We start from the raw sequence: 53,232 nt of genomic DNA, 5'->3' as shown, positions 1-53,232 counted from the left end.
TGATCTGCTGTTCCGTGAACCGTGCACGCTTCATTCCGTCCGTCTCCTCAATGTGACGGACTCTACCAAAATTTGGAGGAAGTTCAGGGTCTCAGGTCAGGTTATACTGACTAATCATCAATTCGCGAAAATATTACCGAATGTTAATTCAGAAGCTGCTGCCCATCGTACCAGATGGCCTGTTTCGTCGCAGCGCGAGTGAGGTAGCCGTTTGTGGACCACCCTTGACCGGCCCTTGACAGATCAGGCGGCCAAGACCGAGATCATAGGGACCCGCAATGACGTATTTGGATAAGGGTGACATGTCGCCCATCGCGACAGCCGTACGGATTGCCGAGAGCTCCTCGACCATATCGGAATAGGCATCGACGACCATGTTCCGGTCCCAGCGCATCCAAAGCGCATTCTGGTTCAGGGGAGCGGTCCGTTCGACGAAAGGCGTTCCGCGAAACGCAACCCGCACGCCTTGAGCAGTCGTCAAACCGGTCGTGAATTTGATGTCGTCCATTGAATTGCCCTCTCCTCCCTCGCGCCCTATTGAGGGTGATCCCTCGCGGCGGCTTTTTAATTGAACTGGTGGAAAGCTTTTCATGGAGAGGCCGAATCCGGAATGCCTCGTTGCGAACGTCATACCCGCAATTCAAGCAGGCCGGTCGAGATAGAAGGCTGCCTTACATCATCGCAGAGGGCGCAGCGGGAGATAAATGGAACTGCATGATCATCCCGGATAGCATCGACGGTTAGCACTCCTTACCTTGGCTGCCCGCCCTGACCAATGACCGCGCGATATCAATGATAATGTCTGGGTGGTTTTTAGAGATGTTTTGTACCTTGCGAAGCTCGAAATTGCGGTTAGGCAGATACAGTGTCCATTCGGGTGCAAAGCCGATGCCAAGACCGCCGATGGCCTTAGCTAGAATATATCGCCTTGAGCGGGTCGAACCTACGACCCGGCTGTTGTTCCGCGTCGATCTCATCCGAACTCTTTGAGACGTCAGAGACTTAGAAATCCCAGTCCTCGGTCGCCGGTACCTTGCCAATGACATAGGAGGGCCATCTCGGGTTGCTGATAGCTGTCGTCCTCGTACATCGTCTCTCGTCTCGCTGCAAAAGTCTGAATCCGCTCGAGTGAGGAATGGCCAGTCATCTAGCTCATGACTGACAGATCTGACGAACTCCCTCGTGAAAATTGGATGGAAATGGATGGATAAATAGTGCATACAGCGTCTCAGGAATTGGATGGGAATGGATGCCCAAATGGAATTTCTAAATACGGCGACCGTCCGGATCACGCCCGAAATCCTGTCGCTGATCGCCGAAATCGACGAATTTAAAGGTGCTTGGCGTGCGATCGGCCGGATCGCGCCTGAGCGGCTGTCCAGCCTCCGGCGTGTCGCCACGATCGAAAGCGTCGGTTCCTCCACCCGTATTGAAGGGGCACGCCTCACCGACCGAGAGGTCGGAAAGCTGCTGGCAAACATTCGCCTAGGGTCGTTTACGACACGCGACGAGCAGGAGGTTGCCGGCTATGCGGAGGTGATGGAGACCATCTTCAGTGCTTACGAAGCTATTTCGTTCACCGAGAAACATATCCGTCAGCTCCACCACGACCTTCTTGCGCATTCGACAAAGGACGAGCGGCATCGCGGCGCCTACAAAACCCTCTCCAACAACGTGGAAGCGTTTAACGAACAGGGCGAGAGCCTCGGCATCGTTTTCGAAACGGCATCGCCGTTCGATACGCCGCGTCAAATGGAAGAACTGATCTCCTGGTTGGATGAGCAAGGGCGAGAAAAGCGGCTCCATCCACTTTTGGTCGTCGCGATCTTCGTTGTCGTTTTCCTCGAAATCCATCCATTCCAGGATGGCAATGGCCGCCTATCGCGTATTCTGACCACCTTGTTGCTCCTGCGGGCCGGCTACGCTTACATCCCCTACAGCTCGCTCGAAAGCATCATAGAGCAAAGCAAGGAGAGCTATTACATCTCGCTTCGGCGCACGCAGGGAACGATCCGCAGCGCGGAGCCCGACTGGAATCCCTGGATCGAGTTCTTTTTGAGAGCCCTGCATCGGCAGAAGACCCGGCTTGAGAAGAAAATGGAGCGCGAGCGTATTATCCTCGCCGACCTGCCGGAATTATCCGTTATATTGCTCGAGTTGGCGCGCGAGCACGGGCGGATCACAGTCGCGGAGGCTGCACGGATCACCGATGCAAGCCGTCACACTATCAAGGATCATCTCAAGGCACTCGTGGATCAAGGGCACCTCGTCCTGCACGGTGCCGGCCGCGGCGCCTGGTACGGTCTTTCCTAATGAAGGGGAGTCAGGCCCACCTGAATGGGTCGCCTTGAACCGATTAGGACCAACGACCAGCTCTCAGACTGAATTTCAGTGAAAATTCCTGCTCTTCACCTTCAAGGTATTGATATGAAGGTCAGGCACGAACATGTCGCGCGCGGCTACAACCGGCTTCGGCTTATCCCGCGGATCGGGCGCGCCGCCTCTGGCGAATTCATCGCCGCGGCCGGCCGGAAGTTTGAACTCTTCATCGCGATCTGCAAGGCCCACAAGGTCGCCTGACAAGTCGAACAGCTGCTGGGCGACAAGATGGACGACCTCCCCTTCCCGCTGGATCCGACCGTTGATCGCCATCATCGAAGACCCGAGAACGACCCGCCGGCGTTTTTCAAAGAGTGTCGGCCAGACAACAAGATTGGCCGGCCCGGTCTCGTCCTCGATGGTGATGAACATGACGCCCTTGGCCGATCCGGGCTTTTGCCGCACCAGAACAAGACCGGCGGTATAGACCCATCGCCCGTCCCTCGAATTCATCGCCTCGGCACAGGTGATAATGTTGCGCACTGACAAATCCCTGCGCAAGAAGGCGATCGGATGCTGCCGCAATGTCAGCCCTGTATGGCTGTAGTCCTCGATGACGTTCTGGCCGTCCGTCATCTGCCGAAGCGCGACCTCCGGCTCCTTTTGCTCGGCGATTACAGCCATCTCGCGTTCGGCAGCCGCCGCAAACAGCGGAAGGGGTTGATCGCGCAGCGCCTTGATCGCCCAGAGCGCGTCGCGGCGCTCAAGCTTCAGCGCGGGCAGAAATGCATCGGCCTTGGCAAGCTGGACGAGCGCCTCCGCTGGCACGCCGGATCGGCGCCACATGTCGTCAACCGAGACAAAGGCATTGTCCATGCGTGCCGCGACGATGCGCGCGGCGTCAACGACCGCCAGCCCTTTCACCTGCCGGAAACCCAGCCGAACGGCGTGGCGGCCAGAATTGCCGATCCGCTCCAACGTACAGTCCCACCGGGATCGATTGATGCAGACCGGCCGCACCTCGACGCCATGGGCTCTGGCGTCGCCGACGATCTGCGCCGGCGCGTAAAAACCCATCGGCTGCGAATTGATCAGGGCGGCACAGAACGCTTCCGGATAATGGCGTTTGATAAAGCTCGACGCATAGGCGATCAGCGCGAACGAAGCAGCATGGCTCTCCGGGAAACCATAGGAACCAAAGCCTTCGAGCTGGGAGAACGTCTTTTCGGCGAATTCGGGCGTGTAGCCGTTCCTCACCATGCCGGACACGAGCTTGTCCTTGAACCGCGAAACGCCGCCGGTGAACTTGAAGGTCGCCATCGACTTGCGCAGCTGATCGGCCTCGCCGCCGGTAAAGCCGGCGCAGACCATCGCCACCCTCATCGCCGACTCTTGAAACAGCGGCACGCCGAGCGTCTTGCCGAGCACCGCCTCAAGCTCGGGCGTCGGATATTCGACTGCCTCCTTGCCTTCGCGCCGGCGCAGATAGGGATGCACCATGTCGCCCTGGATCGGACCGGGCCGGACAATGGCAACTTGCACCACGAGGTCGTAGAAGGTTCGGGGTTTCAGCCGCGGCAGCATCGCCATCTGGGCGCGGCTTTCGATCTGGAATGTGCCGAGCGTATCGGCCTTGCGGATCATCGCATAGGTCGCAGGATCCTCCTGCTCGATCTTCGACAGGTCGAGATCCCGATCCTTGTGCTCGCGGATCAGATCGAAGGCCTTGGCCATGCAGGTCAGCATTCCAAGGGCCAGGATGTCCACCTTCATGAATTTGAGGGCTTCGACGTCGTCCTTGTCCCATTCGATGATCTGACGGTCCTTCATCGTGGCCGGTTCGATCGGCACGAGATCGTCGAGCCGATCATGGGTTAGGACGAACCCGCCCGGATGCTGGCCGAGATGCCGTGGCGCGCCCATCAATTGCTGGGCGAGCTTCAAAGTCAGCACAAGACGCCGGTCGTCTGGATTGAGATTGAGCTCGCGGACATTGCGATCGCAGACCTCCTCCGACCAGGACCACATGCCCGACGACAGCGCCTTGATCACGTCTTCCGGCAGGCCGAGCGCCTTGCCGACATCGCGGATCGCGCCGCGCGCCCTGTAGCGGGTCACGGTGGCGCAGAGCGCTGCCTTTTCTCTAGAATAGGTGCGATAGATCCACTGGATCACCTCTTCGCGCCGCTCGTGCTCGAAATCCACATCGATATCCGGCGGCTCGTCGCGCTCCTGGCTGACGAAGCGTTCGAACAAAAGATCGTTGGTCGAGGGGTCGATGCTGGTAATGCCGAGAATGTAGCAGACGGCACTGTTGGCGGCGGAACCCCTGCCCTGGCAAAGAATGCCCTGGGACCGGGCATAGCGCACGATCGAGAAGACGGTCAGAAAATACGGCGCGTATTTCATAGTGCGGATGAGATCGAGCTCGTGCCGCACGACCTTCAACACATCGGGCGGCAGACCTTCGGGATAGCGATCAGGCACGCATTGCCAGACATAGTGCTCCAGCGAGGCCTGGGCATCCTTGCCCGGCACGATCGCTTCCTCCGGATATTGGTAGGTGAGCTCCTCGAGCGAGAAAGTGCACCGACGGACGATCTCCATGGTTCGCGCGAGGGCTTGCCGGTACCGTGGAAACAACCGCTCTATTTCTTCCGGCGGCTTCAGATAACGATCAGCGTGGCGCTCGCGCTCGAAGCCCACCTCGTCAATCGTCGTGCGGGTGCGAATGCAGGTGACAATATCCTGCAACTGCCGACGGCCTGGCTCATGGAAGAGGACATCATTGGTGACGACCGTTCGCACCTTGAATCGCGCCGCAAGATTGGAAATCTCATGCAGCCGCAGCTGGTCGTTCTGCCGGCGCCGCAGACAAAGCGATACATAGGCCCGATCACCAAACAGTTCGGCCATCTTGCGCAGCTGGATCGCGCAGGCGTCATCCGGCAGATCCGGCACAAGAACGCAGATCATGCCGTCGTTGTAGGCGATGACATCGTCCCAGTGGAGGATGCAGTTGTTCTTGCCGCCGCGCGACTTACCGAGCGTGATGAGGCGGGTCAGCCGGGAATAGGCAGTCCGGTCGGTCGGATAGACCAGCAACGACATGCCGTCTTGCAGATCGAGCCGGCAACCGACAACGAGGCGTAAACCGGTGGCGCGCGATGCTTCAAGCGCCCGTACAATTCCGGCAAGCGAATTGCGATCGACAACGCCGAGGGCTTCGATACCGAGAGCCTTGGCGGTTTCGAACAGTTCCTGCGCCGAACTCGCACCGCGCAGGAAGGAAAAATGGGTCGTGACCTGCAGCTCGGCATAACTCATGCGAAGATCCCATGGCAGAACCAGCGGTGGCTTCCGGTTTCAGGATCGATGCCATCACCGGAGCGAAACACCCAGAGACGCTCGCCAGCCTCGTCTTCGATGACGAAATAATCCCGCACCGCCTCCATCTCGGCGTCTCGCTGCCACCACTCGCCGAAGATCCGTTCCGGACCGTCGGCGCGCTTGACCTTCCGGCGCGTGCCACGCCAGGTGATCGAGACCGGTGGACGGTCCGGCAGCAAGGCAATGGCCTCGATCAGCTCGGGACGGGCCAGCAGCCGGACCGGCCGGCGCCAATGGCTGACCCAGGTGACCTCGACCGGATTGGCCGCGGCGCTGATGCGATGGACGGAGCGCTCGGGCACGTCGGAGGCAACGGGTGCCACCCGATAAACACGCTGGCCACGGTTGCCGTAGATATCGATCAGCGGCGTCACGTCCGTGACCTCGTCCTCGACCAGCGATGAGGATTTCTGACGCTCCTCCAGCGGCTCGGCCATGACGGCGACGAGTGTCAGCTTCTCGATCCCGAAACCGGGCTCGATCTTCTCCGTCCGATCGCGAAACAGTTTCGTCAGCCAGGCGACATCGCGCACTGGCTTCACCGTGCCGGCGCGGATTGCCTGCCGCGAACCGTCGACCTTTTCGACGATCAGATCGGCGCGCCGAACACCAAGGCCAAGCCTTTGCAGCTCGTCGATCAGTTGCACGACCAGCCGGCCGACATATTTGTCGATGGTTTCGGCAGCACCGATCGGTTCGGCGAAGGCGCGGCTCACCTCGACGAGCTCGGCGGTGCGGATCGGATCGATCGGTTCGCAGATGCGGCCGAACATCTGGTCCAGCCGCCTGCCAATCTCCGGACCGAAACGGAGCGTCAGCGGCGCGCGCGGCGTGTTGGCCAATTCGCCGATCGCCTGGAAGCCGAGCGTGCGCAGATCGCTGACGACTTTCCCGGGAAGGCGCAGCAACGATATCGGCAGCTTTTCGACGGCACGCGCGGTCTCGCCGGTCGGCGCGATGACCGTCTCGCGGCTGATGGCGCGGGCGCAGGCGTGTGCCGCACCCCAGGTGTCGGCGACCGCGACTCGGGGGGTGAGTTTTTTTGCCAGGAACTGATTGGCGATCTTGGTCACCATGGCGAGCTCGCCGCCCTGGAGGTGATCGGCACCCTCGGTATCCATGACGATCCCATCGATCCCATCGACCGCGACGATCGGCGAATAGAGCGTCAGCGCCCAGAGGGTAATGCGTTCGAGGGCTGCGGCATCCATTGCAGGATCCGCCTCGACCAGGATCAGGCCGCGAAACAGCGCCTGCGCTTTTGCCGCCGGCATGCCGACATGGACGCCGGCTTTCCTGGCGGCGGCGTCTGCCGCCGAGACCCAGCGTTTCGAGCCGCTCCTGGCGATTACGGCGATCGCCTGTTCAGGCGGAATAGACGGATCGGCGCGACGAATGCGATCCGTCGGCAGATCCGGAAGATAGATCGAGACAACCCTTGTCATCGCACGCCCTCACGAGAAACTCAGCACATTCACCCGCTTTTACGCGCATCAACTCCAGCAACCATTGGGCACTTCCGACGCCCGGTACTGGCAATTCCTCCGACGGCATCACGCTGACCCTCCACCGCGTGGTCGATGCTGTCGGCTGCCCGAAATCATTGGCCTCCGTCTGCCGCCGCCAGCGGCGGACGGCGAGCGCCATCGTGCCCGTTCGCTCAGCCGCCAGCTGCAGCCGGCGCGAGCTGACCATTGGCAGGCGAACGAGTTCACCGACGACTGCGCCGAGCCCACCAAAGGAAAGCCCTTCCTCCATATTTGCCAGAACGTCTTCCTCCCTATCGGATTCGACAAAGATCACCCGGTCGGGATGGAGGCCGACCTGGGCGAGCGCAGGAAAAAACAGATCGGGGCGCGTCAGGCACCAGACGATCGGGCCTTTGGTGCGGGCCGCGATGCCCGCCGCACATAGGGCTGCTGCCGCACCATCCACCGTCCCCGACCCGCCGCCTGCAAATTCGTGCAGGGCGCCATAGGCCAGACCACCTCCCGGCAGGGCGGAGTCGATCTCCGGTACACCAAAGGACAGACAGCCGGCTTTCCCTGCTGACACGCCTTCCAGCGATGCAATGCGCTCGCGCAGATCGGAAATCACCCTTTCACGGGCAGCAATCATCATTCACGGCTCCCTTCAAGGTCGTGTAGCAGCCGACATCATGTCGATCAAAATGCGGATGTTCTCTTTCTGTTCCCACCTAATAGAGGAGTCAAGCAACCGGAGGGATGGGAATATTATCCTGATCATTAGAAATGAGCAGAATACCTATGGGAATCAGCCCAATAGCGGCCTACGAATTTTTTCCGGGCGCCTGCGAGCGCTAACCCCTTTGTGTGGATTGCGTGGACAAGTCGGGATCGTCACAGTGTCTTTAAGATTTTTCTGCTGAACTCCCGGCATGACGAAGCCTCCGAGATCAAAACCCCTCCTTCGTGACACCGAGGCCCCGATCCGTTCCCGGCCGCGAGGCAAGCGAAATCCAGCCCAACCACAGCTCCTGTTCGATCCCATGCCTGAGCGCGTCGAGCCTGCGCTGGCGGAATTGAAGACCCGTCCCCCAAAGGGAAGCGAGTGGAGCTGGGAGCTGAAATTGGATGGCTATCGCCTTGCCGTTCATATTGAACCGCGGGGGATCCGGATCCTCACGCGTGGCGGCCATGACTGGACGCACCGGTTTCCGGCGATAGAGCAGGCCGCCCGAGCGCTCGGGCCGGCGACGATGATCATCGATGGCGAGGCCGTTGTGCTCGACGAAGAGGGTCGTCCGGATTTTGGGCTGCTGCAGCAATCGCTGGGCGCATCCGGCAAACAAGCTGGCAACCGTGCCTCCGAAGCCGTCCTCTACGCTTTCGATCTTGTTTATCTGGACGGGCACGATCTGCGCGGAGCCGAATACCGGTCCCGCCGACACCTTCTCGAGGACACGTTAAACGGCCCAAAGAGAGACCAAGCCGGCGCCGTCAGGCTATCGGAAACACTCGATGCCGAACCAGCCGTCCTGCTGGAGCATGTCTGCCGCCTCGGCCTGGAAGGCATCGTCGGCAAGCACCTCGACCGGCCTTATCGCTCGGGCCGGACCGGCGATTGGGTAAAAGTCAAATGCATCCAGGGCGAGGCCTTCTTCATCGTCGGTTATGAGAAGTCGGCAGCGTCCCCAGCCGGCTTCGGCTCGTTGGTGCTTGCTGCGTATCGTGGGGATGATCTCGTCCACGTCGGAAGCGTCGGCACTGGATTCAAAGAAGTCGAGGCGAGCAGGTTACGGAAGATGCTGGACACGCTCCGCTGGAAGCGAAAGCAGTCGCCCCTGCCCTATTCCGGAAGTGCCGATGTCATCTGGGTCGAACCGACCTTGATTGCTGAGATCGAGTTTCGCGCCTGGACGGCGGACTGGAAACTCCGCCACCCATCCTACAAGGGCTTGCGAGAACGCCAAGACAATGCCGAGGTCTTCCGGCTCGACTAGCGAAATCAGCGCCGTCCGCTAGATTGTCCGCCATTCGAGCTCAATCGGAGTAGATGGCCTGCTATGTGCAATCTTTATCGCATGGAAGACAAGGACTGGGTCGCGAAGTGGGCCCAGGACGCGGAAAGCCTGATCAATCTGATGCCAGCCTACCAGATGAACCCGGATCAGATGGGACCGATCGTCCGCAACACCGCCGACGGAAAGAAGCAACTGGTCCATGCGCGCTGGGGACTGCCTTCCCCGCGTTTCGCGCTCGAGAAGGCGGCCAAAGCGAAGGCCGAGAAACTTGCGGCCAAGGGCAAGGCTTTCGATCTCGAAGAGCTCATCCGCATGGAGGCCGACCGCGGCACGACAAATGTGCGCAAGCTCAGTTTTCCGCACTGGAAACGATGGTTTGGTGTCGAAAATCGATGCCTCGTACCGGTCACCAGTTTCGCGGAACCGGATCCGGCCAACCAGGAGGTTGGCGGAAACGTGCCAAATGCCTGGTTCGCCCGCGATGAGCAGAAGTCGCTGATGTTCTTTGCCGGTCTGCATGTGCCGCAATGGCAGAGTGTCCGAAAGGTCAGGGACGGCCTGACCACCGACGATCTTTATGGGTTTTTGACCACGGATCCCAACGCCCTGGTGAAGCCGATCCATGAGAAGGCCATGCCGGTTCTGTTGCTGACGAAGGAAGAGACCGACATCTGGATGCGGGCGCCCTGGGATGAAGCAAAGGACCTTGCCCGGCCGTTACCGGATGACGCGCTGATCATTTCGTCTCGCGAACCGTACGGGTCCACGATCGTGTCGAAATCCGGAGAGCCGGTGGAACAGAGCAGTCTGCTTTGATGCCTGAATTCAGGGCTTGAATATCTCGGAGAAACGAAAAAGCCTGCCGCGGGAGGAGGTGCGGCAGGCTTCTCGAAAGATTGAACAACGGCTGGGAGGAGGAGTGCCGCTGTTCTGTCAGGCTCCCCTTGGGAGGAGGAGTGGGTCGCCTGAACACGAAGCTCTGCGGGAGGAGGTGCATTGCTTCGTTGACCTCAAAATATCAGAGGCTGCCTCGACCGCCAGCGCCTAAATCGCAGTGCAGTTATGCACATGTTGCAATGCAACATAGGCCTTGTGCTCATTCTTCGGCCATTATGGTTGAGACGCAGCCTTCTCTATGCTGGGCTCAAAGCCGAGAACGAATTCGATCACCTTGGCGCAGGACATTTCGCACGGCTTCAGTATAGGTCCATGTCCAGCCAGCCGATAGAGGTTGAAGCTGACGATATCACTTCCGCTAAGCTCCTCGCCATAGAGCCAAGTCCGTTTGCAATCCCGCGACCGCTTGACGGTCACGCCCCATGGTCGATTACCAAAATATCCGTCGACATAGCCGTCCGGCATATTCGCTAGCGCGTCTTCGAATGTCGCCTGGATCGATGGAGGTTTCTTGCCGTCGGCGGTCATGGTGCCAGGCATTCGTCGCAGATCCCGCAGCCATCGTCACCCATGTTCAAGGCCGGACGTAAACCTTCGACAGCAAGCACATGCCGTTGCATCCAATGCACACTTCTCATCGCGGTCCGGCGGAAGAATTTCGTTTCATACTTTCGGCATATCAGCCGCGCTTCGATCCATGGCCATGCTCCAGTGTTGGGGTACACTAGAGATCGTGAGCCTCGAAGGCTGCACAAGCCAAGAGAGATTGCTGTCGGAGATTGGCAACGCGTTGCTGCTGGCGCCCGTCTCAAAATTAACTGCCAAGGGCTGCTCTAACCGGCACATTCCCACGATTAGCTTCCAAACTTGGCCACCGTGCTCAACGTTCGTAACATCATGGCCAATCGGCGCCTAAACGCAGGCGATCAGCTTGACAGGAGATTAGCGGTTCGGACATACCCGCAGGGCCCGTTCTAACAGTGAAAATGACGTTGCTGCAAGTTCTGAGGACATCGTGGGCGCAGGGAGCAAGCGCCAAACACATGTCCTTCTCAAGGCACATAAGGAAGCAAGACTTTGATCTATGAGCTCAGAATTTACGACTGCCTGCCCGGCCGATTGCCCGCGCTGCTCAACCGCTTTGCCGAACACACGCTGGCAATATGGGACAAGCACGGCATCAAGCAGGCGGGTTTCTTCACCACAATCGTGGGCGAAAACAGCCAGCGTCTCACCTACCTCATCGCCTGGGAATCGCTAGCCGATCGCGAGGTGAAATGGAAAGCTTTCACCACTGATCCCGCATGGCTTAAGGCCCGCGACGAGTCAGAGCGCGACGGGCAAATCCTCTCCAATATCTCTAACCAGTTGTTGTCACCGACCGCCTTTTCGGCAGTAAAGTAAGACACCACGGATCGCCGCTTGCCGCCAGTCGACCGTTTTCGCCTCCGTATTTCGCGGCCCTTGCATGTCAGAAAAAGATACAGTATTTTCTGACACATGAAAGTCGACGTCACATCAGTTCCGGATCGGATCATGCGACGCGCCCGCGCAGGCGGGCGTGGCGGCGTCTTCACGCCTCGTGACTTCCTGGACGTGGCGGCGCGCGCAGCGGTCGATCAAGCCCTTTCCCGCCTGGCGAAGACCGGAAAGCTCCGCCGCCTGGCGCGTGGCCTGTATGATTACCCCAAGGTCCATCCCAAGCTCGGCCCGCTTTCTCCAACTCCCGACGACGTTGCGCAGGCGCTTGCACGCGAGACCGGCTCGCAGGTGCAGATCGCTGGCGCGCGCGCGGCGAACGCGCTCGGCCTCTCGACTCAGGTTCCGGCGAAGAGCACGTATCTGACTGATGGCCCCTCCCGCCGCGTCGTGCTGGGCAAGCGCGTGGTCGATCTGCGTCACGCCTCGCCCAAGCATCTGATTGCTCCGGGCAGCGCGGCCGGCACGGTCGTCCAAGCCCTTCGTCATGTGGGGCAGGTGCGCGCCGCCGACGTTGCACAGATCGCAGCGCGGCGTCTGTCGGCCAGCGACAAGAAGACACTTGCCTCCACCGCGGTCCAAGCCCCCGCTTGGATGCGGCCGACGCTCGTCTCGATCGCCAACGCAGCGTCGGGCGACATAGATGGATAAGGTCGCTCTTCTCCCAGCCACCGATCGGGCGGCCCTGTTTGGCGAGACCGGCGCGGGCCGAGGGGTCGCCGACACGATCATCGAAAAGGACTTCTGGGTCTGCTGGACCTTGAAGCGGCTTTTCGGCCTGCAAGGGAAGGACGCTGCCACTTTGGTCTTCAAGGGCGGCACGTCCCTCTCAAAGGCCTTCGGCGCGATCCGCCGCTTTTCCGAAGATATCGATCTTTCCTTTGATCGTGCCGACCTCGGCTACGTCGGCGACCGTGATCCCGAGAAAGAGGGAATTAGCCGAAAAAAAGCGGCTCAACTCATCCAAGATCTCGTGGGCGACGTCGAGGCGCATATCGCCGAGAAGTTGCTTCCGGCGCTTCGCGCCGCCATCACAGAGCAACTCGGCGAACCGACCGATGGCGCCTGGTCGCTGGAGATCGATGCCGGCGACGCGCAGAACGTGAACTTCCACTATCCGACCGCGCTACCCGCCGCCGAATATGAGGGCATGGCCTACATCACGCCGCGGGTGAAGCTCGAACTCGGCGCGCGCGGCGATCCCTGGCCGACGGAGCAGAAGGTCATGCGCCCCTATGCGGCGGAGGACTATCCCGACTTCTTCGAAAATCCCGACGCAGCTGTCACCGTTCTCGCTGCGCAGCGGACCTTTTGGGAGAAGGCCACGGCGTTGCACGCGGAGGTCCATCGCCCTGCTGAATCCGCGACGCCGCAATACTTTTCACGACACTATTACGACCTCGCCATGCTTCTCGATACCGACGAGGGCAAAGCCGCAGCAAGCGATTTCGACCTTCTGGCGACGGTGGCGAAGCACAAGGCGACCTTCTTCCGATCGGGCTGGGCCAGCTATGACACCGCGCGGCCAGGGACGCTGCGCCTGATGCCGAGCGAGGCGCGGGTCAGGGATCTGCGTGCAGACTATCGTGCGATGGCGCCGATGATGTTCGATGACAGTCCGCCCACCTTCGACGTCATACTTGCAAAAATCGAGAAGCTCCAAGAAACGATCAATAGCTAGCGCAAATCGACAGGCCGGGGTACTTGGTATCTCGAAGCTGGCTCCCAGTGATGTAACGCTGCCATCTCCATCGCGCTAGGATTGTCTCCTCTTGCCCTCGTAGCGCGAATAAACGGTTGCCTGCCCCTCGAGCGATGCATAAGCTCCCATAGCGGCGCGCCGTGTTCTACCGATAACGGTCCGATGCCGCTGAAAACCGCCTCGCCGAATTTCCCAAGGGCCAAGAACAACAATCATGACCGTCGCCATTCCCACCATGACGCGTCCCAAGACGCATCTCGCTGTGCTAGTCATTCTGGGTCTCACCCATCTCCTCAACGACCTGATGCAGTCGCTGATCCCGGCCGCCTATCCGATCCTGAAGGACGCCTATGCGCTGGATTTCGTGCAGATCGGCTTGATCACCATGACCTTCCAGATCGCCGGGTCGCTGCTGCAGCCGGTAATCGGCATGGTGACGGACAAACATCCCGCGCCCTATTCACCGGTCGTGGGGATGATGTTTACACTCTCTGGCCTGGTTAGCCTTGCCTTCGCCCATAGCTACGCGGTGATTCTGGTATCAGTTGCGCTGATCGGCATTGGATCGTCCATCTTTCACCCGGAAGCGACGCGCATGGCGCGCTATGCCGCCGGCGGGCGCCAGGGGTTGGCGCAGGGACTGTTTCAGGTCGGCGGTCAGGCGGGGGGCGCGCTCGGCCCGGTCTTCGCTGCGCTGATCATCGTTCCCTGGGGACAGCCGAGCCTCGCCTGGTTTGCCGTTCTCGCGTTGATGGCCATGGCACTTCTTGTATGGATCGGTAGCAAGCAGCGGGAGATCAGCGCCGCATTCATGGCGATGCGGGCAGACGGCAAGAAGGCGGGCGGCGCCGTTCGTCACGCGCCAGCGACGATCGGGGTAGCCCTGGTGGTCCTGATGCTGCTGATGTTTACTAAGAACGCCTATGGTGAGAGCTTCCGCTCATTCTACACCTTCTATCTCATGGAGAAGTTCGGCCTCTCGATCCCCTCCGCACAGATGATGTTGTTCATCTTCCTGCTGGCTTCGGCCGCGGGCGCGCTGATCGGCGGCATCGTCGGTGATCGCATCGGGCGTTATCGTATCATCTGGATTTCGGTTCTGGGGCCGCTTCCGCTGACGTTGATCCTGCCACACGTCGACCTCTTTTGGACCGGCGTGCTGACGGTGATGATCAACCTGATCATGGCGAGCGCCTTCGCATCCATCCTGATCTACGCAATCGAGTTGCTGCCGCACCGGATAGGACTCATTGGTGGGCTGTTCTACGGCCTGAATTTCGGCCTTGGCGGTATAGCCGCAGCGCTTCTCGGGCTGCTGGCCGACAACTATGGTGTCGAAACGGTTTACTACGTCTGCTCCTTCCTCCCGCTTGCAGGGCTTCTCGCGTGGTTCCTTCCGAGGATTGAAGAGGGCCACGCTTGAAGACCTCGGTCCTATGGCCGGAGGACCTGCGGTCATAAGGTCCTGTCGATACATTATGCGAAACTGGACGCACAAATCGGAAACAAACACAGCACAATGCTCGTGAAGCTTTCCCAACAGTGTCGAACTCCCGAGATGCCGCGCGGGTTCCCCGATCAAGCATCGTTTCCGTTGGCATCAGCAGCCACGCCTGCGCCGGCTGGAGGAGAGTATGGGCGTTCGTCTTCTCGCGAGAACAACGCGCAATGTCGTTGCGACGGAGGCCGGAGAGCGGTTGATGGAAACGCTGCGGCCGGCCTTCAACGACATTCGGAGCCGGATCGAAGAGCTGAGCGCCATGCGCCAAAAACCAGGAGAGTCGGTCCGTATCACATCCAGCCGGCAAGCCGCGGAAACGATCCTCATGCCCGCCGTCAAACGCCTGATGGCGGACTATCCGGAGGTCAAGATCGAAATCTCAATCGACCAAAGGTTCGTGGACCTGGTTGCCGAGCGCTATGACGCCGGAGTGCGGCTCGGCGAAAGTGTCGAGAAGGACATGATCGCAGTGAAGATCGGTCCCGAAATGCGGATGGCGGTGGCGGGCTCACCAGAGTATTTCGAGCGGCATCCGAGGCGGTGACCCCGCACGATCTGACGCGGCACAACTGCGTCAACCTGAGGCTCCCGACGCTCGGTGGACTCTACGCTTGGGAATTCGAGCAGGACGGGCGCCCCATCAACGTCCGGGTCCAAGGTCAATTCGTCTGCAACGACGTCGCCATGATCGTCGACGCCGCCCTCGATGGGCAGGGCGTTGCCTGCCTGCCCTGCGATCACTTAGATCCGCTCGTGAAGGAAGGACGGCTGATCCACGTCTTAGCCGACTGGTGCCCTTCGTTTCCCGGATACCATCTCTATTACCCGAGCCGCCGTCTCGCATCGCCTGCCCTCACATTGCTGGTCGACACCTTGCGATATCGATGACTTCCATTGAGGAATGCGGATTCGGAGGCAAGCGACAGGGGAGCTGGCAATACTCAAGGCTCATCCGAACGCCGCCGAGCGGGACGCTGCCACATCCGCGAGGATTGAAAGTGCCAGGGAAGTAGAATCGCGGGCGGGGCCGAACAGACCTATCGGTGCTTTGATGCGTGCCAGTTCGGGTTGACCGTGTCCTAGCCTCAGCAACCGATTGAGGCGCAGTTGATGTGTCCGCCTGCTCCCTAGAGCGCCAAGGTAGAAGCATGAGGTTCGTAGCGCGGCCTCAATAACCGGCATCTCTTGTTCGAGGTCATGGTGTAGAAGCAGGATGGCGGAAAACGGATCGACCACGTCTTCGATCAAACGCAATCCCCTCTCCGGTGCCAGAACGGTAACCTCGAACCCCGAACATTCTGCCAGACGCGCAACGCTTCGCACTTCGATCGTCTGCCCTGAGATGACGACTTTCGTAGAGGGGCGATAGATGATCAAGAAGTCGTCACCGAGCCATCCCGCGCGCTCCACCGGTTCGACCAGGTCCAGCGTTTGTTTGGCGGGCGAGTATCTCAGAGCGGTCGCCTGTCGTAGCCTCAAGAATTCGAGCGCCCTTTCGACTTCTTCCATCCTCCGCATGACGTGGATAGCGACCGTGATCCCTCCTCCGCACGGAAGCACAACGTCGAGGAACGGGGATCCATCGCCGAAGCGCACAGTTCGATCGCGGCCCTGTGCCATGGCAAGCAGTGCTTCAGCGGCGACGGCAGCTTCGACGCACCCTCCAGAAACGTACCCGGCAAAGCGACCATCGCTGAGCACAATCACCTGTGAGCCGAGTGATCGCGCAGCACCGCCCCGGATTTCAACCAGTGTTGCGATCGCTACCTGCGAGTCCTTGAATGCTTCAGCGGCGAACTTGAGGAGTTCAATGGGGTCGTCCGTTAGACGCGCCCTGACAGGCGTCGGCAAAATGAGAAGCGGATTGTCGTTCACATCAGTTCCATGAATTGGACGGCCACCGCCCCTGGGCGCCAGGTTAGAGTGCCAGGCGGAGCAGCCCGCCCGGCTGTATGCCTCGCTCTCAGACTCGTAGGAGGGTCTTAATCGCGCGACGTTCATCCATCGCGCGGTAACCTTCGGCAACGTCAGCGAGAGGAACCTCGAGATCGAAGACCTTTCCCGGATTGATCTCACGGTTCAGTACAAGTTCCATGAGATAGGGGAGATAGCGGCGGACGGGAGCCGGGCCGCCCATCAGGCTCTTCTGGGCGAAGAACAGGGTCTGACCATCGATCTGGACACCATGCGGTACGCCGACAAAGCCGATGTGTCCTCCGGGACGAGCGCAGTTCATCGCCTGCGTCATCGCCTCCTGCGTTCCGACGCATTCAAGAACGGATTCAGCCCCGACGCCGCCTGTCAACTCTTTGACCCGTGCGACACCTTCGTCGCCTCGTTCCGAGACGATATGCGTGGCACCGAATTCGAGCGCGAGATCCTGACGAGTCTTGTGCCGGCTCATGGCGATAATCTTTTCAGCCCCCATTTGCTTGGCCGAGAGCACGCCCATCAGACCGACCGCGCCGTCGCCGACGACGACGGCCGTCGACCCGGGCTGTACCCGCGCCGCATCGGCGGCATACCAGCCGGTACCAAGGACATCCGAAACGGCCAGCAAGCTCGGAATGAGGTCGTCGGACGGCATTTCGGGGGTCGCTACCAACGTGCCGTCAGCGAGCGGAATTCGGGCATAGGGCGCCTGCGCACCAGACATGAACTCCCGCTGTTCGCAGGAGGACGGAAAACCGAAGCGGCAGTGGGGGCACGTATTGTCGGAAATGCAGAATGATCCCACGACGAACTGGCCTGGCTTCAACGTCTTGACGTCTTCGCCGACTTCGACGACGACGCCGCAATATTCATGGCCCATGTGTGTCGGCCCGCCCACCGGCTGGAGCCCACGGTAGGGCCATAGGTCGGAGCCGCAAACACAGGACGCCGCCAACTTGATGATGGCGTCGGTGGGTTTGAGAATTTTTGGTTCGGCGACCTCCTCGCAACGGATATCGCCTTTGCCGTGCAGAACCGTAGCCAGCATGCTTCACTCCCTTTCGATGGCGTCAGGACAGGCGTTCGACGCGAAGCGGAAACTCGCCGCGCGTGAGCAGCGGCTCGATGCCGCCATCAATGCGACCGAGCCGAATGAGATCTCTCGTTGAGATGTAATCGCCGTGGAAGAAGGCAAGATTGCCCCACGGGATGTAGTAGCAGAGGTCGCCTGCAGCCTCGTTGGGGAAAGGTCCTCTTGCTTCCAGATGGAGCTTGCGCGGCAGGTAGGCGATTTTCTCGTTGGAGAAATCCGAGAACGCCAGATCCAGCGGAAGCATCGAGGCGAAGTCACGGGCAGACGGACTGTCATTTAGTGTCACCGTAAAGTCGTGATCAGCGAAGATGAAACGTGCCTTCATGTGTGTCTGCTCCTCAGCCCATGCGAGATGTGGCAAGGCCGTGCCGACGATACCCGCGCCGAGCAGAGTGCGGCGCGTCATCGAGGTGGCTTGCCGTTTCATCTTGAACGCTCCCAATCCATCCACGCCGCAAAAGCTGCCGCCGACGATCCAAGCAGGAGAATGGCTGCCAATGCGAACGAACTCCACCATCCGCTCCAGTCGAACAGGAATCCGCCAGCAGCCGCGCCAACGGTAATGGCAAACTGGATGACGGCGACCTGCAGTCCCCCGCCTGCCTCTGCATCATCGTGGAGTACCCTGCTCAACCAGGTTCCCCAGCCGACGGGCGCGGCGGTGCCAAAGAAGCCCCAGGCAATCAGGAGGGCCGCAACGGCAATCTTCGCCGACCCAAATGCAATCAGCATTGCAGCGATCGCTGCCATGACAAGGGGAATACCAATCACGATCGGGTAAAGGCGCGTCGAAAGCAGCGAACTGATGCTCCAGGTTCCGACCACGCCGGCGAGTCCCATTAACAAGAGCACCAGAGACAAGGCGGAAACGGAGTAGCCGGAGACGGACTCGAGGAAGGGTCTGAGATAGGTGAAGAGCGCAAATTGCCCCATGAACAGCAGCAGGATTGCTGTCATGCCGATCGCGACTTGTCTGCGCTTGAGCAGGCGGAAAACATTGCCGGCGGCGCGCCGTCGACGCGGCGGCAGCGAGGGCATGCTCAGCCACTGCCAGACAAGCGCGATCAGCGCCAAAGGCACCACGAAGAAAAATGCTCCGCGCCATCCAATGTAGTCGCCCAGAAAGCTGCCCAGCGGTGCGGATATCGTCGCCGCAATCGCGTTCCCAGCGTTCAATATCGCAAGCCCCTTCGGCACAGCGGTGGCGGGCAAAAGGCGCATGACAATTGCGGTGGACATCGACCAGAAGCCGCCAATTGCAATCCCAAGCAGTGCACGGCCAATCATCAGGACTGTGTAGTTCGGAGCAAATGTGACGATGAGGCCTGAAGCGACCAGCAAGACCGAGAACGATGACAGGACAACCTTGCGATCGATGCTCCGGGTGATCCCTGCAATGAACAGGCTCGTCACCACGGCGAACAGCCCGGATATCGAAATTGCCTGTCCTGCCTGGCCTTCCGTCATGACAAGATCGCTTGCAATCGGCGTCAGGAGACTGACGGGCATGAACTCTGAAGCGATCAGTACCGCGACACAAAGTGCCATCGAGACGACGGCGCCCCAGGCCGCGGCGGGTCTCGTCAGTGTCTCTTCATACGTCATGTGGGTCATTAGTTTCGCCCTTCAATTCAGCGAGTTTTCTCCCGTGCGAAACTGATTAGCACGGTGGAAGAAATCGAATTAGCCGACATCGTTCACTTGCATTAATCGAAGAGGCGCATAAATCCGCGAACCAACGAAGTGCGGGGTGGCGGCGCCGAGCAATGCCGCCGCCACCCCGCATGCTTGCCTGTGCCTAGCGCGAGCCGAGGAACTCGATGATCGCACGCCGCTCTTCCGCGTTGTTGAAGCGTTGCGTCATCCGCGTGCCCCGGACCATCGCGCCCGGGTTTGTCAGGAACGTATCCAGCGTTTCCGTCGTCCAGGTCACTCCCGATGCCTTGAGGGCGGGAGAATACTTGAAGCCCTCATCACTTCCGGCCGTCCGTCCGACGACCCCCTGCAGATGGGGCCCAACGCCGTTGCGAGTGGTGGCGATCTGATGGCATGTGCCGCAGCGTTGCTGGAACAGCCGCGCTCCAGGCGCGGCATCCGTCTCCTGGGAATAGGCAGGCGCAACACTACCGGCCACGATGAGAGAAGCCAAAGAGGCCAGAACGAGTGTCTTCAACCGTCACCCTCCTTGAGATCAAATTTGGACATTGGCAGGCTTCGAACACGCTTGCCGGCCAGGACTGAGAGGGCATTGGCTACGGCCGGCGGAACGCCGGGCAGACCTGGCTCGCCAATACCACCCATGGGCGCACCGCTCTCGACGATCCGGACATGAACCCGCGGCATGCGGTCTGGCGTTAGGATCTGATAGCCGTCGTAGTTTCGTGCTTGCGGCACGCCGTCTACGTAGACGACTTCCTCAAGCAGAGCCGATGAAAGTCCAAGGGCAACGGCCGAGTTCATCTGCGCTTCGATAATTGCAGGATTGACGATGCTGCCGGGATCGATCGCCACCCAAACGTCATGCACGGCGATTTCACCATCGCGCAACGACACCTCGGCGATCGTCGCCACTTCGCTGCCAAACGGCGAGGCCATAGCGACGCCTCTCGCGCGCCGGGTGCCGTCTTCGGCAGCGAACGGTCCACGCTTCCAGCCGCCGGCGAGATCGGCCACGGCCTGAAGCAGCGTCTTGTGACGTGGACTGCCAGCCAGGAGACGGAGGCGCAGTTCGTAAGGATCCTGCTGACCTGCATCCGCCATCTCATCGAAGAACGTCTCGTAGAAAAAGTCGTTCATCGAATGACCGACAGAACGCCAAAAGCCGATGATCGCGGGGTCGTCAACATGGATCTGGCCGACACGTCGATTAGGGATCGCATAGACCTTGCCGGCTATCCCCTCGACGGCGGAACTGTCGACCTTGTCGGGTTGGCGACCGAACCACCGGCCCGTGGGCCCCTCTCCGACCGCAACGGCTGAGAGTGCCACCGGCGTGCCGCTGGCATCAATTCCGCCGCGGAAACGGACTGCAGCCATCGGCCGGAGCGCATCGCGCAGGAATTCCTCCTCTCGGCTCCAGAGGAGCTTGATCGGGCGTCCAACCGCCTTGGCAAGCAGAATTGCCTGGGGATACGGGTTCGCCGTCTGATAGAGAAAGTGGCGTCCGAAGAAACCGCCCAGCATCGGTGAGTGGATAATGACCTTCTCTGGTGCGATGCCGGCGACCTTCGCGGCATCGGCCTGAAACATCTCCGGTGCCTGGTTGGGGAGCCATAGCTCGAGAGATCCGTCCTCGTTCCAGCGCACGAGCGCCGATGGCGGTTCAAGCTGTCCATGCACGAGATAGGGTGCATCATAGACCGCTTCGATCACACGCGCCGCTCCCGCAAGCGTGCCAGCCGCATCGCCCTCCGTTTCGAAGGCTACGCCATCACCGGATGTGGCTTTCAACTTCGCCATATGCGCTTCGGAAGAGAAGTCCGCCGGCATGGGGTGCGACATCCCGGAAGCAGCCTCTGTCCAACTCACCTGCAAAGCCTCGACAGCGCGGCGCGCACGCCACCAACTGTTGGCGACCACTGCAACAGCGCCGGGTAGCTTATGGATGGAGTGAACGCCGGGCATGCCACGCACGTCCGCTTCGTTCTGCATCGTCTCGGGCTCGCCGCCCAGGCGCGGGCTGTGCTGGACGGCCGCATAGAGCATGCCGTCGATCGTCTGGTCGATCGAGTACTTCGCCTTGCCCGTCGATTTGTCGCGCGCGTCAAGCCGCGCGAAAGGTTTGCCAATCCAGCGGAAGTTTGCCCGATCTCGGAGCGTGACATCAGCCGGCAACGGCAAATTCGCGGCGTCGTCGGCAATATCGCCGTAGGGGATTGCGCGACCGGAAGCGGCGTGGACCACCCTCCCCGGTTCCGTCGAAAGCTCGGGCGCAGGCACGCCAAGCTTTGCCGCGGCGGCCTGCAGCAGCATATACCGAGCGGATGCACCGAGCTTGCGCATCGTGTCGTAGCTCATGCGGACCGACATGCTGCCGCCCGTGAACCGCCCGCCACCGGTCAGGAGATAATCCGGGCCGGGGGGAGCGCCTTCCACGACGAAGTTCGCCGGATCGACGTCCAGTTCCTCGCCGACGATCTGCGCCATGGCGGTAAAGATCCCCTGGCCTCCTTCAATGAAGGCACTGCGGAAAAGTACCGTGCTGTCGGGCCGGATTTCCAGGAATGCCGCAACCCGGGAACCTGGCGTGACGGACGCCGGAGCGGCCGCTAGTGCGCGGGTTCGAGCCGCCGGAAGCGTCACGCCAAGAACAAGCGCGCCGAGCGATGCGCCAAGAAAGCCGCGTCGGGATACCTTGAAGGGTTTGCCGTTCTCGGTGGCCTGAGCTTCGGGAATGATGGGTGTCATGTCGTTCATGGTTCACCTCCGATCAAGCTTGCGCGGCATCGCGGACAGCCGCCGCGATCGCGTTGTAGGTGCCACAGCGACAGAGGTTGACCATCGCACCGGCAATGTCCTCGTCCGTCGGCTTCGGGGTTTGTTTCAAGAGCGCCGTTGCCGCCATGACCTGACCGGACTGGCAGTAGCCGCATTGGGCGACCTGGTTGGCCACCCAGGCCTCAACGACCTTTTGACCAACCGGGTCATCAGCAACCGCCTCGATCGTCATGATGTCGGCGCCGGCGACGCTCTCAACGGGAGTGACGCAAGACCGCGTCGCTTGTCCATCGACAAGCACGGTGCAGGCGCCACATTGGGCGAGTCCGCAACCATACTTCGTGCCCGTCATCGCGAGTTCGTCGCGAAGGACCCAAAGCAGCGGTGTGTCGGGTTCGATGTCGACCTGGTGTTTGGTCCCATTGATGGTGAGTTCCATGGCGGTCTCCTTAGGATGCGCACGACGATCTCGAACGAAACTGTCTCAGCACAGACGCTAACAAAGGAGACGGCTATGGATTAGACGCCATGCTTCGCTTACATTTATCGACACGCACCATAAATCGACCGAGGCGGACCAAGCGAAAATCGATGGCCAAAGAAGACTTCAATGACCTGTTATGGTTCCTCGCCGTTGCCGAGGAGCGCAACTTCACCAAGGCAGCCGCCAAGCTTGGCATAACCCAGTCGACGCTCAGTCACACGATCAAGCGGCTCGAAACCCGGATGGGGCTGAGACTGCTGACTAGGACGACGCGAAGCGTTGCCTTGACTGAAGCCGGGGATCGCTTGTTTCATTCGTTGTCGCCGAGAATATCCGCAATCAGGAGCGATCTGGCGGCACTTACGGCGTTGCGCGACACGCCGTCGGGTACGATCAAAATCACCCTGTCGGATCATGCGCTCGAAACCGTCGTCTGGCCCAAGCTGAAGCCGATCCTGTCGAAATATCCTGATATCAAGATTGAGCTCAGTCGTGACAATGGCCTGCGCAACATCGTCGACGACGGCTTCGACGCGGGAGTTCGGCTCGGCGAAAGCATCGAAAAAGACATGATCGCGGTCAGGATCGGGCCCGACTGGCGGATGCTTGCCGTGGCCTCTCCGGAGTATCTTGCAGATCGGTCGATCCCAGAGCACCCGCAGGATTTGATGCAACACAACTGCATCAACATGCGCCAGGCAACCGGCGGAGGTCTCTATATCTGGGAGTTTGAAAAGAACGGCCAGGAGCTTCGCGTCAGGATCGACGGGCAGCTCACGTTCAACACGTCCTATCCCATGGTAGACGCCGCGCTTGCAGGTCATGGGATAGCCTTCTTGCCGGAGGACTTGGTGACCGATCATATCGAGGCGGGACGTCTGGTCGCGCTGCTTTCCGACTGGTCACCGCCCTTCCCCGGCTACTATATCTACTATCCGAGCCGGCATCAGAACTCGCCGGCATTCAAGGTGGTGGTAGACGCCTTGAGATATCAAAGGTCGTAATTCCGGTCCCAGAAAGGATTCGATCCACTTGCCTAGACTGTGCTGGGACGGAGGGTTGACGGCGGCTCGCTACGCTTCGCCTATCCTGCCTGTGCGCCCGCGGAAGGTACCAGACGACGATCGGTCGCCGACGCCCGCGCACGAAGTGCATCTGATCGGGCTGCAGCTCCTCGATTGTGGGCGCTAGATTCGTCGCGCTTTGCGCCCGTGCCGCGATCAGCAGATCCTCGCTGACCGCAAGGGACGTCCCGATTGTGCGCGTCAACCGTTCGAGCCTGCTCGCAACATTCACCGTGTCGCCCAGCACCGTGTATTCGAGGCGCCGCTCGTCTCCGATGTTTCCGACGATGACCTCGCCGTAATGGACGCCGATGCCGACCTCGATTGGGTATTCGCCAGAAGCGAGCCGCTGCTCGTTCCACTGCCGGACCTGCTCCAGCATGTCCCGCGCGCAAGCGAGCGCTCGCGCGGCATCGTCCTTCCGGGGACGAGGGGTGCCAAAATGCACCATGATTTCGTCTCCGATGTACTTGTCCACGGTCCCGCCGTGGGCAAAGGCAACCGTCGCCAGACGTGCGTGATACTCCTTCAGCAGTTTAACGAGATCCTCTGGTGCAAGCCCCTCCGAAATCCTGGTGAAGCCCACCATATCGGCAAAGAGGATCGCTGCCGTCTGGAGCGAAGGCTCTCCAAATCCGCTCGTCCCGCTGGACAACTCGCGGACGATGTTCGGGGAGAAGTAGCGCGACAAGGCGCTGCGCTGGGCCTCCGCCGCGACCTGCTTGCGAACAAGCCGGCGCGAGCGCCAAACAGCGATCGCGAGAATGATCGTCACGAGCACCAGGAACATCGTCTGATATGAGAGATTGATCAGGCTCACGGAGCGCGGATCGAGCACCAGCGCGATGATGTCAGCATCACTCAACCCGCCATCGAGCAAATCTCTCCCATATGCGATGGAATCGGGCCGCGTGGCGACCCAGCAGTAGGCGATGTTCCAGACGATAATGGTCACCGCGCCGCTCCAGACGACGAGAGCTGGCGAGTAGCTGAGCGCCATGCTCACGAGGAACACACCCAGATACAGGAAATTCGGCAGGCGAAGGTTGAGCTGGGACGTCCAGCCTTCGACGGCGAACGGCGAAGGCGTGACAAAGATGTAAGTCAATATCGCTGCGTCGATGACGACGAACGACCATGTCGCCACTGTCGCAAAGCGACTGCTGCGTGCCAAGCCAAAGGAAAGAGCATTGAGCAACCCGAAAGCCACGATGGCAGCTACATATAGGCCCGAACGGTCGAGTGGCACGGCAAGGACCGCCCCCAGGGCGAGCGTTCCCAGCGCGACCAGCCGGCCCCAGAACATGTAGGCCAGGCCCTCTTTTACTTCACGATCGATAGCATCGCCGAGCGCCTCCGCGGAGACCAAGGGGTCGGTTGCCGTGCCAGCCAGGCGGCGTCGGGCGCGCCCCAGGAGAAGCGCAACGCATCGCGACGTGGTCTTCCAAGGCTTCGACACTGGCTCAAAATGGGTTCTCATCGATCATCTCGTGGGTTGCATGGCTTCGCGGCGATTGCTGGCGGTCAACGATCAACCTGGTAGAGACAGTACCTTCGATCTGGCTGCGCGATTAGCGCCGGAAATGCGCATGCGCTTATGAAGCGCATCGATCAGTCGGCTGATGATCTTCGCCCGACTGAGCGGCACTCATGGACTGGGCGCATGACGGCAAGCGAAGTGGCAGAGGTAATCGGATGCTGCTCGACCGTTTATATTGGTCGGTATCGAACGGCTTGAGCAGGAACGAAGGCCCCTCGAGCCCGATCATGTCACACCGGAAACAGGTAGCCGGTGCCAACAGTCGAGAGAACGAAAGAATGTCGCGGTTCAATCGTCAAATGGTTGCGCTCTTGCTCGCAGCCCATTCGGTCACATTGCCCACCATGTCCTTTGCTCAAACAAAGGATCGCAATCCCACGTCAGTGATCGGTACGGTCGTGCGGTTCACCGATGGTGCAACGACGGTGGACGTAACAGTCGGCGAAGACAGTCCAGCAGTGCGCGACTTCCTTTCGATGCTGCCGCTCACACTCAAGCTTGAGGAATTCGCCGGCCGCGAAAAAATCAGCTATCTGCCCCGTAAGCTCAAGCACATCGGCTCGCCCGGATCCGACCCCGAAGACGGCGACCTCATCTACTTCGTCCCGTGGGGAAACCTCGGCTTTTACTACAATACAGCCGGCATCGATTACTCAGACCAGACGCTTCACATCGGGACCTATAAGGCGTCGCCGGCAACTCTCGAGAAGCTTGCGGACCGGCCGGTTACGGTCGAAGTTCTCCCATAGCAAATTGGTTGGCCGCCGCGCATACGACGAGGAAAAACGGAAGCAGCAGACGCCGTAGTGCACGGTGCGCCAAACCTTTGCTGGCGGGACATCAAACTGGCAACTGCCCCTGACTGGCACCGCTGAATGCCCGCCCCGGGTGCCACACCCACGGCTCGCCTCCTCCAGCTGAACTGCACGAGGCCAAATCGCCTTATTCCCGTTGATACATTATGCGATCTGGTGGGAGCGCGATTCTGTCCGCCTCTAAGGCGACGTCCACGCTTAAGTCTGTGAACGCAGCATTGCGCCCTCAAGTTGGTCGCTCATAGCACGCGATAGAGTTCTGAAAGGCCGACGGTCTGCTTCGCCAATGGCCACATTCGAAAAGGGAGTGTGACAGGGTTACCTTGCGAGCGACCATTAATACTAAATCCAAATGCAACCGTGGAACACATGAGACATCGGCCTAGACGGCGAGGGTTGTTGAGGCGATACTAGAAACGCAATTCTGTTGGGGGCAGCATGGCTACGAAACGTCTCGATCGAGCCCATGACCAACTCTCGTTGCGCGATCTTCTCGATGCACGAGACCAGTACCACATCCACCTCATGCGCCACGCGAACGTGATCGCGACAGCTATCGGCCTCTACCGCATCCGCACCAAAGATAGCTGGCCGACCGAGCGCAGCGAGGGCAAAGTCCACGGCACTTACGCGCGCACGCTCGCGAACTCGCAAATTCGCTACTACTCCTGGCCAGCGATACTCGTTTTCGTCGAACGCTGGGTTACAGAAAAAGAGCTAGAGCCAGGCGACCTAGTGCCGAAGACGCTATACCTGCCGGATGGCCGCAGCATCCCGGTGTGCGTGATTGAAGCGCCCAAGGAAAGCCGGAACGAGACGCGTCCGCTCAGCACGGTCTTTCCGGTCAACAATATCGGCGGCGGGTGGCCCGTCGTCGCGCGCAACCAGGGCCAGGAGTACGCTGCCACGATCGCGTGCCTGGTGAGCGATGGTCACACCGTCTATGCCCTCACGAACCGACATGTCGCCGGCGAAGCGGGTGAAATTATCTATTCGCGGCTAGGCGGTAAGGAACAGCGCATTGGCGTGAGCTCCGAGAAGCATTTGACGCGCGCCTTGTTCACGACGCACTACCCCGGCTGGCCGGGCCGCGACGTCTACGTCAATCTCGATGTCGGCCTCATCGACATCGACAATCTCGACCGTTGGACCGCCGAAATCCGCCATGTCGGCCATATGGGAAAGATGGTCGACCTCTCAGTCCATACCATTTCGTTGGCGCTCATCGGTCGCGACGTTCGTGGTACCGGTGCCGCAAGCGGTGAGATGGAGGGCGAGATAGCCGCACTCTTTTACCGCTACAAGACCAATGGCGGGTTTGAGTACGTCGCTGACCTGCTCATTGGCCCCCGTCCTGCTGAGGCCAACAAGGCGAAAGAACCAACGTTCGCAACCCACCCCGGTGATTCAGGAACACTCTGGCTTCTCGAGCCAGACGACGAGGGCAAATCGCCTAAGTCCAAGGCCAAGCACAAGGACTACCAGCCGCTGGCCATGCAGTGGGGCCGAAACATGCTCTATTCGGCCGGCGAAGCGCGCCCGCAGAGCTATGTATTGGCAACGCTCCTGTCGCGCGTGTGTGCCGAGCTAGGCGTCGACCCGGTCCGCAACTGGAATCTCGATCAGCCCGACACATGGAGTGCCATCGGTCACTTCTCGATCGCCAATCGCGCCCAGGTCGCGCTGTCGAACCGGTCGCCGAAACTCAACACGCTGATGAAAAACAATGCCGACATCATCAGTCACGATGACGCCACCATCCTCGCGGGGGAGTTCTCGGGAATGGGTTCTGCGGATTTTGTGGCACTGGCGGATGTGCCGGACTTCTATTGGAAGCCACGTATCGCGAAGCAGGGATTCGCCCGCACCTTCGAGGGGCCCAATCATTTCGCCGACATGGATCAGCCCGATCCCAATGGAAAGACTCTCCTGGAACTTTGTAGGGACGACCCGAAAACGTTCATCGACCCCCGAAAATGGGCAGCCTTCTACGACTCAGTCACCGATCTTGAGAGCGGCGACGCGATAGCCGAAAAGTATCGCGGGTTGCTGCCTTTCCGGGTCTGGCAAACATTCGACGCGATGGTCGAGTTCGCCGCCGCCGACAAGCCCCGAGAGTTCGTGTGTGCTGCGGGCACGCTCACTCACTACATTGGGGATGCGTGCCAGCCGCTCCATATCTCATATCTGCATGACGGTGATCCGCTGCGTCTGGTCGAGTACATCTTCACGCGCGGCGAGCGGAAGGGCCAGACGGAGATGAGACGTTTCGGCAAAGGCGTCCATGGGGGATATGAAGACACCATGATCAGCGCCTTCCGTGAGAAGGTCCTGGCTGGTCTTCTCAACACCCCAAAAACCGAAGCTGAGGAGATGATTACGACCGGTTTCGAGGCCGCCAAGCTAACCGTTGAGATGATGCGCAAGACCTTCACCTCAATTCCGCCGATGGCGGTCGTCAACGAGTTCGGCAGCTTTTTGGGCAAGCCGAAGGAGCGAGCGGAGCACCTATGGCGAAAGTTCGGTAACAAGACCGTCAAGAACATGCAGAGCGGCGCCCACTTGCTGGCGGTGCTGTGGGAGAGTGCTTGGGCTGTTGGCAACGGTGACACGAACGTTACCTCGACAGCGGGATTGACCAAAGATCAGGCGATGGCCATCTGCGCCGACTTCGATTTTATTCCCTCGGTTAGTATCTCGCGGATTGGCGCGCTTCTGAAGCCTCCGATGATCTAACATTAGTCCCTTTTGGTGATAGGCCGTCAGTCCGCAATGCGCCTCCCCGCCTGTCGTCCGTTGAGGTGAGCTGCCGCCGCCTGAAAGCAGACATCGCCGTCGACCACGCTGGAGGTCGAAGTTGCGCCACTAACAGTAGTCATCACCTTCGCGCAGCAGCTCTCCACGAACCGGATACATTTCTGCTTCGCCCCATGCGACCGTTCCTGGGGGTACCGAACATGAAGTCACAGGTGTCCGGACCAAGSCCACTACCCTCCAGGACCCGCTGACCAAAGGCCAAAACCGAGCGCATCTCCTTGGCAACGCCCAGCACCGGCTCAGTGGCGACYGACACGACGCGTCCTCCCATTTCTCGTCGCATGGGCACCTGGGACGATTGTCGTTCAGGCACCACCGCTGGAGAAGACCAGCAACATATTGTTGGTAGGCATMTCGATCGTCTCGCRGAGATTAAGTCCAGCGGCCTCACCCACTTGTTCAAGATCAGCGATATCACGCACACCCCAGGATGGGTTGCGCTCCTTTAGAGCCGCGTCGAAAGCAGCGTTCGAGGGGGCGTTGTGTGCCCCGTCGCGCATGAATGGGCCGTAGAGAAGAAGAAGCCCACCAGCKTGAAGCAAACGGCCAGCTCCTGCGAACARTCCTAAGCTTGCCGCCCATGGCGCGATATGGATCATATTGATCGACACGATGGCGTCAAAATGCCCCGTTTGTTCGACGCCCCATTGTCCTGAGCACACNCGACACGACGCGTCCTCCCATTTCTCGTCGCATGGGCACCTGGGACGATTGTCGTTCAGGCACCACCGCTGGAGAAGACCAGCAACATATTGTTGGTAGGCATCTCGATCGTCTCGCRGAGATTAAGTCCAGCGGCCTCACCCACTTGTTCAAGATCAGCGATATCACGCACACCCCAGGATGGGTTGCGCTCCTTTAGAGCCGCGTCGAAAGCAGCGTTCGAGGGGGCGTTGTGTGCCCCGTCGCGCATGAATGGGCCGTAGAGAAGAAGAAGCCCACCAGCKTGAAGCAAACGGCCAGCTCCTGCGAACARTCCTAAGCTTGCCGCCCATGGCGCGATATGGATCATATTGATCGACACGATGGCGTCAAAATGCCCCGTTTGTTCGACGCCCCATTGTCCTGAGCACACATCAATATCCCGCGGTGCCAGCACATTCTTCAGCCCTGCGAATTTGATCCAGCTAGACGTGCTGGTGCGGGCGTCGGCATCCGGATCGCTCGGCTGCCAGGTGAGGTTGGGCATTGCTCCCGCAAAACACACGGCGTGCTCGCCGGTCCCGCATCCAATCTCCAGCACGGCGCCAYGTGTTGGAAGGACACGTTTTAGGRCCGCGAGGATCGGCGCCGAATTTCGCGCAACGGAAGGCGAGAACATGCGCTGGTCGGCGCTTACGTCGCGCTGTTCCAGCGCAACAGGCGAACGGTCCTTCTTCTCTGGGGGCATATGCCTTGAATCCCCTTTGGGCGATGTCTCCCACCTTATAGCTGAAATGATGGGACTGANCCAGCGCAACAGGCGAACGGTCCTTCTTCTCTGGGGGCATATGCCTTGAATCCCCTTTGGGCGATGTCTCCCACCTTATAGCTGAAATGATGGGACTGATAACCTTCTTCGGTGAGATGACTGCACTGGATGAGGAAATCAGGCAACTAAGGCGCCGAACATTGGATCCCTATGAAACCGCAGCAGCGAAAGTCTATCGTCGAAGTCAAATCGGCTCGGCGGCGGATGACAACCAATCCATCCTCCATTTGGGGCGATACAGATCTCAAGGCCGTCGTGCGTGAGGCGGACCCAAGCGCCTCATCTGTTCGAACCGGCTCAGCGCCTGAACGAGCCTTCCTCGGTGCATAGTTTATACGTTTGCTCGAAGGAGGAAACCGGAACAGACGCCGTGGCACAATGCTCAGATCGCCCGACCCTGACAGAAGGGGGCACTGGCATTGAGGAAGCATCCGGTTCTGCCCCCATGGCCGTCTCGTCAATCCGACGCCAACCGTTTCGTGGGCAAGTCCTTGTATCGATCGGGCGGAACCACCAGGCTCGCTCTACGTTGTGGTTCAGAACACTATCAAGGATCGAGCTAATGGCTACGAAATCCACGCCTACCAGCGGCGGCGGATCTGCGAAGATGCTGATGGAGAACGCGAAGCGTGAGGAGCGGCGGATAGAAGCTTAGAAGGGTTCCGATCTTGCTAAGGGCACCGAGCGTGTCGAAGAGCGATCAAGGAGTTCCGGCGGCAAGAGTGCAGGCAGCAAGCAGAAATAATTCCCTCCTACGGACGCAAGGAGACGTGCAAATGACAATCGCTCCGCCAACGCGGCAGCCAACCGATTGGGCTATCCGGTGGAATGCGAAGTCGCTCTGGAAGCCGGTTTGAGGGCGCTATGCGACGAAGCGGGTATAAGCAGGGTGGAGTCAGCCGGCGATTTTCCGCGCGATAGCCCAACTTTGTCGAGCGTCAAGCCCGCGATCATGTCGAGGAACCCGATCCTGGCGAAAGTCCAAGCGAAATTGCTCCGATGAACTTGACCGACTTGAAGCTAGAGGTGGAGCGGGCACGCCGGTCAAAGCGGAAATTGTGTCGGCAATCAAAGCGAAGGGATGCGCTAAGATGCAAAACCGGATGCCGGCGGCCGAGGCCTTCCGTTCCGATTCCACAGCGCGCAGGCCGGTTAGCTTCGTGAACGCATATACACGAAGAGATTTCATTTGTCCGTCGCTCAACCGAATTGCGTGCGCCACGATATCGACGGAATGCCGCCCGTTCCGGTATCAGCGGCCGACAGGCTGGCGGCGATCGTGCGCGCCCCGAGAGAAGGCCATGATGACCTACGATTGGGAAAGCGCCCGGAGGCAGCTCGGGAGTTTTCGCGACGCCGCGGCAGAGCGGCTAAATGCCCACGCAAGCGGCCGTCACCAACCTGGGAAGCCATGACGGTTCCTTCTTGGGGCCACCGCCCGCGTCAGCACTAGCTCCTGATTGCGGGCCAACGCGGAGCCGAAATCGTCCGGATCGTCATTGCAGACGATCCTGAAGCTGGCTATGAAGCAGCTTCATCCGGAATCTCATGGGCCCCCGCTTCGTCGGCCGGCGTTATCCCGTTGAACGACGCGCGAGCAAACCGTATCGTCCTGAATACGCTGCCATGTTTGCCCAGAAGCAACAGAGCGCGCTTCGAGAGATTGCCGCATTTTCTCGCCGTCTGCAGTGTGTGAGTTCATTCAGCCTTTGAAACTTGGCCGCGGATCTCCCCATCGGGATGGGCCGCGGTATGCAGGTTAACGTAGAGTTTCCCGTCCGAAAGGGGCGACGCTTGGGTGTCGTCGAGGGTAGCGGAACCCTTGGCGAGCGCGGAGACATCGATTGGAACGACGGGCGGCGCGTTCTCGCCGACAGCGGCGGGGCCATGGAAATGGGCCGCCGACACCTCGCCGCTCAACCCGGAATGCTCAATGGTCCAGGAGAGCATTTTGCTTGTCGAATCATAGGTGATGTTAGCCGTGCCGGTAGCACTGGTCTGCACCGGCGGAACTTCCTCGCTGCCCTTGAGGTCGGCCTTGAACTTCATCTCATCTGCAAATGCGGCCATACCCGCTGTGAGAAAAGCTGCAAGCGTCATAGCCGAGATCCCGACTTTGAAAGCACTCCTATGCATGTTGCGTTCCTCTCGATCTGAGCTGACCCATCTGCTAAATCGTGCTTGGCCAGCAAGAGCCGCAGTATTTAGATAGGGCGCGTAGGGCCGGCGGCCAGTGGCGACGGAATGGCGCGCAATCACACGATCCGCCCCGGGGCGCGAAGACCAGAACCGGATCCAAGTTATTTGCTGCCGCGCCAGCCGGTGTGGCGCGGCTTGACCGGTTAAAAGCCTCGTCTCGGAGGATCAGCATCGCGACGACCAACGGCCGGGATCCCGGAAGCCCAGGCCCGGCAAGCCGCTCCGTTTGATTGAGGGATCGTAGACAACGAGGTTTTCGGGACCTAGCCCCCCACTGCCCCGATCTCACCAGCGACCGGGCGCGGGGACGCACGAACCTCCTCGTCATCGGTGCCTACAGGATGGGCTTCGAGATCAGCGGATCGGGTGCGATCTCACTGTTGCGCGTGTTCGTCACCTACGACCATCCGGTGGTGTTCGCATGGAACCTCTCGGTCCGCTTGGTGATCTGCGTTTGCGAACTTCAAGCTGAAAGGGGGCGGTCGCTGCCCCTTCATCGCGATCTCGGGACGCCGAACCTAGGCCGGCGTTTCCATGTCGGACCTCCTTCGCTGCTCGCGGCTGATCGCCAGGCGGCGGACAATGACATAGAACACTGGTGTCAGCACCAGACCGAACAGGGTGACGCCGAGCATGCCTGCGAAGACGGCTATGCCCATGACGTGACGCATCTCGGCACCAGCGCCCGTCGCGATCACAAGCGGCACGACACCGGCGATGAAGGCGAGTGAGGTCATCAGGATCGGCCGCAGGCGAAGCCGGGCTGCTTCGAGTACGGCGTTCAGGGGATCGACGCCTTCGTCTTCCTTTGCTCTGGCGAACTCGACGATCAGGATGGCATTCTTGGCAGCGAGACCCACGAGCACGACGAAGCCGATTTGCGTGAAAATGTTGTTGTCGCCTCCGGTATACCAGACGCCTGCGATCGCGGAAAGCAACGCCATCGGAGCGATGAGCAACACAGCGAACGGCAAAGACCAACTGTTGTACTGCGCCGCGAGAATCAAAAACGCGAGCAGAACAGACAATGGGAAGACATACAGGGCCGTGTTACCGGCTTGTTTTTCCTGATACGCGAGTTCGGTCCACTCGAAGGCCATGCCGGGCGGCAACGTTTCCGCTGCAACCCGTTCTATGGCTGCGGTCGCTTGCCCGAACGAGTATCCGGACGCCGGGCTACCGCTGATATCGGCCGACGGGAACCCATTGTAATGCATGACGCGATCCGGCCCCGAGCTGTGCTTGATGGTCAGCAGGGCCGACAACGGGATCATATCGCCCGCCGCGTTACGCACCTTCAGCCGGCCAATATCCTCCGGCTGCATGCGGAATGGCGCGTCCGCCTGGACCATTACGCGGTAAGTGCGGCCAAAGCGATTGAAGTCGTTCGCGTAGAGCGAGCCAAGGTTGACCTGTAGCGTCTCGAAGATCGTGTTGAGCGGCACCCCTTGCGACTTCGCCTTCACCCGGTCGATATCCACCTGCACCTGTGGCGCATTCACCTGGAAGCTCGCGAGCATGCCAGCCAGCTCAGGCGTTTGCATCGCTTTGCCCATGACCGCGCCCTGGGTTTGCGCCAGCGCCTCGAAGCCAAGTCCCGCGCGATCCTCGATCTGGAACTTGAAACCGCCGGTCGAGCCAAGGCCTGGAACGGGAGGTGGCGGGAAGATGCCCGCAAAACCATCGGGTATCTGGCTGAACTTGCCCATAAGGCGACCTGCTATGGCAAATGCTGAAAGAGAAGGATCCTTTCGCTGGTCAAAGGGCTTGAGCATCGTGAATATCACCGCGGCGTTCGGAATATTGACCATGCCGTTGACCGAAAGACCCGGAAACGCAACGACGCTTTCAACGCCCGGTTCGGCAAGCGCGATCTCCGACAATTTTTTGACAACCGCCTCGGTCCGATTGAGTGAGGCTCCGGTCGGAAGCTGGGCGATGCCCACAAGGTAATATTTGTCCTGCGCCGGCACGAACCCGTTGGGCACGGTCTGGAAGCCCATCCATGTCATTCCGATCAAGCCGGCATAGACAAGCAAGACGAGCGCGCTGAGCCTCACGGCGCGGCGCACCGACCAGACATAGGCATTCGAGGCCCTGTCGAAGAAGCGGTTGAACAACCGGAAGAACCACCCGAACAGGGTGTCGATTATGATCGTCAGCCGGTCGCGCTTCACGTCGCCGTGGTGCGGCTTCAGGAGCACGCCTGCGAGCGCAGGAGAAAGCGTGAGAGAGTTGACCGCCGACAGGATCGTCGAGATTGCGATCGTGAGCGCGAACTGCCTATAGAATTCCCCTTGCAAACCGGACAGGAATGCCGAGGGAATGAACACGGCCGACAGCACCGAAGTAATGGTAATAATCGGCCCGGTCACTTCGTCCATGGCCTTGCGCGCCGCCTCCTTCGGCGTTTCGCCGAGCGCGATGTGACGCTCGACGTTCTCGACGACGACGATGGCGTCGTCGACCACGATCCCGATCGACAGCACGAGCCCGAACAGCGACAGCGTGTTCAGCGAGAAGCCGAACATGTACATAAAGGCGAATGTGCCAACTAACGACACTGGCACGGCAACCAGCGGGATGATCGAGGCGCGCCAGGTCTGAAGGAAGAGCACGACCACGATCACGACAAGCGCGGTGGCTTCGAGCAGTGTCATCACCACGGCTTCCAGAGATGACTTGACGAAGACGGTAGGGTCGTAGGCGATACGATATTCTATACCCTCGGGAAAACCCTTCTGTAGTTCTTCCATGGTGCCGCGAATGGCGCTCGACACGTCCAGCGCGTTGGCGCCGGGGCTCTGGATGATCTGCAATGCCAGCGCCGGCTTGCCGTCAAGAAGACTGCGCAGCGCGTAGGAGTCCGCGCCAAGTTCGATACGGGCAACATCCCGCAGGCGGGTGACCTGGCCATCGGCACCCGTCTTGACGACGATGTCGCCGAACTGTTCCTCGTTCGAAAGCCGGCCAAGGGTGTTAACCGTGACCTGGAGCGCCGCCGAGGCGTCCGGTTGCTGGCCGACCGAGCCGGCGGCCACCTGGACGTTCTGCTCCTGGATTGCCGCCACCACGTCGGAGGCGGTCAGGCCACGCGCCGCCACCTTGGTCGGGTCGAGCCAGATCCGCATCGAGTATTCGCCGGCACCCCAGACCAGAACGTCACCCACACCTGACAGGCGTGCAAGCTGATCGCGCACCTGCAAAGTGGCGAAGTTCGACAGGTAGAGAGGATCGTAGCGATCATCGGGCGAGACGAGATGCACGACCATCAGGATGTCGGGCGAGGTCTTCTGTGTCACGACGCCGATACGCTGCACTTCCTGCGGCAGACGCGGAAGCGCGCGGGAGACGCGGTTTTGCACCTGGATCTGCGCCATGTCGGGATCGGTGCCTTGCTGAAAGGTCACCGTCAGCGTCATCCGCCCGTCGGTCGCGGCCTGCGAGCTCATATAGAGCATGTTCTCGACGCCGTTGATCACCTGTTCCAGCGGTGCTGCAACCGTTTCGGCGATCACCTCGGGATTGGCGCCCGGATAGCTTGCGGTGACTTGTACCGTTGGCGGGGTCACCTGAGGATATTCGCTCAATGGCAGCTTCAGGAGCGTCAGGCCACCGGCGATCAGCATCAAGACAGAGAGAACGACCGCGAAGATCGGGCGATCGACGAAGAAACGCGGGATGTTCATCGACGCGCCTCCTGCGTTTCAGCCGCTGCCCGATCGCGATTGACTGCGTTGCCGGGGAGCATCGAAATCATCTGCGGATCCACTTGCATGCCGGGACGAACAAGCCCCTTGATAATGATCTTCTCGCCGGGCTTGAGACCAGTCGAGACAACCCGTAACCCATCGATCATCGGCCCGAGTTCAACCGCGCGGTACTCCGCCTTGTTCTCGGGCCCGAGCGCCAGCACGTAGCGGCGGCCCTGATCGATACCGATCGCTTGGTCGTCGATGAGCACGGTGCTTGCGGGCTCCGCGGTAACCAGGTTCACCCGCGCGAAGAGGCCAGGTGCCAACCGACCATCGGGGTTCTGGACGACAGCTCGAGCTCGGATAGTGCCAGTGCCGCGGTCGACCCGGTTTCCGAGGAAGTCGAGGACGCCCTTATGCGGAAAGCCGGCATCGGTCATAAGACCGACCCGCACGGGCAGTTTCTGGGTCGCTTTTTCACTCTCGTCGGGGCGGGCACGCGCAACGAAATCGAGAAAGGTGGCCTCGTCTATATCGAAATAGACGTAGACGGGATCCGTCGAGACAATCGTGGTGAGAAGCGTAGCGGCTCCCACATTGCCGCCGGCAACCAGGTTGCCCTCGGTGACGAGCACCCGATCGACGCGTCCGCCAATCGGCGCCGTGACGCGCGTGAACGACAGATCGAGATCGGCGGCCGCCACGGCTGCCTTGGCGATTTCGACCTGCGCCTGGCGCTGGCGACGTGTGGCCTGCGCATCGTCATAGGTCTTGCGCGACACAGTACCGTTCGGAGCCAACGATTCAGCTCGCCCGAAAGCGATATCGGCGTGATCGAGCAGAACGGCCGCTTGCGCCAACTGAGCCTTGGCGGCATCCAGGGCGACCCGGAATGGCCTGGCGTCGATCTGGAACAGGAGCTGGCCCGGGCGCACGAGACCGCCTTCAGGAACACTCACGGCGTCGATGGCGCCGCCGACGCGCGGTCGCAGGTCAATGGCCTTCGCTGCTTCGAGATGGCCCGTGAACTCCACCGAAGGCGCGACCTCGCGCGTGATAACCTCTGCGACCGGAACCTGGGGTGTGGGCATTCCCCCGGCTCCGGCCGCGACTGCCTCAGGCGCACTGGCCGATGAGGCAAGCCCAAGGAGGCGACTGACATAGGCTCCCGCCTCGTCGCTATAGACAAAGGCAAAAGTGCCCCCGGTGACGACGACACCGGCTAAGAACAGGATGGCGGCTTTTTTACTCATTCTCGTTCACCTTCATTTATGCCCGCACCGGGCCCGAAGGCGGCGGCGGCGGTCACTTCTTTGAGGAAGGTGCGGTTTCCAACGGTGGAAAGGTCAAGGCCCGCAGAAAACTCTTTCGAAGGGATCCCTGAAGCCAACCATCAGGTGCAGAGTAAAGGCCGCTGACCACGTGCGATTGGCGGCTTCTTGGCCATGTCCTTTGTCGTCGCCTTGCTGGACCGGTCACGCGAAAGTGGCAACGTTTCTGCCCCCAAACGGCCCGGCGCAGCCGTCGATCTTGTCGACGCAGCTTGCGCAATCCCATGTCGGCTTTTCAGCAGGGCTGCCGCTTCCCAACCTCGCGTTCTGACGAGCGGTAACGAGCTGAGATCCCGTTTCCGGAAAAATCACTGAAATGCAAAACAGCCCTTGACCTTACAAGCGCTGGAAGCCGCAGCCTGGCGGCAATGTTCCTCAGTCGGCCCGTTCCGGGGCGGCCGGCTCCGAGCGAAATCGTGTCGAATTCAAAGAAAGGCCAGACGATGACCGAAGCCAACGCACCACACATCCTCATCTACACGACCCCAACCTGCCCGGACTGTCATGCGCTCAAGCGTTGGCTCTCCCAGCGGGGAATGGCCTACGAAGAAAGCGATCTCACCGACCCACGGATCGCCGAGGAGGCAAAGGCACGCACAGGTGTACGGGTGGCGCCAATCACGATCATCAACGACGAGGTTTTCTACGGCACCTTCGAAAGCCAGAAGCCGGCGCTGGTAGCAGCGCTTCGTCTGGCAAAAGACGCTTGAGGGGCCCTTTGATATGACCGTAAAACTCGTCGATATCCGGCCGGCCCAGGCCAGCCTTGAAGTCCAGGTCGGGCAGACCATCCTCGACGCGGCACTCGCCGCTGGAATTCCGTACCCCCATGGCTGCAAGTCCGGGCGCTGCGGCGCCTGCAAGTCTCGGCTGATCGAGGGAGAGGTGAAACTGTTCCAGCATTCGCCTTTCGCCCTCACCGATGTAGAGAAAGCCGATGGCCTTATCCTTGCATGCCGGGCGCTTCCCCTAACGGCTACGGCGGTGGCATGGATTGGCAGCAACGACGGGGGTACCGTTCTGCCACCGCGACGACTTGAAGGCATCGTGACCCACATCGATGACCTCACCCATGACATCAAGCTCGTCCAGATCATGACGCAGGACAGGTGCCGGTTGCTGTTTGCCGCAGGGCAATTTGCAAATGTCAGCTTTGATGGGGTACCTCCCCGCAGCTACTCCATGGCCAATCAGCCTGGCGCTGCCGGCCTCGAGTTCCACATTCGCCGGGTGCCGGGTGGGGTCACCTCGCAACACGTGCACAGCAGACTGAAGTCCGGCGACAAGGCAACACTCGAATTCCCGCTGGGGTCTTCCTACCTGCGCCAGCACCATTCCGGCCCGATCCTGTGCGTCGCCGGCGGCTCCGGGCTGGCGCCGATCAAGGCGATCGTGGAAACCGCTCTCTCCCACGGTACGAAGCATCCGATCCATATCTACTTCGGCGCCCGGGGCGAACGCGACCTCTATCTGGTCGAGCACTTCCAGGCGCTCGCTAGACGGCATCCCAATCTCAGCTTCACGCCGGTTCTGTCCGAGGCGCAGACCACTCAGTATCGAACCGGTTTCGTGACGCAGGTCGTAGGAAAGGATCTTTCGGACTTGGGCGGCTGGAAAGCCTATGTCGCCGGCCCGCCGCTGATGGTCGACGCGGCGATAGAGGCAAGTTTTGCCCGCGGACTGCGTCAGGAAGACATGCACGCCGACGTGTTCTTTACTCCGGAAGCAAAGCCCACACCGGGCGCAATCGGATGAAGTAGCGAGGAGCGGTCGCCTCGATGGGTGGGCCGCCCATCCACCGAGTTTTCAAACCGGAATGCGGATTTTCTACCCCGCATGTATGTCTGCGTGCGGGTCGAGGAAGCCGTCAAGGAGAGTGCAATCATGGAGCTCCAGCGTGAGGTTCTTCGAACGCTGGATGCCAAGGCGCAACTCTACTCGTCGGGGCGGTTAACACGGCCAAGCTTGGCAACTTTCCAGCCCGTGCCCGAAAATTGTCGCGCTTGCGCCTCCTCAGTCGACGAAACGCGCAATTCTCCTCGCCGTTACACCAGTCGTTAGCAGCAAATTCGCCCAATGTTTGTTGCGTTCTGAACATCCTTCCAGTCGATACATTATGCGATCATTTTGGCCCAAATGGTGAACATCACAGCAACAAGGCTTGCAAGGCTCGTGGAAGCATAATCCTGTCCGGCCCCGTCGTTTGATGTTAAGAGAATGCCGGTCTCGCCCTCGAACCACTCCCCCCTGCCGTTGTTTACATGATATGGCACAGCTTAAGCGATAGTCAGTAATCCAGCATAATTCATTGCATAATCGGGCGGGGGCCAAATCATATGCATCTTCACTCTCTGACTTATAAGAACTTTCGTAGATTGAGAGATGCACGCGTCGAGTTTGCAAACGATTTGACAATATTTGTTGGAGCCAACAACAGCGGAAAAACGTCTGCAACCCACGCTGTGGACCTGTTTTTGTCTGGTTCTAAGGACAAGTTCACTGTCAATGATTTCAGCGCAGATTGCTGGCCAGGCTTTGAAAATTTCCCGGCGGAAGATGCGGCTGAGCAAGCCTTCGAATTCCCAGCCATAACTCTTGATGTGTGGATCAGCGTTGATCCGGACAGTCTCTACCGGGTAGTAGATCTCTTGCCCCGAGCCGCATGGGAAGGCGCACTCGTCGGCGTCCGGATTGAGTTTGCCGCGAAGGATGCCGCCCAAACGCTGGCCAGCTACCGGAGGATGGCGACCGAGGCCGCGAAGTTCGCGCAGACCAAGGCCGAGCATGGCGCGGATTACAAGCCTTGGCCTCGCAACATGCGCGACTACCTCGCGCGCGAGCTGAAGAATGAATACGGCTTGCGCTATTTCATCCTCGACGAAGCGTCGCTCGACCCTGCGAACGCCGCCGAGACTTATACGCCGAAGGAGATCCTGGGAGACACCGAGCGCACGGGCCACTCGATCATCAATTCGCTGATCAAGGTGGACTTCCTGAGCGCGCAGCGACACTTAAGCGACGGTAACGCACAGGCTCGAACCGAAGATCTGTCCAAGCGCCTCAGCCGTTTTTACACGCGCAACCAGAGCAAGCGCGAAGACGACCACAACGCCCTGCGCGCGTTGGCGCTATCTGAAGACCAACTGACGAAGCATTTTTCAGACGTGTTCAAGGATACGTTCAAATCGCTGCGCAAGCTCGGGTATCCCGGCCTTTCCAACCCTTCACTGGAGATCCGCGCCGCCCTGCGGCTGGAGCGCCTGATGGGCGATCAGCAGGCCAAGGTTCACTACCTGCTCGAAGAGGCGACCGGTGACGCAGAAGCCCTGTCTCTCCCCGACAGCTACAACGGGTTGGGTTTTAAAAACCTCATCTACATGGGCGTCGAACTCCTCGACCTCCATGCTGCGTGGTCGGTCACAGAGGAAGGTGAGGAAGAAAAGCGCCAACCAATCCACCTGATGTTCATCGAGGAGCCGGAGGCGCATATGCACGCGCAACTCCAGCAGGCCTTCGTTCGCAAGCTCACCGAACTCATCCCGCCCGCAGGGGCGGACGGTCACGCCACGCAGTTCGTGATCACGACACATTCCCCGCACATCCTGTACGAGCGGGGCTTCAGACCGCTACGCTATTTCCGCCGTTCGGCCGAAATCGGCTCCAAGCAAAGCTCGTCTGTTTTCAACCTCTCAGCCTTCTACGAGAGCAACAAGGAAGACCGGGACTTCCTCCAGCGATATATGAAGCTGACGCATTGCGACCTCTTCTTCGCTGACGGCGCAATCCTTGTTGAGGGCAACGTCGAGCGCCTCGTACTTCCGTTGATGATCGGGCACGGCGCTGAGAAGCTGAACGCTGCTTATCTCAGCATTCTTGAGGTTGGCGGCGCCTTCGCCTTTCGCTTCCAGAAGCTGATTGAGTTTCTCGGCTTGCCGACCCTGATCGTGACAGACCTCGACAGCGTGTATCCGCCCAAGCCTAAGAAGGCTGCCGAAGCCGCTCCGGACGCCAACGGGGACGCCGCTACCCAAAGCGATAACGACGCGTGTGAAGACGAGGACGATGAGCTCGATGATGAGGGTGCGGCTGAAGGAGATGAGCCGAAGCCAAGCTCAAAATGCCCTGCCGGAACGGCTGGAGCTGTGACGGCAAACCAGACCCTGCGCCAGTGGCTCCCCGGCAAGATACTGATTGAAGACCTTCTGGCCGCGGCGCCTGAAAGCAAGCTGCAAGCGCCGCAGAATGGCTCGGGTGCGCATGTGATGGTGACGTATCAGTGCCCCGTGACCGTAACGTGGGGAGCGGAGACGGCTGAGCTGAAGAGCCGAACCCTCGAAGAGGCGTTCGCTTACGAAAACCTTGAATGGTGCCAGAAGAAGGAGCACCACGATCTGAAGCTGCGATGGAGCAAGGCGGGAACGATGCCGCTGGCCGATCTGGCTTCGAAGATTCACACGCGCGTAAAAGGCCAGCATTTCAAGAAGACCAACTTCGCCTTGGGTCTCTTGGCTAGCAGCGACGCGACGTGGGTCGTCCCGACTTACATCCAGCAGGGCTTGGACTGGCTGACTCAACACGTCGCGATCGTAGAAGAGGAGACGGCAGACACGGCTGAAGTCGCGGGCGCCGACGAAGCTCCTGCCCAACCTCAGAACGTTCAGGTGGGTCAATGACCAGCCGCGCGGGAAAGCCGGATACGCCGGCTGATATTGAACTGAGAACCTTGCTAGACGATGACGCGTCTACCGGGTTCGTAATGGTCTCAGGTGCAGGGTCGGGAAAGACGACCTCGATCGTCAAAGCGCTCGATCATCTTCTGAAAACACGAGGCCGAGCTCTCCGAGCGCAGTCCAAAAAGATCGCCTGCATTACTTACACAGAAGTCGCAGTCGCCGAGATCTGGGGTGATGTCGGCAACAATCCATTGTTCCACGTGTCCACGATCCACAGCTTCCTCTGGGCGGCCGTGAAGCCGTTTCAGATCGACATCGCAAGCTGGGTCGGGCGTCGGCTCGACAAAAAAATCACAGACACTGAAACTGAGATTGCAGGCTTCACGAACAGGACGCGGGCACCGACGCGCGAACGCAAACACGCCGACCTAGAGCGGTACCGAGCCCAAAAGCTCACGGTCGGTGATGTGAAGCGCTTCACCTACGGTGTCGGGAGCGACTACCCGAAGGGCATTTTGGGGCACGACGACGTTATCAAGCTTTCGACCGAGCTGATCCGCGACCTTCCGGTCATCGCCAAGGTGGTTGGGCAGAAGTACCCGTTCATCTTTGTCGATGAGAGTCAGGACACCGATCCGGATGTCGTTGCGGCACTCCAGGCGATCTCAGCCTTGCTCGGCAGTAAGTTCTGCCTCGGGTTCATTGGTGATCCGATGCAAAAAATCTACACATCCGGGGCCGGCGTCATAGCACCTCTTGAGGGCTGGAAGCCTATCGAGAAGCCTGAAAATTTTCGCTGCCCCGTCGCTGTCCTTGATGTGATCAACCAGATCCGCGCGGGCGATGACGGTCTTGTTCAGACCGGCGGCAAAACGAAAGAGGTCGGAGGCGTACGCGTTCCGGTCCAAGGCTCGGCGAAGCTGCTCGTGGTGTCCAAGACCGACCGTACCCAGAGCCTAGCTGACGCGCGACAATGGCTAGCACACCACAACAGCGACGCCCTTTGGCTCAGCGATGAATCTGACGCTGACGTGAAGGTCTTGGTGATTGCCCACCGGATGGCCGCCAATCGCCTTGGCTTCGGCTCCCTGTACGAAGCCTTCCACGACAAGACGTCTGACGGTCTCAAAGACGGTTTCGATGACGGCACACATTGGGCCGTCACCCCTCTGCTGAAGCTGCTGGCCCCCTTGATGCTAGCCAATGCCGATGACGATCAGTTCGAGGTTATGAGCCTTCTGCGTCGCCATGCGCCTTTTTTGCAGCGCGAGTACATGCAGGCGAACGCTGTGCCCGGCATTTTGAAAGATATGGACACTCGGTTGAAGGCGCTCGCGCAGATTTGCGGAGAGGCTTCAGCGACCCCTGCTTTTGCTGCGTTCGAGCATCTGCGGGACGGAGGCATGTTCAAGCTGGATGATCGCATCCTCGCGGCAATGGCTGAATACGATGTTGCGGCTCCATCAGTTGAAAGCGGCGACCATGCCGCTTTGGTGAAGCTCCTTCACACGCCGATCCGCCAGCTATGGGGCTATCGTCGCTACATTGAGGAGCAGTCGCCGTTCGAAACGCATCAGGGGGTAAAGGGTGCGGAATTCAGCCGTGTTCTCACGATCCTCGATGACGAAGAAGGTCGCCATAATCAGTTCAATTACGGGAAGTATTTCGGCATCACGCCTCTCTCCGACACGGACGAGCAGAACATCCGGGACGGCAAGGAAACGACGGTGATGCGCACCCGTCGCCTTCTTTATGTCTGCTGCTCCAGAGCCGGCGAGGATCTGGGTGTCGTGTTTTTCGCGGACGACCCTGCGCAGGCTCACGCCGCTATCGTCGCGTCCGGCCTGTTTCCCCCTCAAGACGTCATCAATCTCGCCGCCCCCTAGGCCATTATAAGCCTACCATCCTGTCAGAAGGGCTATCGACCTGTGGCGTCTGGGAAATCGTTCCGCATCCCGGGCGTTCCGATCAAAGGCGGCAACGCGAACTCTCCTTCCGCCTGAGACGACTGGAAGCCGGCAACATGCCGCTCAGTCCGGATGCCTCCGATCCTTCGCCTTGAGGGGAATCTCACCCGTGGTCAGTCTTTTCGAAATGCTTGCGAACTCTCTCCTCACCAATCTCAAATAGGGCACCAGGCAGCAGGCGCTCCGGGGATAAGCTCCCGGGCGTCCTTGCCACCAGCGCGGGTAGATGCTCCATTGGGTTTCGCAACCAACAGCAGGAGAAACGACGATGATGGAAGAGGAAAGAGATAGGATGGTTGCCGAGATGAGCGGCAAAATCGAAAGCCTCCAATTCCTTCTGAAGGTTGTCATCGCCACGCTACCGGAAGACCATCGAACCTACATCCTTCGGCGTCTTTCCGAATTCTCTCGCTCTACGGAAGACGAGCTCGCAAGGAAAGATACGGACCCTGCGCGAGATTCGGCGGCTGCAGTTTTCGATACTAACGAATACTTCGATATCCGCGTGGAAGAGGAAGTCGAAATTTTCACCGACCGCGACGAGACTTACACTCAATGTGAGCGCACCAGCGCTACGCACTTCCCATCCGATACCGGCGCCGCTCCCTGACGGCTCGAAGCAGGAAAAAGCCAGCGCAGTTGTATATGCCGTATCCAAACTGATCTGAACCCTTCAAACTGGACCGATTTTGGTTAGAGTTTTCCGGTGATTTTTCCTGGCTGGGAAAGGAACGGAAGACGATGAAGGCATCGCAGTTTTCGGACGCGCAGAAGGCGTTCATTCTGAAGCAGGGTGATGAAGGGGTGACGGTCGCGGAGATCTGCCGCAAGGCGGGGATCAGCCAGGCGACCTATTTCAACTGGAAGAAAAAATACGCGGGTCTGTTGCCGCCGGAGATGAAGAAGCTGAAGCAGCTCGAGGACGAGAATGCGCGGCTGAAGAAGATCGTCGCGGACCTGACGCTGGACCGCGAGATGCTGCAGGATGTTAGGCACCTCAAAATGATCTGAGGATTTCGGCCCCGCTTTTCGTCAGGAGATCAAAATCGTGACCGTAGATCGCTGAACCGATCAACGCCGGACTGTCAGGCGTGGTAGCCAGTTCGAATCCGGCAGGATCGATCCAGCGAAGACCATCGGCAACCCGGATCGGGATGACCGAGTATTTCCCCCGGGTGCCAGAGGTGCCAGACAGGCCGGCCTGCAACGACCGGGTAGACGTTCTTTCACTGGGGGCTGTTTTTTTGCTGCGTAACCACTCAAGGAAATTCCTCGGATCGATCAGCTCTTCGTCATGTGCCACCGGCTCATCGCGATGATCCAACCAGTCTAGGAACTCCTGCTTTAGGGGAACGGCGTCATCGCGCGAACGGGCGGCCCCCTGCGACAGGGCAAACGCCACGAACGGATCCAGTGTCCCCCAGCGCAGCAATTCCTTCGCCCAAAATGCAAACCACGGTAAATCCGTCATCTCTTTCCACGTATCGAGGGCTGGTGTCGCGAACGGATCGAGATTTTCTTCGGTCCAGCGCTGAGCAACCGCGGCTCCGATAGCAACGCCTAACCGGAATTCCAGGTTGTCCGCTACAAAGGTCTGCCACGCGCGAAGATCGTTGACGGGAGGCGCTAGAGCATCTGTAGCTGCCATCCACCAGGCCAGCACCTCATGCCATCTGGCATAGAGATCGCGTCCGATGACAGTGTCTCTGACCGTGAAGCCGAAGCCGGGGTCCGTCGCGATGATGTCTCCCATCTGCCGGAACAACGCGAGCCGGTCGTCGTCCTGCTTCCCGCCGTAGCCGTCCGCATAATGCAGAATGTCGATCAACTTTTCTGCCGCGGGCCGGAAGCGCCGGCCGATGCATGGGGTATAACCGAAGCTGTACAGCACCTTCCGCTCCGAAGCGTCCGGATAGACCGTTTCGACAAGACCCCTGCCCCGCTGAACGAAGGCCTGTTCCATCCAAGCCTCATAGGCCGAGGCCACCCGCGCGAACGTATTCTGCCAGACGCTGGAAAGCGCGGCCTCGATCTGCGCCTGGGTCAGTTGAGCCGGCTCAATCGCCTGCAGCTCTTCAATCGCAGACAAGATGATGCCATCCAGCTCGTCAATGCTGTCTGCCAGACGGGCGGTTGCGGATGGTGAAGCCATACCCGCTTGCAAAGACAAGTCCTGCGGGGCAGCAGCCTCCAGCCAATCCATAAACTCGGCAGGTGTCGTCACGCCAAGGTCGTACGCCCTTTGCAATATCGAGCGCATCAGCACTGAGAGCGGACTATGGTGTTCCCCACCACTCGCAGCTTCGTCGATCAGCTTTGTGAGAAGGTTGTCGTATTCGACCCTGCGGGCCTCCATTTGATCGCGTTGCGTCTGCCGCTGACCGGGAGCCGTAGTCGATTCAGACATTGGGAGCGCAACAAGAGTCATGCCCTCCATGCCCTTGGCAGCACCTGGGCGGCCGGCGCGGCCGGCAAGATTGCGAAACTCTGCCGTCGACATCGGATGCTCGGTTCGCTTTCGCGTGGCGACGTCGAAGGAACTTCTCATCACGGAAGGCAGGAAGATAAGGTCAAAGGGAAGATTGACGCCTTCGGTGAGGGTAGCCGTCGCTACGGTAATGCGGCAAACCGACCGCTCGATCAGCGCTACCATCATGCGCCTGAGGCGTTGCGGCATCTGGCCGTGATTGGTCGCAATGCCCCTGTCGAGCAGTTTTAGCTCGTGCGCATTTTGACCGCAATAATCCGCGCAAACCATCCGTGCAGATCGGAATAGTTCCGCGTCCGGGCCGTCGGCCGGCGGCATAAAGGCCGGCAAGTTTTGCCATCCCTTTAGTGAGAAGGCTTCCGCATACCAGCGGATGGTGTCTTCCGGGCTTTGAGAAACTGAGACTAATATACGCCGGTTACCCTCGGTCAGATGGAGCGCCGTCCACAGTATTGCCAGCTGCGTATTGTGGTTCAGGCTGTCTCTGACAGTCGCAGGCGCCTGTGGCATCGGCGCGATGCGCAGTCGCATATAGACGTTCGCATCACGCCCTCTTACGGAAAGGACGCGGTCGTTGAGCATGTCGAAGAGGATTTCCGGTGCAGCGCCATCACGGACTTCGAACGTGCCAATCGCCTGCCTCGTACTGCGATAGTAGGAGCCTACTGCTTCTGCAGCGGGATTCCCCTCGATCCATCTGGCGACCGGGCCAGCTGCCCCGCCCGCGACGGCTGTTAGGGCGATTCGAACGACGTCCGGTTTGCGGGCCAAGAGTCGTGAAACAAATGCTTCGAGCCGCGCCGCACGGCTCGTGTGTTCCGCCAGCTTTTCCTGAGAATAAACCGTGTTGTCGATAACTACTTGGTGCGCCTCATCCAGCAGCAGGAGCTTCACACGGGCAAGCAGCATCGGGCCAAGATAGCGCATCAACGCGTCGGCTTTTTCGACAGTAGCAATGAGGACGGTCGGCGTATCGGCTGTCAGCCATGCATCCGTGATCCCCCAGTCGGCGCCACCGTATAAACCAGTCACGATGAACTCGCGACCAAGCTCTCCAGTGAGTTTCGCCTCGACCTCACCGGCAAGCGCGCGCGAAGGAACAATATAAAGGGCAAGGGGTGCCAGAAGGCTGTCGCCCAGCAGAAGAAGTTCTTTTACGATCGCCAGGTTCGCTACCAACGTTTTGCCCGATCCTGTCGGCGTACACAGAGCAAAGGACGAATTCTGGAGCAATCGCTCTATGCCTTGGTGCTGCGATTGCCACAGAACGCCACGTCCCCTTGCGTACTGGCGCCTTGCAAAACCATCAAGATATGCAAGTCGCGCTGGACGTATTGCGGCCAGTTGCCGAAGAGGCCGATAAATCGTCGCGTTTGCATAACGCTCGCAGGCCGACCGAATGAAGAACGCTAGCGTCGCCACATCTTCTGGCGCAAGGCGCAACAGGAATCTCTCGACTTGCCGGAGATGGGTGATCGCCGCTTCCAGTCTGTCGGTTTGTCCCCGCCGTAGGCTGTCAGCAGCGAGCCCAACCGATCGCACCAGCTCCAGCGTCGTCAACCAGGCCAAGTCCGACCCAACGTCTGACTTGAAAAACGCGTTGGATGCATCAGGTGCGGTCAACTCCGGATGGGCGTGCCAGAAGGCGGCAATCCTCTCCAGTACACGGTCAAAATCGGCGCTAAGAAAGTCGCCGAAGAGTAGAATGCCGTCGTCTTTCGATTTCACTTGACGAAGAAGTCCGGCCGCCATAGCGGGCAATCCACCCAACTGATACGAACCTGCAGCAAAAAGAGCCAGTGGAACGATTTCGGCCAAGCTGTCATCCGAGCGAGCAAGCCATTCGAAAAGCTCACCTGCCCTTCGAAAAGCCAGACTCGCGTCGACTGGATTTCCACCTTCGACTGTTTGCAGAACCCCTCCGGCGTGAAGGAGGCGATATGCCTCCGCCAACGTTTCCTCAGAATCACTTTGGGACCAATGGATGGTTTCGACATCCCACGTGGTCTGTATCGCCCTGACGAGAGCCCTGGCTTGCCGAGGTGTCAAAACCTGATCCTGGCCGGCAGAATTACGTGTCCGGAGCGCAATTGCGATACGTTCTGCGTCTTTGCTCGGCATGGGTTGTACCTAGGGCCAGAGGCTGTCATAAAGGCCATCGATTAGTGCATCGCCGTCGGACAAGATGATTTCTACAACCTGAAGGTCTCTGTCCTTCTGATGTTCGGCGGGCTTGTTTTCCCATTCCAACAACGTCTCACCATTACCACGTTTAGATGCACCGCCCCCTATCAGCAGAATGAGATCTGTTCGCTCGGACGGGGCCGGATTTTGCAGCTGCTGAATTTTGTCCAGGGAGAGGATGGCGTCGGCGTATTCATCAGGAGCCAACTCCTGGAGAATCTCCTGCAGCTGCTTCACCCCAATCGGCACATCGAGGGCACGGTTAATTTCGAACCAGACACCCTTGCCATTGTGGACAAAATTGCCGGACTTTTTCGGCACTTCGATTTTCTTCCCAAGCATCACCTCATCAAGAACGGAGGGTATCCATTGTTTGCGCCATTTGGCCTCTCCGGCAATGAACCGCGTGACCGCGCCAACATCATTGACAACGATGCCGATAAAATCGTCGCCCTTGCGGCCGAGGACCTCTCTTTTGCGCGCGGGATCGCGCGAAAGAACATAGATATACTGCCTGGCGTCTTCCTGGTTGCGGAAGAGAAATACCGGAACGATCCATTCGTGATTGCCGACGAAGTCCAGCGCCTCGGTCATCAGCCCCGACATCACTTCTCCGAACACACCACGCCTTGCCTTCGGAGGAAGGCAGTTTGGATATTTTGCATTGCATCCCGGAGCGCCGGCGTCCGGATGCAGGCTCATCCCTGCATAGGCATGAAAGTATTCTCGGGCATCCGAATGCGCTGACTCGAAATAGGGCCGCAACCCCTCTCGTATGGTTGCGTCACCCGCCGCGATTTGCTCCATCAGGATATGACCATAACCCTGTTTAGAGGACGGATAACTCTTAAGCCACTTCTCGAGTATGGCGGTTGGTGGCTTCTCGTTGTGCATTTGGTCTCTGCAATTTGGTCCACAGATCGTTCCGTCAACCGGCCAGCTTTACGGAGCGTCGATCCAAAGCGGCGGCCGAGCCCGGGTCTAACTGCATTAATGCAAACAAAAGTTGAAGATTATTCAAATTGTCGCCGGCCGCCGCAGTCACTGGTGGCCAGGCAGGCAGCGCAGCCCGGCGCGGGCATGGTCGGGTGCAGAGGGGTGGCCGGCATTCGTGAAGCCAAAGCTTTCCAGATGACGCGTCGCCGTCGATCCACAGCGAGGCGCAGGCATCGGCGAAGTGCATGCGTTCGAGAAAGCCTTCGCCGACCGCCGAACGGGCAATGCGTTCGTCGAGATGCGGCAGGTGAGGCCGGCGTTCCGACGGGACACACTGCTACTCTGGGCACCTTGATCATCTTAGGCGATCATTAACCATATGAATTAACGCCTTAAATTTCACAAACGGAAATTAATTAGCGTTATATTTCCGTCACCAGGATGCTAATTTTCAAGCGCCATCACTATCGATAGGTTTCAAGTATCGATAGTGAGATGGTCCACCAGTTGACCAACACGTACGTGCGCTCTATTTTTAGCTCAGAACGTCAAATTTGCGCTCGTCCGAAATCTGCGCGACGAGAGCCATTGTTCAGCGGAGTTTCCCATGAGCGTCACCGTCAAAGTCGCCGAGGCCAAGGCGCATCTCTCCGAACTCCTGGCGCGCGTCGAAGCCGGTGAAGAGGTCATCATTTCCCGCGGCAACGATCCGGTCGCCAAGCTTAGCCGGATCCACAAGGACAATGAGCTCGGCTTCCTGATGGCAGAAGTCCGGGCGGCTCGCTTGCGTGCCAAACCCGTTACCAACGATGAGATCCTTGACTGGAAGCGCGAAGGACAGCGATTTTGAGCGTCTTCGTTCTCGATGCCTCGACCGCAGCCGCCTGGCTGCTTCCGGAAGAGCACAGCGAAATCGCTGAAGAACTGATCGCCAGCATATCCGGCCAGTGTCCGGTCCCAGGTCTCTTCTGGCACGAAGCCAGGAGCATCCTTGTAACCGCCGAAAGGCGCCAGCGCATTGCGGCGGGTCAGGCACTGACGGCGATGACCAGATTGCGGCGCCTCCCACTTGAGGACGCCGGCGCCGGCCAGGACGGATCGGTGATCGAGCTTGCGACGGCGCAAGGGCTCAGTGCGTATGATGCTGCCTATCTCGAGCTCGCGATCGCCCGGTCCCTTCCGTTGGCGACCCTCGATCGAAAGCTGGCGGCTGCAGCGCGGGCAGAGAAAGTGCCGGTCCTGGGACCGTTCGGCAATGAGCACTGACGGGATCCAATCAAGTGCTCTGGCTCGAGCCGAGCAACTCGACGCCCTGGACGCCATCCTGCCCTTCGACCGCCGCGACCAGCTTGCTGCACTTCTGACCGACAACGATGTAGCGACGCTAAAACACCTCGCCAGCGAAGGCATGGGCAACAATACCCTGAGGGCGCTTGCTTCTGACCTCGGCTATCTCGAGGCCTGGTGCCAGCTCGCCACTGGCACTCCCCTCCCCTGGCCGGCGCCGGAGAGTCTGCTTCTCAAATTCGTCGCCCATCACCTCTGGGACCCGGCTAAGCGGGCCGAGGATCCAGGCCATGGCATGCCGGCAGAGGTGGAAAGCGGCTTGCGTTCTCAACGCCTCTTGCGCGCCGACGGGCCACACGCCCCGCAAACCGTTCGACGCCGGCTAACAAGCTGGTCGATCCTCACCCGTTGGCGCGGCCTCATCGGTTCCTTTGACCGCCCTTCGCTGAAATCGGCCCTGCGGCTAGCCGTTCGCGCCAGCGCGCGGCCGCGGCAACGCAAGAGCAAAAAGGCGGTTACAGCCGATATCCTGGCGAAGCTTCTGCTCGCGTGCGCTGGCGAGCGCATGGTCGATCTACGCGATCGTGCACTGCTTCTGGCCGCGTTCGCCTCCGGCGGACGGCGCCGATCAGAAGTGGCAGCGATGCGCGTTGAGGATCTCAACGATGAGGACCCGGTTCGGACAGATCCAAACGACGAGAAATCCCCTCCCCTCCCCTGCCTGTCGATCCGGCTCGGCCGCACGAAGACGACGACGAGTGATGGCGACGAACATGTGCTGCTGATCGGCCGGCCAGTGGTTGCGCTGAAACGTTGGCTGGGGGAAGCCAATATCGAAGAGGGGCCGGTGTTCCGACGCATTGACCAATGGGGGAATATCGACCAGCGGGCGCTGACGCCGCAGTCGGTCAACCTGATCCTGAAGGGCCGCTGCAAACATGCCGGGCTCGACCCGACGCTATTTTCCGCGCATGGGTTGCGGTCAGGCTATCTGACCGAGGCTGCCAATCGGGGCATCCCGCTCCCTGAAGCCATGCAGCAGTCGCTGCACAAGTCCGTCACGCAGGCGGCTCGCTATTACAATGACGTGGAACGCAAACAGGGGCGCGCCGCCCGGCTGATCACCTGAAAGCGCCGGTCATACCGGCGGAGGCGTGTGGTCCTGGACGTCCGGCCAGAGGCACCGCTGGAGCAGAACAAACACTGCATGCAGTAAGCTGCAGAATCGCAATGGGCTCAGGTCTGGAGGTTGTCGGCTGACATCTTGCCGGACTTGCGGTCTTTCACCAGCTCATAGGTAATCTTCTGGCCGTCGTTGAGTCCGCGTAGACCAGCTCGCTGCACCGCGGAAATGTGGACGAACACATCGGCAGTTCCGTCATCCGGCTGGATGAAACCGAAGCCTTTTGTTGTGTTGAACCATTTTACCGTACCGGTTGCCAAAGTATCCTCCTTTGATCATTGTCCTGTCGGACTGATAGGCTCGAATGACACTGGTGCGCTCACATTAGTAGACGGTTCCGGCGTCAACGGAAAGTCATGCGCCGGCAGAATTGATATGCCCGCCCTCTCAAGAATGCAGGCCATCGTCGCGGCCGCATTTTCCGGGGCCATGGCGTCGCAAGCATCCTGGTTGGCGCTCGGACTGACACCGAGCATTGATCGGACGACCACCGCGGCCGTCATCAGTTCGCGCCAACTCGAAATCGCGCCGTCCGGCCCATACATCGCGATCTTCTGAGAGCGCGACTTCAGCGGTTTTCTTCGCAATCCATCAGCCCGGATACTTCTCTTGCATCAACACTGCGGTCAGGTAGAATACAGAAAATCAGGAACCAAGGAACCTTCGATGGCGCTCAGTATTAAAGATCTGGAGACCGAACGGCTTGCCAAGGCCCTGGCCGAGAAGACCGGAGAAACTATCACCATGGCCACGCGCCGCGCCCTGGAAGAGCGGCTGCGGCGCCTCGCAAATGCCGGAAATCGCGAAGTGCTTCTCGAGGAACTGGCGGCGAGCCGTAAACGCTGGGCGAAGCTCCCGGTGCTG

The 53,232-nt window shown here is 59.8% G+C and carries 41 protein-coding genes and 5 pseudogenes; 23 read left to right on the top strand and 23 right to left on the bottom strand.

Annotated features, from left to right (window positions below):
* Window positions 1-148: 148 nt before the first annotated feature.
* The gene (locus ASD00_RS28970) at window positions 149-508 is read right to left on the bottom strand and encodes a hypothetical protein (protein ID WP_057210731.1); all 360 of its coding nucleotides are present in this window, start codon (window positions 506-508) and stop codon (window positions 149-151) included.
* Window positions 509-740: 232 nt separating this feature from the next.
* Window positions 741-899, bottom strand: a pseudogene (locus tag ASD00_RS42115) (LysR family transcriptional regulator); the annotation flags it as partial.
* Window positions 900-1,257: 358 nt separating this feature from the next.
* Between ASD00_RS42115 and ASD00_RS28965 the strand changes: the two are divergent.
* Window positions 1,258-2,313 (top strand): Fic family protein, encoded by a 1,056-nt coding sequence (locus ASD00_RS28965; RefSeq protein WP_244496169.1) that lies wholly within the window; start codon window positions 1,258-1,260, stop codon window positions 2,311-2,313.
* A 75-nt stretch (window positions 2,314-2,388) separates the two neighbouring features.
* Here ASD00_RS28965 and ASD00_RS28960 read toward each other — a convergent pair whose 3' ends face one another.
* The 3 genes from ASD00_RS28960 to ASD00_RS28950 are packed head-to-tail and all read right to left on the bottom strand — an operon-like array spanning window position 2,389 to window position 7,827.
* Complete coding sequence (locus tag ASD00_RS28960; RefSeq protein ID WP_057210727.1) at window positions 2,389-5,646, bottom strand: error-prone DNA polymerase; 3,258 nt, start codon at window positions 5,644-5,646, stop codon at window positions 2,389-2,391.
* Entirely contained in the window at window positions 5,643-7,154 is a 1,512-nt protein-coding gene (locus tag ASD00_RS28955; protein WP_057210724.1) for a DNA polymerase Y family protein, read from the bottom strand. Before ASD00_RS28955 ends, ASD00_RS28960 begins: the two co-directional genes overlap by 4 nt.
* Window positions 7,075-7,827: an ImuA family protein gene (locus ASD00_RS28950; protein WP_057210743.1), complete on the bottom strand. Its 753-nt coding sequence runs from the start codon at window positions 7,825-7,827 to the stop codon at window positions 7,075-7,077. The genes ASD00_RS28955 and ASD00_RS28950 overlap by 80 nt, the downstream gene beginning before the upstream one ends.
* 280 nt (window positions 7,828-8,107) lie before the next feature.
* Between ASD00_RS28950 and ligD the strand changes: the two genes are divergently transcribed.
* Both ligD and ASD00_RS28940 read left to right on the top strand, forming a co-directional pair.
* The gene (ligD, locus tag ASD00_RS28945) at window positions 8,108-9,172 is read left to right on the top strand and encodes a non-homologous end-joining DNA ligase (protein ID WP_057210722.1); all 1,065 of its coding nucleotides are present in this window, start codon (window positions 8,108-8,110) and stop codon (window positions 9,170-9,172) included.
* 63 nt (window positions 9,173-9,235) lie between these two features.
* Window positions 9,236-10,009 (top strand): SOS response-associated peptidase, encoded by a 774-nt coding sequence (locus ASD00_RS28940; protein WP_057210721.1) that lies wholly within the window; start codon window positions 9,236-9,238, stop codon window positions 10,007-10,009.
* Between the two features lie 294 nt (window positions 10,010-10,303).
* On the opposite strand, the gene ASD00_RS28935 is transcribed toward ASD00_RS28940, so the two are convergent.
* Window positions 10,304-10,630, bottom strand: a complete 327-nt coding sequence (locus ASD00_RS28935; RefSeq protein WP_057210719.1) for a hypothetical protein — start codon at window positions 10,628-10,630, stop codon at window positions 10,304-10,306.
* A 537-nt stretch (window positions 10,631-11,167) separates the two neighbouring features.
* On the opposite strand from ASD00_RS28935, the gene ASD00_RS28930 reads away from it, so the two are divergent.
* The 6 genes from ASD00_RS28930 to ASD00_RS42105 all read left to right on the top strand — a co-directional run bounded on the left by ASD00_RS28930 (window position 11,168) and on the right by ASD00_RS42105 (window position 15,660).
* Window positions 11,168-11,494, top strand: coding sequence for an NIPSNAP family protein (locus tag ASD00_RS28930; protein ID WP_057210717.1), 327 nt, complete (start codon window positions 11,168-11,170; stop codon window positions 11,492-11,494).
* 96 nt (window positions 11,495-11,590) lie between these two features.
* Entirely contained in the window at window positions 11,591-12,220 is a 630-nt protein-coding gene (locus ASD00_RS28925; RefSeq protein ID WP_244496168.1) for a DUF6088 family protein, read from the top strand.
* Complete coding sequence (locus ASD00_RS28920) at window positions 12,213-13,250, top strand: nucleotidyl transferase AbiEii/AbiGii toxin family protein (protein WP_057210716.1); 1,038 nt, start codon at window positions 12,213-12,215, stop codon at window positions 13,248-13,250. Before ASD00_RS28925 ends, ASD00_RS28920 begins: the two co-directional genes overlap by 8 nt.
* A gap of 235 nt (window positions 13,251-13,485) precedes the next feature.
* Window positions 13,486-14,694 carry an MFS transporter gene (locus tag ASD00_RS28915; protein ID WP_156585873.1) on the top strand — a complete coding sequence of 403 codons (1,209 nt, stop codon included), beginning with the start codon at window positions 13,486-13,488 and terminating at the stop codon, window positions 14,692-14,694.
* 277 nt (window positions 14,695-14,971) lie between these two features.
* Window positions 14,972-15,316: a LysR substrate-binding domain-containing protein gene (locus ASD00_RS42110; protein ID WP_244496167.1), complete on the top strand. Its 345-nt coding sequence runs from the start codon at window positions 14,972-14,974 to the stop codon at window positions 15,314-15,316.
* The gene (locus tag ASD00_RS42105; RefSeq protein WP_244496166.1) at window positions 15,313-15,660 is read left to right on the top strand and encodes a LysR substrate-binding domain-containing protein; all 348 of its coding nucleotides are present in this window, start codon (window positions 15,313-15,315) and stop codon (window positions 15,658-15,660) included. The genes ASD00_RS42110 and ASD00_RS42105 overlap by 4 nt, the downstream gene beginning before the upstream one ends.
* 60 nt (window positions 15,661-15,720) lie before the next feature.
* Here the strand turns inward: ASD00_RS42105 and ASD00_RS28905 are convergent, their stop codons facing one another.
* The 7 genes from ASD00_RS28905 to ASD00_RS28875 form a co-directional block, all read right to left on the bottom strand.
* Complete coding sequence (locus ASD00_RS28905; RefSeq protein WP_057210714.1) at window positions 15,721-16,647, bottom strand: XdhC family protein; 927 nt, start codon at window positions 16,645-16,647, stop codon at window positions 15,721-15,723.
* An 88-nt stretch (window positions 16,648-16,735) separates the two neighbouring features.
* Window positions 16,736-17,752 carry a zinc-dependent alcohol dehydrogenase family protein gene (locus ASD00_RS28900; protein WP_057210712.1) on the bottom strand — a complete coding sequence of 339 codons (1,017 nt, stop codon included), beginning with the start codon at window positions 17,750-17,752 and terminating at the stop codon, window positions 16,736-16,738.
* A gap of 22 nt (window positions 17,753-17,774) precedes the next feature.
* The gene (locus ASD00_RS28895; RefSeq protein WP_244496165.1) at window positions 17,775-18,224 is read right to left on the bottom strand and encodes a cyclophilin-like fold protein; all 450 of its coding nucleotides are present in this window, start codon (window positions 18,222-18,224) and stop codon (window positions 17,775-17,777) included.
* Complete coding sequence (locus ASD00_RS28890; protein ID WP_057210710.1) at window positions 18,221-19,411, bottom strand: MFS transporter; 1,191 nt, start codon at window positions 19,409-19,411, stop codon at window positions 18,221-18,223. The genes ASD00_RS28895 and ASD00_RS28890 overlap by 4 nt, the downstream gene beginning before the upstream one ends.
* A 184-nt stretch (window positions 19,412-19,595) precedes the next feature.
* On the bottom strand, window positions 19,596-19,970 hold the full coding sequence (locus ASD00_RS28885; RefSeq protein ID WP_057210708.1) for a cytochrome c family protein: 375 nt from the start codon (window positions 19,968-19,970) through the stop codon (window positions 19,596-19,598).
* Complete coding sequence (locus ASD00_RS28880) at window positions 19,967-22,213, bottom strand: xanthine dehydrogenase family protein molybdopterin-binding subunit (RefSeq protein ID WP_057210706.1); 2,247 nt, start codon at window positions 22,211-22,213, stop codon at window positions 19,967-19,969. The genes ASD00_RS28885 and ASD00_RS28880 overlap by 4 nt, the downstream gene beginning before the upstream one ends.
* A 13-nt stretch (window positions 22,214-22,226) precedes the next feature.
* On the bottom strand, window positions 22,227-22,673 hold the full coding sequence (locus tag ASD00_RS28875; protein WP_057210704.1) for a (2Fe-2S)-binding protein: 447 nt from the start codon (window positions 22,671-22,673) through the stop codon (window positions 22,227-22,229).
* 152 nt (window positions 22,674-22,825) lie between these two features.
* Here ASD00_RS28875 and ASD00_RS28870 point away from each other — a divergent pair, with 152 nt between their 5' ends.
* Entirely contained in the window at window positions 22,826-23,722 is an 897-nt protein-coding gene (locus tag ASD00_RS28870; protein WP_057210701.1) for a LysR family transcriptional regulator, read from the top strand.
* On the opposite strand, the gene ASD00_RS28865 is transcribed toward ASD00_RS28870, so the two are convergent.
* Window positions 23,682-25,151 (bottom strand): adenylate/guanylate cyclase domain-containing protein, encoded by a 1,470-nt coding sequence (locus ASD00_RS28865; protein WP_162249763.1) that lies wholly within the window; start codon window positions 25,149-25,151, stop codon window positions 23,682-23,684. The genes ASD00_RS28870 and ASD00_RS28865 overlap by 41 nt on opposite strands.
* 326 nt (window positions 25,152-25,477) lie before the next feature.
* On the opposite strand from ASD00_RS28865, the gene ASD00_RS28860 reads away from it, so the two are divergent.
* Window positions 25,478-26,071, top strand: coding sequence for a cyclophilin-like fold protein (locus ASD00_RS28860; RefSeq protein WP_234908020.1), 594 nt, complete (start codon window positions 25,478-25,480; stop codon window positions 26,069-26,071).
* A gap of 504 nt (window positions 26,072-26,575) precedes the next feature.
* A complete protein-coding gene (locus ASD00_RS28855) occupies window positions 26,576-28,873 on the top strand; it encodes a hypothetical protein (RefSeq protein WP_057210696.1) in 2,298 nt (765 codons plus the stop codon).
* A gap of 386 nt (window positions 28,874-29,259) precedes the next feature.
* Here ASD00_RS28855 and ASD00_RS28850 read toward each other — a convergent pair.
* Both ASD00_RS28850 and ASD00_RS28845 read right to left on the bottom strand, forming a co-directional pair.
* Window positions 29,260-29,616, bottom strand: a pseudogene (locus ASD00_RS28850) (DUF938 domain-containing protein); the annotation flags it as partial.
* 56 nt (window positions 29,617-29,672) lie between these two features.
* On the bottom strand, window positions 29,673-30,344 hold the full coding sequence (locus ASD00_RS28845) for a DUF938 domain-containing protein (RefSeq protein WP_057210693.1): 672 nt from the start codon (window positions 30,342-30,344) through the stop codon (window positions 29,673-29,675).
* Window positions 30,345-30,987: 643 nt separating this feature from the next.
* Here ASD00_RS28845 and ASD00_RS42100 point away from each other — a divergent pair.
* Window positions 30,988-31,170, top strand: a pseudogene (locus ASD00_RS42100) (hypothetical protein).
* Window positions 31,171-32,123: 953 nt separating this feature from the next.
* Here the strand turns inward: ASD00_RS42100 and ASD00_RS28840 are convergent.
* From ASD00_RS28840 to ASD00_RS28830, 3 genes are all read right to left on the bottom strand, one after another.
* Window positions 32,124-32,525: a CHRD domain-containing protein gene (locus ASD00_RS28840; RefSeq protein WP_057210691.1), complete on the bottom strand. Its 402-nt coding sequence runs from the start codon at window positions 32,523-32,525 to the stop codon at window positions 32,124-32,126.
* 617 nt (window positions 32,526-33,142) lie between these two features.
* Window positions 33,143-36,313, bottom strand: a complete 3,171-nt coding sequence (locus tag ASD00_RS28835; protein ID WP_057210689.1) for an efflux RND transporter permease subunit — start codon at window positions 36,311-36,313, stop codon at window positions 33,143-33,145.
* Window positions 36,310-37,572, bottom strand: coding sequence for an efflux RND transporter periplasmic adaptor subunit (locus tag ASD00_RS28830; protein WP_057210687.1), 1,263 nt, complete (start codon window positions 37,570-37,572; stop codon window positions 36,310-36,312). Before ASD00_RS28830 ends, ASD00_RS28835 begins: the two co-directional genes overlap by 4 nt.
* A 521-nt stretch (window positions 37,573-38,093) precedes the next feature.
* Between ASD00_RS28830 and ASD00_RS28825 the strand changes: the two genes are divergently transcribed.
* From ASD00_RS28825 to ASD00_RS28800, 6 genes and pseudogenes are all read left to right on the top strand, one after another.
* The gene (locus ASD00_RS28825; RefSeq protein ID WP_057210733.1) at window positions 38,094-38,360 is read left to right on the top strand and encodes a glutaredoxin family protein; all 267 of its coding nucleotides are present in this window, start codon (window positions 38,094-38,096) and stop codon (window positions 38,358-38,360) included.
* A gap of 13 nt (window positions 38,361-38,373) precedes the next feature.
* A complete protein-coding gene (locus ASD00_RS28820; RefSeq protein ID WP_057210686.1) occupies window positions 38,374-39,405 on the top strand; it encodes a 2Fe-2S iron-sulfur cluster-binding protein in 1,032 nt (343 codons plus the stop codon).
* Between the two features lie 581 nt (window positions 39,406-39,986).
* Entirely contained in the window at window positions 39,987-42,323 is a 2,337-nt protein-coding gene (locus tag ASD00_RS28815) for an ATP-dependent endonuclease (protein ID WP_057210684.1), read from the top strand.
* Window positions 42,320-44,209, top strand: a complete 1,890-nt coding sequence (locus ASD00_RS28810; protein ID WP_057210682.1) for a UvrD-helicase domain-containing protein — start codon at window positions 42,320-42,322, stop codon at window positions 44,207-44,209. The genes ASD00_RS28815 and ASD00_RS28810 overlap by 4 nt, the downstream gene beginning before the upstream one ends.
* Window positions 44,210-44,558: 349 nt before the next feature.
* Window positions 44,559-44,900 (top strand): hypothetical protein, encoded by a 342-nt coding sequence (locus ASD00_RS28805; protein WP_057210680.1) that lies wholly within the window; start codon window positions 44,559-44,561, stop codon window positions 44,898-44,900.
* Between the two features lie 131 nt (window positions 44,901-45,031).
* Window positions 45,032-45,280 (top strand): annotated as a pseudogene (locus ASD00_RS28800) (transposase); the annotation flags it as partial.
* Window positions 45,281-45,287: 7 nt separating this feature from the next.
* Here ASD00_RS28800 and ASD00_RS28795 read toward each other — a convergent pair.
* Together ASD00_RS28795 and ASD00_RS28790 are read right to left on the bottom strand one after the other, a co-directional pair.
* Window positions 45,288-48,596, bottom strand: a complete 3,309-nt coding sequence (locus tag ASD00_RS28795; RefSeq protein WP_244496164.1) for a DEAD/DEAH box helicase — start codon at window positions 48,594-48,596, stop codon at window positions 45,288-45,290.
* A 312-nt stretch (window positions 48,597-48,908) separates the two neighbouring features.
* Window positions 48,909-49,856: a hypothetical protein gene (locus ASD00_RS28790; RefSeq protein ID WP_057210675.1), complete on the bottom strand. Its 948-nt coding sequence runs from the start codon at window positions 49,854-49,856 to the stop codon at window positions 48,909-48,911.
* A gap of 649 nt (window positions 49,857-50,505) precedes the next feature.
* Here ASD00_RS28790 and ASD00_RS28785 point away from each other — a divergent pair.
* The 3 genes from ASD00_RS28785 to ASD00_RS28775 are packed head-to-tail and all read left to right on the top strand — an operon-like array spanning window position 50,506 to window position 52,314.
* Window positions 50,506-50,748, top strand: coding sequence for a type II toxin-antitoxin system prevent-host-death family antitoxin (locus ASD00_RS28785; protein WP_057210673.1), 243 nt, complete (start codon window positions 50,506-50,508; stop codon window positions 50,746-50,748).
* The gene (locus ASD00_RS28780; RefSeq protein WP_057210669.1) at window positions 50,745-51,164 is read left to right on the top strand and encodes a type II toxin-antitoxin system VapC family toxin; all 420 of its coding nucleotides are present in this window, start codon (window positions 50,745-50,747) and stop codon (window positions 51,162-51,164) included. Before ASD00_RS28785 ends, ASD00_RS28780 begins: the two co-directional genes overlap by 4 nt.
* Entirely contained in the window at window positions 51,154-52,314 is a 1,161-nt protein-coding gene (locus ASD00_RS28775) for a site-specific integrase (RefSeq protein WP_057210667.1), read from the top strand. Before ASD00_RS28780 ends, ASD00_RS28775 begins: the two co-directional genes overlap by 11 nt.
* Before the next feature lie 107 nt (window positions 52,315-52,421).
* Here the strand turns inward: ASD00_RS28775 and ASD00_RS28770 are convergent, their stop codons facing one another.
* Window positions 52,422-52,628, bottom strand: a complete 207-nt coding sequence (locus ASD00_RS28770) for a cold-shock protein (RefSeq protein WP_057210665.1) — start codon at window positions 52,626-52,628, stop codon at window positions 52,422-52,424.
* Between the two features lie 100 nt (window positions 52,629-52,728).
* Window positions 52,729-52,922 (bottom strand): annotated as a pseudogene (gene repC / locus ASD00_RS39400) (replication initiation protein RepC); the annotation flags it as partial.
* Window positions 52,923-53,034: 112 nt separating this feature from the next.
* On the opposite strand from repC, the gene ASD00_RS28765 reads away from it, so the two are divergent.
* The coding region (locus tag ASD00_RS28765; protein ID WP_057210663.1) for a type II toxin-antitoxin system VapB family antitoxin at window positions 53,035-53,232 on the top strand (198 nt) is incomplete at its 3' end.

This window comes from Ensifer sp. Root31 (genome assembly GCF_001424825.1).
Lineage (GTDB): Bacteria > Pseudomonadota > Alphaproteobacteria > Rhizobiales > Rhizobiaceae > Ensifer > Ensifer canadensis.
The sequence above is the reverse complement of the archived record's forward strand: the minus strand, read 5'-3'. Positions and strand labels throughout refer to the sequence as shown.

Excerpts from the sequence above, each read along its gene's own strand:
- ASD00_RS28970 (WP_057210731.1), bottom strand. The coding sequence starts at position 508 with ATGGACGACATCAAATTCACGACCGGTTTGACGACTGCTCAAGGCGTG.
- ASD00_RS28965 (WP_244496169.1), top strand. The coding sequence starts at position 1,258 with ATGGAATTTCTAAATACGGCGACCGTCCGGATCACGCCCGAAATCCTG.
- ASD00_RS28960 (WP_057210727.1), bottom strand. The coding sequence starts at position 5,646 with ATGAGTTATGCCGAGCTGCAGGTCACGACCCATTTTTCCTTCCTGCGC.
- ASD00_RS28955 (WP_057210724.1), bottom strand. The coding sequence starts at position 7,154 with ATGACAAGGGTTGTCTCGATCTATCTTCCGGATCTGCCGACGGATCGC.
- ASD00_RS28950 (WP_057210743.1), bottom strand. The coding sequence starts at position 7,827 with ATGATTGCTGCCCGTGAAAGGGTGATTTCCGATCTGCGCGAGCGCATT.
- ligD (WP_057210722.1), top strand. The coding sequence starts at position 8,108 with ATGACGAAGCCTCCGAGATCAAAACCCCTCCTTCGTGACACCGAGGCC.
- ASD00_RS28940 (WP_057210721.1), top strand. The coding sequence starts at position 9,236 with ATGTGCAATCTTTATCGCATGGAAGACAAGGACTGGGTCGCGAAGTGG.
- ASD00_RS28935 (WP_057210719.1), bottom strand. The coding sequence starts at position 10,630 with ATGCCTGGCACCATGACCGCCGACGGCAAGAAACCTCCATCGATCCAG.
- ASD00_RS28925 (WP_244496168.1), top strand. The coding sequence starts at position 11,591 with ATGAAAGTCGACGTCACATCAGTTCCGGATCGGATCATGCGACGCGCC.
- ASD00_RS28920 (WP_057210716.1), top strand. The coding sequence starts at position 12,213 with ATGGATAAGGTCGCTCTTCTCCCAGCCACCGATCGGGCGGCCCTGTTT.
- ASD00_RS28915 (WP_156585873.1), top strand. The coding sequence starts at position 13,486 with ATGACCGTCGCCATTCCCACCATGACGCGTCCCAAGACGCATCTCGCT.
- ASD00_RS42110 (WP_244496167.1), top strand. The coding sequence starts at position 14,972 with ATGGAAACGCTGCGGCCGGCCTTCAACGACATTCGGAGCCGGATCGAA.
- ASD00_RS28900 (WP_057210712.1), bottom strand. The coding sequence starts at position 17,752 with ATGCTGGCTACGGTTCTGCACGGCAAAGGCGATATCCGTTGCGAGGAG.
- ASD00_RS28895 (WP_244496165.1), bottom strand. The coding sequence starts at position 18,224 with ATGAAACGGCAAGCCACCTCGATGACGCGCCGCACTCTGCTCGGCGCG.
- ASD00_RS28890 (WP_057210710.1), bottom strand. The coding sequence starts at position 19,411 with ATGACCCACATGACGTATGAAGAGACACTGACGAGACCCGCCGCGGCC.
- ASD00_RS28880 (WP_057210706.1), bottom strand. The coding sequence starts at position 22,213 with ATGAACGACATGACACCCATCATTCCCGAAGCTCAGGCCACCGAGAAC.
- ASD00_RS28875 (WP_057210704.1), bottom strand. The coding sequence starts at position 22,673 with ATGGAACTCACCATCAATGGGACCAAACACCAGGTCGACATCGAACCC.
- ASD00_RS28870 (WP_057210701.1), top strand. The coding sequence starts at position 22,826 with ATGGCCAAAGAAGACTTCAATGACCTGTTATGGTTCCTCGCCGTTGCC.
- ASD00_RS28860 (WP_234908020.1), top strand. The coding sequence starts at position 25,478 with ATGCTGCTCGACCGTTTATATTGGTCGGTATCGAACGGCTTGAGCAGG.
- ASD00_RS28855 (WP_057210696.1), top strand. The coding sequence starts at position 26,576 with ATGGCTACGAAACGTCTCGATCGAGCCCATGACCAACTCTCGTTGCGC.
- ASD00_RS28840 (WP_057210691.1), bottom strand. The coding sequence starts at position 32,525 with ATGACGCTTGCAGCTTTTCTCACAGCGGGTATGGCCGCATTTGCAGAT.
- ASD00_RS28835 (WP_057210689.1), bottom strand. The coding sequence starts at position 36,313 with ATGAACATCCCGCGTTTCTTCGTCGATCGCCCGATCTTCGCGGTCGTT.
- ASD00_RS28830 (WP_057210687.1), bottom strand. The coding sequence starts at position 37,572 with ATGAGTAAAAAAGCCGCCATCCTGTTCTTAGCCGGTGTCGTCGTCACC.
- ASD00_RS28825 (WP_057210733.1), top strand. The coding sequence starts at position 38,094 with ATGACCGAAGCCAACGCACCACACATCCTCATCTACACGACCCCAACC.
- ASD00_RS28820 (WP_057210686.1), top strand. The coding sequence starts at position 38,374 with ATGACCGTAAAACTCGTCGATATCCGGCCGGCCCAGGCCAGCCTTGAA.
- ASD00_RS28815 (WP_057210684.1), top strand. The coding sequence starts at position 39,987 with ATGCATCTTCACTCTCTGACTTATAAGAACTTTCGTAGATTGAGAGAT.
- ASD00_RS28810 (WP_057210682.1), top strand. The coding sequence starts at position 42,320 with ATGACCAGCCGCGCGGGAAAGCCGGATACGCCGGCTGATATTGAACTG.
- ASD00_RS28805 (WP_057210680.1), top strand. The coding sequence starts at position 44,559 with ATGATGGAAGAGGAAAGAGATAGGATGGTTGCCGAGATGAGCGGCAAA.
- ASD00_RS28790 (WP_057210675.1), bottom strand. The coding sequence starts at position 49,856 with ATGCACAACGAGAAGCCACCAACCGCCATACTCGAGAAGTGGCTTAAG.
- ASD00_RS28785 (WP_057210673.1), top strand. The coding sequence starts at position 50,506 with ATGAGCGTCACCGTCAAAGTCGCCGAGGCCAAGGCGCATCTCTCCGAA.
- ASD00_RS28775 (WP_057210667.1), top strand. The coding sequence starts at position 51,154 with ATGAGCACTGACGGGATCCAATCAAGTGCTCTGGCTCGAGCCGAGCAA.